Origin of the sequence: Halobacteriovorax sp. GB3 (assembly GCF_028649655.1) — a bacterium.
Classification (GTDB): domain Bacteria; phylum Bdellovibrionota; class Bacteriovoracia; order Bacteriovoracales; family Bacteriovoracaceae; genus BSW11-IV.
The window spans coordinates 1,203,242-1,260,682 of record NZ_JAQSLN010000003.1 but is presented as its reverse complement, the minus strand read 5'-3'; the positions used below and the strand labels follow the sequence as shown (position 1 = coordinate 1,260,682).

Here is a 57,441-nt window from a genome sequence, read left to right as displayed (position 1 = left end):
GGCGTTTAGAGTTTCGTAAATTTTTAAGCTTCTTATCAAGTTCAGATTGTGATGATTGAGGGTAGGCGGTCTTTAAATCAAAGACTTTATTTTGATCATAATGATAGAGCAATTTATTTGTATCTCTTACAAAGACATCAAAAGCAAAGGCCTTCTTTTCGCGCTTACTTTCGTAGCTATAGTGAATTTCAATCGGCATAAGGTCTAAAGGAGAGTTCATCTTTCTTGTGATGACTTGATTTGAATCGTTGTATGAGTCGATATGAGTTAATTGCTCACTCTCTTTGTCGTAATTGTATTTCTCTAAGAGTGTTTTAACTTTACCTTCTTGAATGTAAGTTTCTTTTTCAAGAGTCACTTCATCAACAAGTCTTATCATCGATTTTTGAATCGTTTGTGGTTGATAAGAAAGAGTGATGTATTCAATTCGATAAGTTGGAATACCATCAACTTCGATTATTTTAAATTCTGTTTTTAGTGGAAGTGATTTCATTTGAAAGAAATCTTCTTCCATTGAAGGTACTTTTAAATCAATAAAGGCAAGTGATGGTAGAGAAAGAATAGCAGATAATAAAAAAGTGAGTTTCATAGGGGATTCCTCTTCTAAAAGAGAGGCGATTATACATAAATAGTTCTTGTTAATGAGGTGAAGTGTAAAAAAAACATCTTCAAATCTCTTTGAAGAGTTCGCCATTTACAAAAAACGGCGAAAACGCATTGTGCTTAATTCGCTAGTTAGGTTTCGCCAAAAAAAACTGCTTTGAAAGCTGGGGAAATAGATTCTTTTTGTAGAGGTATTTAATTGAATAACGATGTCTGAAAAACTAATTTCTCCCCATCAAAACACAAACAGATTAGGGAGACTTACTATGAAAAAAATGATTCTAATTGGACTAACACTTGTTGCTACTTCTGCAGCTGCAAGAACAAAAACAGTTGTTCCACAAATGCTACTTGAGAATGGATTTGAATTCCAAAGCACTAAAGTTACTGACATTTGTCAAAATGCTGATGGAACTTTCCAAGCTCTAGCAAAAAATAAATGTGTTCAGTACTCTAGAAAATTTAACTCTAGAAACGAGTACCTTGATGCTGAAAACGGTTGTCTAAAATATGGAAGCCTTATGCTTTTTGGAGCTGCTACAAAAACTACAGGAAAATGTGTTCAGTGGGGTAGAGATGGAAGTGGTGAGGAAGGTTGTTTAGATGTTGAATACACAACAACAGATAAGCCACTTACTTATACAATCAAAAAATATAAAGTTGAAAGAGAAGACGGAGATGACGTCCTAGGAAAAGTTGTAAGCTCTTGGAACTACACAATTCCTGCATGTCTGTAGTTGTGCATAAGGACCCGAGAATGAAAGTTCTCGGGTCTGTAATTATTATCAAATGAAATGTCTTTATTTCTCCAAAATTTTAAATAAGGTATGTCTATAGAATGAAAAGTTCTATTATCATTCTCTTCGCTTTTTTATCGAGCACAATATCATTTGCTGGAATTGTTCCAGAGATCACGATTAACAACTCTTCTTATCCGCTTAATAAACTCTGTTTTGAGCAAGGTTTTTTGCGTCCGATTGAATGGAGCGGAGTAGATGAAAAGGTTCCAGTCCTGTCGATTACGAATCTTCTTATAGGTCAAAGAACGTTTCATAAAGTTGACCTCATTCCATCAAAGCATCGCTATTACGATAGAATTGAGAAGAAATACAAAAATATTCAAATACAGGAATGTTCAAATTCTATTTTTAATAAGTCATTGGACTCATTCGAAAAAACTCGTAAAGCATCGACCTACGAATCTCTTTTCTATGGGAACTTATTAAATCACGGCCTCAGTGCTACGACGCTAGAGAGTTGGAAGAAGCATCAAAGTCTAGAAGATTATGTTCACCAAGAATATGCAAAGGGTGATCGTATTTCTATGGTTGCCATCTCTAATCTTGATCAAACAAAAGACCTTATTCATTATCAATCATGGAAAGATACTGATCAAATGTCTCTTGGTGGTGAAAGAAGTGGCGGTGGAGGAGGCTCTAAAATTGGAGTCAATTTTAGAATCGATGCTGAGCAAATGAGAAGAATGTCTGAAAATGGAAGTGCTTTGTCGCGTTTTTTAAATATGAGATCAACTTTTGAGTCAGTCGTCGATTACGAGCGAGCGCTGCCAAAAATCTCTATGGATGTTTACAAAAAGGATTAGTGTTGTGATTGAAGAGTTATCAACATTAATCTCAAACTATTTAAAACAAAGACCGCAGCTTAGTTTGAATTCTTTGGCAATCAATATGGGAGTGCCTGAAACGAGTTTGCGAAGAATAAAAAATTGTGAACTTGTTAGACCTCCAAAGAATGACAACTTGCTTAAGATCTTGTCTTTTATTTTTAAGACTGATGACTTGATGGTTATTGCTGAAAGCCTTCAAGGTGATTTAAAAAACTATGTTAAAGAAGAGTTCTTTCTCCCTGAAAAGGGAAGTGTCGCTTTTGATGTCGATCGATTTATTCCTGATCAGCAGAGCTATCTTATTTATAAATTGGCCGCCAATTCAAATGGAGTCGAGAAGTCTGAAGTTCAAAGGCTCTTTGGTGATTTCGGTCTTATGAGTGCTGAGAAAATGGTAAAAAGTGGAGTCTTAGAAGAGAGAGAGAGTTTCTTTTTTAATGTTCACGAATATTTCAGAATGTCAGATGAGAGGTTCATTGAAAATTTTAAAGCTGTTAGTGATTTCATAAAAGTTCGTGGCAATGAGGAACATGCAAACCTTTATTTTAATTTCTCAGAATCACTTTGCCCGAAGGCCATTAAAAAGATTCAAACGATTCAAAAAAAGGCCAATCGGGATATTCTAAATATCGTCGATTCTAAAAATTCTCAGGGTGAAATTCCTTTCTTTTTCATTGGTGCTATCGATTCGATAAAGTAACTTGAATTTCACGACATGTGTATAAAGTTTAGACAACATTCGTTTGTATTCCCTCAATAATACTTATTAGAATTGGCCCGGATCTTGCTTTAACTATCCCTATGAAAACTTTAATTATTACGACATTACTTTTTGCGGCGAGTGCGACTTATGCGAGCTCTGATTTAACAAATGAAGTTAGAAAGAGACGTAATTGTTATCAAATGATGAAAGAGCACACTCATAATCTCAATGCTCTTTTAATTGAGAAGAAACTTTATAATGATGGTGACACCATGGCCGCTTTTGTTGATGAGTCTCTCTCTTTAAAAGGAGTTGGAAAAAAGGTTGTGGTTAAAGGGCCTTTTAAGCTTACAAAAGATATCACGATCAATCCTGCAAAGAATGCGATCCTACCAATTGTTACAAGTTTACTGGTTTCTGATAAACCGGTTCATTTATATGATCTTCCAAAAATTTCAGATATTGATAAGTTAAAGTCTATTCTTTCGAGTTTAGGAGTGAAGATTTCTGTAGAAGGAAATCGTACAACTTTTCATGCTCAAAAAATTAAATCTAATATGGCCGTTTGTGACATGGTTAAAAATATGAGGGCCTCAATGCTTGTTCTAGGGCCATTAATGGCAAGAACAGGTGCTGGTCGCGTTGCTCTTCCTGGAGGATGTCCAATTGGATCTCGCCCATATGATCTACATGTTGAGGGGCTTAAAGCGATGGGTGCTTTCTTTGATGAAGGTGAGGATTACCTACAAGCTGCTAAGAGAGTTGATTTCCCTGAAGATGTACATCTTAAAGGCGGGAAAGTTAAGTTTCACTTTCCAAGTGTTGGAGCAACTCAAAATATCATGAGTGCTGCAGTTCTTGCGAAGGGAACGACGATTATTGAAAATGCTGCGAGAGAGCCTGAGATTGATGATCTCATGAATTTTCTCAATGCCATGGGAGCCCAGATTTCTTGGTCAGCTCCAGGTGTATTAAAAATTGTAGGAGTTAAAGAACTTAAAGAAGTTCACTATAGGCCGATTGGCGATAGAATTGAGGCCGGTACATATGTCATGATGGCCTTGATGACGAAATCACAGATTAAGATTAAAGGCTTCAATCCAAATCATATGGGTGGAGCACTCGAGGCACTTAAGCAAATGGGTGCTAAGATGGATATTGGTGAAGACTACATTGAAGTTTTTCCAAGTGAATTAAAGCCTATTAATGTAAAAACTCTACCACACCCAGGTTTTCCAACGGACCTTCAATCGCCTTTTATGGCGTTGCTATCAACGGTTGAAGGGGAGTCTACAATTATGGAAACACTCTTTGAAAACCGCTTCATGCACGTGCCATACTTTAATGATATGGGAACAGACATTGTTAGAGATGGAAATTTGGCCACTATTAATGGGAGTGAAAATGCCGTTTTCAATTCTACTTCAGCAAAGGCAACTGACTTAAGGGCAGCTGCGGCCCTTATCATGATGGCATCACGCTCAAATGGAGATGTGGAAATTCATGATGTGAAGCACCTTTTTAGAGGTTATTCAGATATTTTAGAGAAATTGCAAGATCAAGGTATTGATATCGAATTAGTTGATGAATAAAAAAAGGCCCTCTTGTGAGGGCCATTTATTATTTCATCATTTCTTTAAGCATGTTTTTTGCGATGATCATAATCATAACTTCATTAGTTCCAGCACCAATTTCATTAAGTTTATTATCTCTCATCATTCTTTCAACTGGGAACTCTCTTGAGTATCCATATCCACCGTGAAGTTGGATGGCATCCAGAGCAATCTTTGTAGCCATCTTAGGGATCGCAAGTTTAACTTGTGCAGCGGCTACGTTTCCAAGTTTTCCTTCGTCATACATTTTAGCTGTATTGTAGAGGAAAGATCTCATCATCTCTGTTTCTGTCGCCATCTCTGCAAGCATCTTTTGAATGAGCTGGAAGTTTCCAATCTCTTTTCCAAATTGCTTTCTTTCTGTTGCGTATTTTAGACATTGGTCAACGCAAGCTTGAGCAATACCTAGTGAGATCCCTGAGATTGTAATTCTTTCGATCTCTAGGTTCTTCATCATGTGATAGATTGAGTCTCCAACATTTCCAACAAGCTGCTCTTTACCAACTTTAGCATTGTCAAAAATAAGCTCTCCAGTAGGTGAGCTTCTCATACCCATTTTATGAATTGGCTTTCCAACTTCATAGTGACCCTTGTCTTTTTCTAGAATGAAAGTTGAAAGGTCTTTTCTGTCGCTTCCAGTTCTCGTGTAAACGTAGGCAATGTCTGAGTACTGAGCATTTGTGATCCACATCTTCGTTCCATTAAGAAGGTAGTGGTCTCCCTTATCTTCCGCCTTTGTTTGGATTCCAACGGCATCTGAACCATATTCTGGCTCACTCATTCCCATACACCCAATATGCTCACCAGTGATGAGTTTTGGAAGATATTTAGCTTTTTGTTCGTCACTTGCGTTGTTTTGAAGGTTATTTACACAAAGCATTGAGTGAGCGAGGTATGAAAGAGTAGAACCAGCGCAGGCCTTACCAAATTCTTCCATAACAATTGTCGCAGCGAGAGCACCCATTCCGGCTCCACCGTATTGTGGATCCGCTGTAATCCCTAGAACTCCGAGTTCCCCCATTTTTTTGAAGGCATCAAGATTGAAAGACTCGTCATGATCATGCTTTTCAGCATGAGGCGCGAGTTCGTTTCTAGCAAAGTCGCGGCAAACTTCTTGCAACTGTTTTTCTTCTTCTGTGAAGTACCACATAGCGTATCCTTTATTGTTGTTCTTATTTATGTCGATGGTTTATAGCCAGAAGTTTATAGCAAAATTGATGTGGTTTCACAACTTTGCGCAATGTGCCTTTTACGTAAGAATAGTGATTTGTGTGCTTTACATCATTTTTTCATTACTGCTAGAATGAATAAATAGGGATTATCATGGAAGAAAGTACTTATTTTAGCGGAGAGAATTTGAGCCTAACCACACCAGTACCACGCGACAATGACGTTGTCTTTCCTGGAGAAAACTTGTTTTTCTACTGGAAGACCTCTGCCTCACTTTGGGAGAGTAAATTGGCCGATTGTCCAATTGTTGGTAAGGTTTTGGTACCAATTAACTGGGCTTTTCACAGTGACACAGGGGATCAGTTTGATTTTGCTGAGACTCGTCCTGAGACTGATCTTAAAAAACTAGTGGATATTGCGCACAACCTTGGGCGCGAGATCGTCTTTCTTTTACCGCTGTCTCCAGCTCCATTTTTAACAAATGGTGGTGTTCCTCATCTACTTTCGAGATCTCTTGCCTCTGGTCCAAATGGAATGGCCCATGCTTTCTTAGACTCGGAGAAAAAGTTAACAAAGATTTTTTCTTTCTACGATCCAAGAGTTTTTCAGGGCTATGCTAGATTTGTAAAGGCCCTTGGTCGCTATTTCTCAGAAAAGGGAATCGGTGAGGACGTCTACGGGATTAACTGTGGAACCATGGTTGAGGGACAGTTTCAGTCATTTTTTAATGACACTTCGAAGGCCTTTGAACAGGCATTTGGCCGTTTTATTCAGGCCAAGAGAGAAGAGAAACTAAAAGATGACCCAAATGATGATACTCCTCTTATATCAAATGCCCAAGATGAAGCTCTTTTAAAGAGCGAATTTAGAAATACAATTAGAGACCTTTATAAGGCCAGTGCTGAATCGTCTCTTAGTGGAAATTGGGAGGGAACTGTTGAATTCTCTTTTCTCTCTAGTTCCAATGAGGACTTTTTTAATCGTTTGAGTGATCACTATGATCGCAAAACCTATACAAGAGACGTTTTCTCATCTCTTAGTCGTGATATCATTCCTTCAAGTGTTTTAATCCCAACTAAGAATAAAGGGCATGTCTTAAAGACTGTTCTTGATGATCTCGTATCTCAGTCTCAAATTCCATTAAAGTTCACAGATGTTTTCTATGATGAAGAAAATTCATCATTTTTTAGACCTCTTAGTTTTATGGAAGTCTACGAAAATGATTTTCATATTGAGAACGTATGGAAAGATAATGGTCTTATCGATTTTATCGAAGAAGACTTTTACCATGCTCATCAGTATAAAAAGATGGATACGTTTAAGTGGGATGAATCGATTGCTATGACAGATACTATTCGTTTAATCGATGGTGGAAGTCTATCAAAAGAGCGCTTTCATGCAATGCTTAAGTTCTTTATGAACGGTGGGCGAGTTATTCTCGATACGAGAGGACTCGGCGATGAACTTCAAAGAAGGCTTGAATCATTTTATTTGGAAAACTCTCTTCAACTTGAAAAACTTAATTACCATACAAGAGTGCAAAATATCTCTCTTGGCGAGGGGCGTTTGGTTCTCATTGATGGAGCTCCATTGGTTTCGCTTTCAAAAGATAAAGCAAGCTCATTTTGGAACAAAGTCTTTTCTACTTTTGAAACACGTCATTTAAAAGTGGATTTACCTGATGGCGTTGATATTTCTTGGAGAAGAAGGTCAACTTCGGCAAGTGAATTGAGCTATGAAGAAGTGAGAAGACTAGGTGTTTACAATGAAAGTTCTTATAAGAAGAAAGTGATTTTCTCTTTACCGAAGAACTTTGCACTTATTAAAGTATTAGATCAAATGAATGTAACGGTAGAGACACATAATAATACTGTTACGGTTGAAATGCTTCCTGGAGCGTCTGTTAATTTTGATTTTGGAATTTATTCTTAGGGAAGGTCATGGATAAGGTTTTTAACGAAGGTGTTGTTGGGGTTTACCATTATAAAACTGCTTCAGTAGAAGAGGGTGGTCTTTATTATCTCAGTACACTTTTTTGTGACTCAGGCGTTTTAGAGAAAAACCATATTCAAGAATTATTTGAACACGAATATTCTACTAAGATTAATCCAGGAGAGGCCGTTGGCCCTTTTGATGGCCTAGATGATCTCAATCGTTTTGCTTTTAGAGTGTGTGAAGAGTTTGACTTTTCATTCATTAGTTTACACTCTGTTGAGCAATATAACTCGTCTTTACAAGAGGTTTCTGACTCGGGCGAGCTTATTGAAAAGCTTCTAAGTGAAGGAAATATCATTCAAAATATTGAACGTAAGAAGAAAGGCTTCTTTAATAAGTTCTTCAATTAAAATTAAGTCATCTTATTCATAATTCCTGAACAGTTTTAATTTACAATAGTCTTATGAAACTATTGCTCAAATTAATATTCATTTCTGTCATGTTTCTTTGTGCCAGTTCAACCTTTGGTGCGAGAAACCTTTTTCATAAAAAAGTACTCATTCTCAATTCTTATACTCCCCAATATCAATGGACACACGATCAAGTCGATGGAATTAGAGAGGCCCTTGATGGTTATATAGAGAATGAAAAAATCCATGTTGAATTTCTTGCGGGAAGAAGATTTTTAAATGATGCGAAGTACTTTGAAAAACTCTTAGATCTCTTTCGCTACAAATATGCTGAAGAGTACCCTGATGTGATTATAACAACAGATGATTATGCTTTGAACTTTCTTTTAAGCATTAAAGAGGAGCTCTTTACGAATGTCCCTATTGTGTTCGCTGGTTTAAATGTGATGAACCAAGAGATCTACAAGAGTCGAAAAAATGTTACTGGTATTTTAGAAGGGCTTGAAGCTAAGAGAAATATAGAATTAATTCAAACTCTTCATCCAAAGACAAAAGAGATCATTTTGCTCTCAGATCTTACGAGTTTTGGTCAAATGATAAAAGAGGAAGCCCTTGCTGAAATAAGGGAGATGAACCTTAAAAACTTAAAAATTACAGTATGGGAAAATTACACATTAAACGAATTATTCGATAAAACAGGCCAATTAAAAAAAGGATCAGTTATTTTATTGTTAGCTGCTCACCAAGATAAAGCTGGTCGCTATTTTTCTTTTTTTACAGAGCTTAAAAAAATGAGTGAACTCAGCTCTGTACCTATTTATGGAATGTGGGGGAGTCTCCTTATAGGCAATGGGATTGTAGGTGGCTATATGACCAATGCTATCGAACATGGAAGGGATGCTGGAAATATGGCCTTGGAGATTTTAAAAGGTCGTTCAGTAGAAGATATTCCTATTGTTGCGAAAACGGGATTTTACCCTGAGTTTGATTATAAAGTTCTTGCTCGATTTAAGATTGATCTCTCAAAGTTACCGTCTAATTCGAAAATTCATCAATATCCGAAAAATATTTATGAAGAGATTCGAGTACCTCTGGCCATTGGAACTGGGACACTTATCTTTCTCTTTTTCATGGTGATTCTTTTAGATCGTCTTGTGAAAAAGAGAACAGAGGAATTAACTCGTAAAGAACAGGAAGCTAGACAGAGTGCAGAGAAGCTTAGGGCCACTAATGAAACTCTCAATGACTTTGTCGGCATTGTCTCTCACGACATCAGAAGCCCTCTTTCAACAATCACCTCGCTCCTAGAAGTATTAGAGCAGGAACCGGAATCTTCTAAGGAAGTAATCCCCATAATTAAGAAGAGTGCTAAGAAATGTTTCAGCCTCGTTAATGATATTTTAGATATCACTGCGATTCGCGCAGGTAAGGTAAAAATTGAATTTAAAACAATACGATTCAAAGAATTGGCGATGAAAGCTTTATTTGAAGTTTCTCACTTCGCAAAGAGTAAGCAAGTCGATATTAAAGTTGATATTGATGAATACTTAAAAGTTGAGGCTGATCCAGACCGCTTAGAGCAGGTTCTAATTAATCTTCTTTCGAATGCAATTAAATTTAGTAATAAGGGAAGTTCTATTCATCTGATTGCTCATGAGGAACAAGACGATATTCATATCTCTGTCTCTGACAATGGAGTTGGAGTTCCGAAAGATCTTCTACCAAAACTCTTTTTAAAAAATGTAAAGACCACAAGAGAAGGGACGTCTGGAGAACAAGGGACAGGTTTTGGCCTACCCCTTTCTTTTGATATTATTAAAGAACATGGCTCTATACTTAAAGTTCAAAGTGAAGAAAATAGAGGCTCAACATTCTCTTTTAATTTAAAAAGAGCACTCTAAATTAGGCCGCTTTTTTTAAGATGCTTGTTGATTCTTCTTCCAACACTTCTAAGATGACTTTTCTTACTTTGGCTCTCATCACATCGCGAATTGTGTCATCAATTTGATCATCAATAGATTCCATTAAAATTTGATGACAAATATCTTTGGCCTTAGATCTAATATGTCCATGAGTTATCTCTAGTACATCAGCACCTTCTTCTTTTTGAGAGGCACCTTCGATCATTGTATTGGCGATGAATTCATAAACTTTGATCCACTCATTTTGTAATTCATTCGTCCACTTGTCTTGGAAAAAATGCGCGAATGTTTTTAAAAGCGTTTGACCAACAAGTGGGTAGTGATCTTCTTCTACACCATAACCGACGTGTCTCTTTCCAGACTTTAGAAGATAGTCTCTAAGCTTTTCTGGGTTATCCAAATTATCTACGGCCAGAACAAGAGCTCCTAGAAGTTGTTTCTTCTGCGCTTCCATATTGACGTTTTCAAAGAGGGGTCTTGCTTGGGGGTAGTCCTGAAAGAGAAATTCATAAAACTTTGAAACTACTTCCATCCCAATTGGGCGAGCGACATCGAATGATTCTCTAATCATTTGAATATTAATACTCATATCTATCTCCTTTAAAAACCGTGATAGGTTCTTATCGAGCTATCATATGAATTAATAAAGGTAATTATTTCTCAAGATAATCCGGACAAATCTTTAAATAGACTGGTCCCATTTTTGTATCGAGTGGAATGACGATAATGTCAAAAGGGCTATCGATTGTTTTAGCGCGTGAATAGGTTGGAATAAGCATGCCAAGGTTGTAATTGTGGACATTGAGATTGGTTTTAGCTCCACCGTATACAATATTAACGAATTCTGAGGCGAGGTCACAGTTTTCATCGTTAAATCCTTCAAAGGGGATTCCTGTCATTTGCTCATATATTTGCTTATAAGTATCGACAGGGAATGAAATGAAAAAGGTCCCATTAAAGAAACTCGATTCAATAACAAGTTTACCTCTTACTCCAATATTTTTATCTTTGGTTTTAGAGAGAAGGTGTGGTTTAAGGGCCTTCACTTCTCCTTGAGTCCATTGTTCAAATGTTGATACGGCTGAATCAATGAAATGTTTCATAAACTGGGTATCAACGTTGTAGCTATTCTTTCCTTTGTTTTCAAATTCTGTAATGAGATTGAGTAGATTACTCGATACCTTTGTTGCATCAGCTGGAAGAAAAATCGCTTTAAGATTTTGAACTTTGACCTCTTCGAGAATGGGCTTTATCTCTTGAAAATTTTCAGAGCCAAGAAAAATATAGCCTCTTTTTCCTCCCTCGGAATTGAGATAGGCATTTAAAATTTCTTTGGTTTTATCTAGTCCAAAACTATCTTCTAAATAGAGTAGATCAATTTTGTGGCCTTGAAATTCTTCCAGAAGATCTTCTGCAGTCGTAATGATTTTGGTTTGAGCCTGACCGTTGATTTTGTCATTTAGCTCACCTAAAAACTCTGGCTTTGTAGAGGCGAAAACCACGTTGGAATTGGACATTATTTTTCCTAATTTGAGATTTCTCTTATTATAAATGAAGCTAATTTACGAAACAATTAAAGAAGAGGAGAGTTAAAATAAATATCAATAAATCAATAGGTTATCTTAACTCTCTGGAGATATTTTAATTAACTTTTAAATTGACGGTCATGGCCTTATGATCGGAACCTTCAATTTGCCCCCAAACTTTGGCATCGCTATAACTTAGACCTTTGATAAAAATAAAGTCTATAATTCTTCCAAAGACGCGCATTCTATCATCATGTTCTTTATCAAATTTTACAACTTTCAGTCCGAGTCGATTCATAAGATCAAAGAGTAGATTTGCTTTTTTCTTTGACCATGTATTGAAGTCTCCCGCGAAAATAATAGGGCCTTTATGTTCTTTAGCAATTGATGCTAAATTATATAATTGATAGGAGAGCTTCTTTGTCGAAACAAAATTAACCGCGTGAATGTTGAGAACGAGAAGGCTCTCTTTTAAGCCTTTCAATTTGTACTTCGTAACCATACTCATCTTAGGCGTCTTAATGATTGGCTCTCTTCTTGGTGATCTCACAGCGTTGGAGAAGATCGGTTCTACTTTAGAAGCGGTAATTACTCCTGTTGGAATCATATCTTCTTCATAGATAAAACTAATCCCTGCATCGAATTGGTGATCTTTAAATTCTTCAAATGTTGATTTCATTTTTTCGTTTAAAAACATTTCTTGGAGAATAAGGATGTCTCTACTTTGACCAAGTTCATTGATATCTTCAGACCAGGATTCTTTCTCGCCTTTGTACATATTCCAAACGAGCAATGAAATATGTTCTGGATCAAGCTCTTCACTTTGAGCTTGCCCGAATTTAATCTGCATTTTATTTTTAGTGGGAATTTTTAAATTAGGCCAAGCATGACAATTTGCTTGTAGTCCAAAAAGGGCAATGATGCCCACTAAGCTCCATCTCATTAGCATAAAAAATCCTTCTTTTATGTATTTCTCTACATAGTTTGAAGGAGTTTCGTGGGAGATGGCAATAAAAAAAATTGCGAATTCCCGCTAGCTTATGAGTCTTGTCGTTAGAAATTTTAAAGTACGTTTAACTTAACTGTCAGTGGTTTGTGATCAGAACTAGTAAAGTCAGATAATACTTTAGCATCTGAGTAATTTAGTCCTTTGATAAAAATATAGTCTAGAGGATTACCAAAGAATGTCATTCTATCATCTTGATCAAATTCGATGGCCTTAAGATTATGAGAGCTCATGAAGCGATCCATGAAGTTAAATCTTTCTTTAGACCAAGTATTAAAGTCTCCAGCGAAAATAATAGGGCCTTTATGCTCTTTTAAAGTAGTGTTGAACTTTGTAAATTGAGAGATAAAGGTTTTAAGTGAGACAAAGTTAATCGAGTGAATATTGATGACCAAAAGTGAGTCATCTCTTCCTTTTAATTTATACTTCGTAACTAAACTCGTTTTTGGAGTTTTAAGAACGGGCTCTCTTTTTTGTGTTCTCATGGCCTTCGCCATAGAAGGACTTGCTATTGATCCTGTAAGGACACCTGTTGGAACATTTGTCTTTTTATAGATAAAACTTATGGCGGCATCAAATTGATAGTACACAAAGCTATCAAAGACAGCATTCATTTCATCGGTGAGCAACATTTCCTGTAAAAGTATGAGGTCTTTGTTGTAGCTGAGTTTCTTTATATCTCTAGGCCAATTTTCCTTTTCTCCCTTGTAGATATTCCAAACGAGAAGGGAAATGTCATCAGGATCGAGTTCATTGGTAAATGTTTGACCAAAGCTTAAATGTTGTTCATTTTCAGTGGGAACCTGGATATTTGTCCAAGCAAAGCTGCTTGAAATACAATAGGTCAAAAAAATGAATATTAAAATAATTTGTCTAGTCTTCAATTTAAATCATCAGTTCTATCTAAAAAATTAACTCTTAAATCTACTGTTAGCGCCTTGTGGTCTGATCCTTCCCTGTCTGTTCTAACCCGCGCGAAGGAATAATCTAGTCCGCGAACATATATGAAATCGAGAGGATTCCCTAAAAACTTAAGTCTATCATCATCTAGAAAATCAATTGCCTTAAGATCATACTCACTCATGTAGTTTTGAAGATAATTAAGTCTCTCTTTTGACCATGTGTTAAAGTCGCCTGCAAAGATAATTGGACCATTATGTAATTTAAGAATTGAACTATATTCATCTAATTGAGATGAAAAGCTCTTTAGGGAGACAAAATTAATTGCATGAATATTTATTACAAGGAGTGTGTCATTTCTCCCTTCTAAACTATACTTAGAAACCATACCGGTTTTAGGTGTTCTTAAAATAGGTTCTTTCACTTTGCTTATAAATGCTTTACTAACAAATGGTTTTGCTCTTGAAGCAGTTATGACACCTGTAGGGATATTTTCGCTCTCATAGAGAAAGCTAATTGCTCCATCAAATTGATAATTAGTAAACTCCTCGAGCACAGATTTCATTTTCTTATTCAGTAACATTTCTTGGAGAAGTATTAAGTCCTTATTGTGGCTTAAGCTTTTTAGATCGGATGACCAATCCTCTTTATTCCCTTTAAAAATATTCCAAACGAGTAGGGAAATCTGATTTGGATTCAATTTTTCTTCTAGTGCTTGTCCAAAACGAAGTTGTTGAAATTGTTCTTCAGGGGTCTTGATCTTCATCCACGCAAAGCTTGTTGAATTCAAACTTGTAAACACAATTAAAAGTAAAACAAATAGTTTAAAAAACATTCAATTCTCCAAGTCATCAGAAATCTTTTTGGAATCGTTAATTAATATTATTGATATTGCTAGGATCTATTTTGCACAATGACTTTATGACTTTATTGTTTTTTTTATATGAATGTGTGAAATTGAAAAGCTACTTATCTTTCTTAATTAAATTAGTAGTTTAAGTCATTTGTGTCCAAGCTAACCTTAGAGTTTTGAAATTTTTAAGAATGGGGTTTGAAATTTAGAATCAATCCCTTGTTCCAAATAGTATTTAAGTGTATGAAAAGAGGGAAACAAAAAGAGAAAGGGAAGACGTGAAACCAAACCTAGAAAAGAGATCACTCTATTCATTTACAATTAACGATTTAAGGGACCATTTTCAAGAGAATGGACTTTCTAAATTTGTGGCCAATCAAATTTATGATTGGATTTACAAAAAGCACGTTCACAATTTAGATGAATGGACGAATGTTTCTAAAAAGGTGAAGTCTTATATCTCAGAGAATCTCGATACGCGTCTTCCAAGAATTGTTTGGAACGGCTTATCTGTCGATGGAACAAGAAAATTTCTCGTCGCTATGACTGATGATAAAACGGTTGAAGCTGTGGCCATCCCAGCAAAAAATAATCGCTTAACTCTTTGTCTCTCATCGCAGGTTGGTTGTGCTATTGGTTGTACTTTTTGTCACACCGGAACGATGGGTCTGACTCGTCACTTAGATAGCTCTGAAATTGTAGGGCAGTTCTTAGCTGTTCAAAACTTTCTCAATACAGAGTCCAAAGGTGAGAAATTAACAAATATTGTCTACATGGGACAAGGTGAGCCTCTTCACAATTTTGAAAATGTTAAAGTTGCAACACAGATCTTTACTGATGATCATGGCCTTATGCTTGGTCAAAGAAAGATCACCCTTTCAACTTCTGGACTCGTTCCTCAGATTGAAAAATTACACGAGTTTCCACCAGTAAATATCGCGATTTCTTTGCACGCAGCTCATAATAATATTCGCTCTGAGTTAATGCCGATTAATAAGGCCTATGATTTGGATCGCCTTCTTGAGGCGATTAAGAAAATTCCTCTAAAAGCACACCGTTGGATCACATATGAGTATCTTCTCATTTCTGAGTACAATGACAGAAAAGAAGATGTCGATGCGCTAGAGAAGCTTCTCGATGCGAAGGTTTCTAAAATTAATCTTATTCCGTTTAATGAATACCCTGATAGTGATTTTAAAAGACCAAGTGAAAACAGAATCAAATGGTTTCAAAATGAGCTAATGAAAAAAGGTTATATTACGACAGTAAGAACGACAAAGGGCTCTGACATCTTGGCCGCTTGTGGACAACTAAAAAGTGAAATGGAAGATAAGATTAATCTCTGGGATTAGTCCATTAAAGGCCAAGCTTTCATTTTATCTTGATCTTTTTTCTCAGTCTTCGGGGCTTCTGAAGATGGGCCACGCTTTTGTTCTTCCTCTTCCGATGCTAGGAAACGATCACTTTCAGCTTCTTCTTGGACACGAAAATTGGAATCCCAATTCTCTTGCTTTGGTTTACTATTTGAAAGATCGTAATCATTTTTAAGCTCAACAGATGGTGCCTGATATTGCTCCGCGTGAACTGTTGATATAATCACTGATACTATAAATAAAATAAGTTTTTTCATGGAATCCTCCACCTTTTCTTAATTATCGTCCAAATTTTTACAAACCTTAAGGAGAAATCCACAGAAAAAGACTCTAAATGTTTACGGAACTCAATGTTTTTGGGAAGATATACTCACCACAATTATTGGCCCAAGGTTGGGTACTAGTCATGTTCTAGGCAAAATGGAGTTGAATAGTGAGTACGAAAAATAGAGCCGTAACTGGTGTTCTTATTATGATTGCCCTTTTCTTTATCGTTCTGATGATTTTCGCAGGCTTTACAATGAAGGTTTTTGAAACTGAAAACCAAACTGTCACTAAGGCTTCAATTGGTATTATTGAAGTGAACGGCGTGATCATGGATTCGAAAAGAACAGTTGAGCTTCTTCACAAAGCTGAGAAGGACGACTCAATTAAGGCCATCATCATGAGAATCAACTCACCAGGTGGAGCAGTTGGACCAACTCAAGAAATCTATGAAGAGATTCGTCGTATTGACTCTGCTTTTGAAAGTAAGAAAAAGAGCGCGACAAAAGGAAAACCAATCTATGCTAGCTTTGGTTCTATTGCCGCTAGTGGTGGTTACTATCTAGGTTCTGCCTGTAGAAGAATTTATTCAAGCCCAGGAACTTTAACAGGTTCAATTGGTGTTATTATGCAGTTTACAGATCTTTCTAAGCTCTTTGAATTTGCGAAAGTTAATCCTCAGCCACTTAAGGCCGGTCGCTACAAAGACATCGGTCAACCATATCGTCCAATTACTGAAGAAGAAAAGGCCATGATGGGTGCGCTTCTAGGTGGTGTTCATGAGCAATTTATCACAGATATTATGAAAACTCGTAAGGAGAGAATCAAAGGTGATATTAGAGAGCTTGCTCAAGGGCAAATTTTCTCAGGTGAACTGGCATACCAATATGGACTTGTTGATAAGCTTGCTGGCCTTTGGGCAGCAGGTCGCGAAATTCATGAAGAGCTAGGTCTTGATGGTGAATTTGCATTTAAAGAAATTAAGAAGAAAAAGAAAAAAACAATTTGGGACATTTTAGAAAATGTTGAAGAAGTGAGTACGAACCTCAATTTAGAGGGGCTTGTTCACGGAACTCCAGTCTTGATGTTTAAATAGGGATAAAGAATGACTTTTGATCAATTGATCGCTTGGGCCCAGGACCACCTGCTGGCCATCATTGCACTCGGTAGTATGTTAATCCTTTTCTATCATTACTTGATGGAGAAGGACACTGGTATAAAACTTTCTAAGCGCTATAGAAATTCAATCTATGAAGCACAATCAAAAGTCTTTCTCAATGCTACTCAATACCTTATTTCTGGAAATAAAGACCTCGCGATTAAAGAATTTTTAAATGCCGTTGATATTAACAGAGAAACAATAGAAACATACTTTGCCCTTGGAGGTCTCTTTAGAAGTAATGGAGAGATTGAAAAGGCCATTAGTATCCACCGCTCATTGATCGCAAGAGAAAATATTTCTGAATCCTCACGATTGCATGCTCTAAAAGAGCTCGCTGTCGATTTTGATAAAGGCGGATTCATTGATAAGGCGATTGAAACTTATAAAGATGTTTTAAAAATCAATCGCGATCAATATGAAGTCATCCAATCACTCTGCCGTATTTATGAAGATATAGGGGAGTGGGATCAGGCCTATAATTATCGCATCATGCTTTCTAAAGTTGGACATGAAAACCAGGCAGAGACGATCTCTCATATTCTTGTTCAAAAGGCCAAGGCACACTTTGAAAAAGCAGAGTTTGGTGCATGCCATGAAGATTTAGATGATGCTTTTCGTTTTGCACCTTCTGTATCAGCAAAAATCTTAAGACTTAGACTGTTACTCCAAGAGGGAGATCTAGAGGGGTCTAAATCACTTCTTCTCGAATTATTAAAAGAGCATCCAATGTATGCTTCATTTATTTTTGAATCTCTTGAAGAAGGATTCAAAGGAGATGAGTCTCAAAAAGATTCTTATAACACGCGCTTTAAGATGATTCGCGATTTCTTTTTGGATCTTGATGATATGGAACTTCTCTCATCACCATCAGTTATTCTTTCTAAGGTTAGATTATTAAAGAGTGATGGGAAAATTGGAAGTGCCTACGAGGTTCTTAAGCAGTGGATGGAGACGAATAAGAATCCTTCAGAAGTTATGAAAGCAGAGTATGTGAAACTTCTGATTGAGTTAGATAAAACGCAAGAAGCGATGGCCCATATGAAAAAGTTATTGGATGGACTACACCAATCTCTAACGAAACACTTTTGCCGTGAATGTGGGTATAACTCTGATGAAATCTTTTGGCGCTGTCCTCAGTGTCACCAGTGGGAGACGATTCAATTTAGATGGAAGGTTTAATTTCATGATGAAAAAACTATTCATAATCTCATTAATGATTGTTACGACAAGCTCCTTTGCTAAAAGCAAGGCTAAGGTGATTCGTGTTGCTTATTTGCAAACTATGTTTGCTCAGCTCCATCAAAACCCTGATCGTTATTCCCAGATTTTAACGACTTTTGAATGTGGTCATCCCTTCAGAGTGATGGCAATCAAAGTTGGAGACAAAGAACGGTCGGTCTTTGAAAAAGATTGGCTTATGATTAAATCTGGTGGTTATGTTGGTTATATTCAAAAAGAATTTGTCTCTGATAAGAAAGTTAGAGATTGTTTTAATATGAAATATTCAAAATTCTATGACAGCCTCAATTTGAATTTATCGGAAATGTATTATTGGGGGCGTCTCTACGACCAATTTAATTATGGAAAGTCGATGACACAGGGGAATGGACTATGAAAAAGATCATCTTACCTCTTTCATTACTATTTCAAATTTCATCTTACGCCCAAGTTGAAAATGAGTTTGTTGATTTCTCTAAAATTAAGAAAGTCCTAAAGAAAGACGGCCTTGATGAAGAGGCTAGAATTAAGCTCGAAAAAGAAAAAGAGAAGAAGGCCCAGAAAGTTAAAGAGATGCAGTCTAAGTATAATCTTCCTGTCCGTAGTGAGTTCTGGGACTTCGCTACAGAGCTTTGGCTCGTGAAAAATGCTCCTGTATTAAAGTGGGATATCAAAAAGCCTGACTATGGGGTGAATGAATACTTCTCTAAATTTCTAAATAAGTATGGTCACTTTGGTGTTAAATTTAGAGTTCTCTATACAGAGTCTCCAAACGTTACTCACATGGCACTGCCTTCTAGTGAGAATCAATTTACATTCTTAATTTCTGTTCCATTCATTAGAACAATGGATTTAACAAAAGCAGAGATCTCTCTTCTTATGTTTGAAGACTATCTTCGTATTAAGAACGAGTACTTTATAAAAAAGATTGAAGACAAGTCATTGATGGATTTCTTTGGAACAAATTACTATGGGAAAAAACTCGACAAGGAAATCTTGAAAAAGGTTCTCGCAAAATACGATGAAGTTATTTGGGATAAAGGTTTTGAAGTCAGTGAACAATACACAGTGACAAAATCGATGGAGAGTTATTTAAGAAATGACTTAGAGCTATGGAATCGCTACATGGATCTTCTTTCTAAAATTCAGACTCTCGTAAAAACAAATATTCTCTATAAGGGATATAATAAAATATATCCTTCACCTGAGTTGCAAATAAAATGGCTAAGCCCAAAGAAGGAAATTCTATGATGGTTAAAAGGCTTGATCGTTTTTTTGATCACAACCTTTTGACTCATTTCTTACTCTACGGACTTTTTTTCTTTGTTCTATGGTTTGTTCATATGGGAGTTATTTCTCTCATCACATTCTTTCACCTTCAGCTCTCACATAGCTTCGCTATCATTGATAATTGGATTACTGATCAAGCGTGGATGATTGCCGTGATCTGCAAGCTCTGTGCTAGTTTTGTTGTTATAAAGTGTGTCAGTATTTGGTCCTCTTCTCGTAGACCTTTTGTAGACTCTCTCATTGAAGATTCAAGGCCTATCGATCCTCTTATTTGGGTTGTGTCTTTATTTCTTTTTGCTTTTTGTTTGATTTTAGGAAGTCCTGTCGTCAATGAATTTTCTCAATTTAGTTTCTGGGGAATGATAAGTTCATTTCTATTGATTGGAACTTTTTATAGTTGTGATGTCGTTGTTATTAACATGGTTGAGCAAATTTATCCGACAAAAGGGACAATGAGATTATCGCGTACAGTACTTTATTGTTTGATGAATTTTCTTTTCCTAAAAAATACTTTTGTTTATACGAAGGGGTTTGATTTTCCTTATCTCTTTTCTATTCTCCTTCTGGTTAGCTTTATATCAATAGGGCAGAGGAGTTGGAAAAGTCTGATTCCCTACCTCGGGCTTTATATTTTTCCACTCTATATCTTTTTAGGAGAAGATTTATTTTGGAATTCTGAGTATTCTCCTTTTGTTTTTTCAAGACCAATCGAGTCAGTCCATTATTTAATTATGCTTTTAGCCACGAGCATCTATCTTTATTACAAGCAACGTAGGTCTGCATAAGCTTCCACGGTTTTCAGTTGCACTTTCACTTGTTAGAATAATTTAAGTTAAGAAAAACTTAATAGGAGTTTGAATGGAACACCAATCATTAGATATTATGGCAATCATTCTGGCATCAGGCTGGGTTGTTAAAGGCGTTTTAATTTTACTTATTGTATGTAGTATCGCTTCATGGGCCATTGTTTTTTTAAAAAAGAGAATGCTTTCAAGATTGAATGATAGTAACGAAAACTTTCTTCAAGTGTACCGTAGTTCTAATTCTCTAAAAGAAGTCTATGACGCTTGTGATACTTTGGAGAGTTCTCCTTATCGCTCACTATTTGTTCATGGATATAAAGAATATTCAAAATTAAAAGAATCCCTCGGAGGTGATCGTTTAGAGCTTGGAAACCACTACCAAGCCTTTGGTCTAGAGTCTCTTGAACGAGGGCTTAAAAAGGGAGTTAATGAGGTTGATGGCGAATTACAGTCACTTCTTCCAACTCTTGCTTCAATTAGTTCTGTTGCTCCTTTTATTGGTCTATTTGGAACTGTATGGGGAATTATCGATTCGTTTAAAGGTCTCGCTGGTGGAGGTGCTACTCTTGATGCCGTTGCCCCTGGTATTGCTGAGGCCCTTGTTGCCACTGCTGTCGGTCTTGCTGCAGCGATTCCTGCCGTTTGGTTTTTTAACTCATTAAGTAATGACAACAGTAAAATTCATTCGCAAATGGAGAGCTTTGGACAAGAGTTTCTAAACGTTATTGAAAGAACTGTTGTTCATAAGTAGAGGATTCTATGGCCTTTAATGTCGGAAAAAATGGAAACAAAGGATCGATTTCAGAAATCAACGTAACTCCACTTGTCGATGTTATGCTTGTTCTTCTTGTTATCTTTATGATCACAGCTCCTTTAATGCTTAATGGGATAAAATTAGATCTTCCTAAGACCAAAGATGTTAATAAGCTGAACCTTACGGCCAAACAAGTAATTCTCTCTTATGCAAAAACGGGTGAATTTTTTATTGGAAAAGATAAGGTTTTAGAAAAGGAATTAATTGATGTTGTTAAGACATCTTTTAAGTCGACTAAAACAGATACATTATTTTTAAGAGCTGATTTTGGACTTGAGTATGGGTCAGTTGCAAAACTTATGTCCCATCTAAAGAGGGGAGGAATCACTAAGATTGCTCTTGTTACTGAAATTGAACAATCAGGGCGTTAATGGTTTTGACAGGATATAGTGAAAGAAAATTCCACAAGTACTTTTTCCTTTCTTTAGCGCTACACCTAACTTTAGCGGCGACACTCCTATTTCTACGTGAAACAAAAATTCTTGAAATGGCCGAAATTAAAAAGAAGAATCTTGAGCTTATTCAAGCATCTGTTCGTGTCGATGTTGTCGCTATGCCAGAGCATACGATTAAAGAACTAAAGGCCATGCAAAAAGATATTTTACGAGCAGCTCCAAAGCAAGAAGCTCCAGTGAGTGAGGCAAAAACTGAAAGCAAGCCTGATATTGTTGAAGATGATTCTCCAAAGCTTATTAAAGAAGTGAGAAAGAAATCTTTTGCTGAGCGAATGAAAGAGCTTTCACAGAAAAAGACTACTACTAAGACTAAGAAAGTCGATACAAAGAATCTTTTTGATCAATCGGTCAATAAGCCTAAAGACGATTCAATTTCTAATTTTGCAAGAAAAGAACTGAAAGACCTTGTCATTCAGGGAAATAAGCTTGCCAAGGGGAGTGCTATTACTGGGAGTGGTAATTCTCAAGATATGAGTCGATTTGCTCAGTATGTAAGTTCGCTGCCAGATATCGTAAGACCTCATTGGAGATTACCGAGTTACCTTATTAATAAAGATTTACGTTGTCGTATTCGCGTCTATTTAGCTAAGAGTGGAAAGCTAATACGAGCAGAAATTTATGAATCAAGTGGTGTTTCGGAGTTTGACTCCAAGGCACTCGAGGCCGTTAAAAGTGCCTCACCATTTCCTGATTTAGGAAGTGATATTGGAAAGTATGGAGCTAGTGGAGATATTCTCCTTGGTTTTCCTCTTTAAAGGGATAAGTTATGAAAGTATTCGCAACTTTAATTTTATTATTCTCATCAATCTATTCATCTGCTAACACGCAAAGTGGATTGACTCTTGTTGCTGTAGGTGAGGCTGAATTAGAAACTGAAAAACTCGTTGTAAGAGAGCCTTACTTAAATGGAAGCTTTACTGTCGATGAGTTAGCTCAGATTAAAGAATTTACAGAAGTATTTAGAAATGATTTTTCATTTTATAAAAAACTTTATTCTGTTCAGATTCCTGGTAAGAATCCTTTAACTACTTTTGAGTCGCTGAATTTTTCTGAATTAAAGCAAAAGGGTGTTCGCATTCTAATGCGTGTTCTCGCTTCGAAAAGTAATCAAGGCCTAGAGTATTCTTTTGAAGCGTGGAAGAGTGAGGATGCTTCTTTAATAGTAGAAAAAAAGGGTATTCTCTCCGGGGATATAAGAGAAATTGCTCACAGCATTTCTAATGATGTTTTCAAAAAGCTTAATGGAAAAGAATCTATCTTTAATTCAAAGATAACTTTCGTCTCCGATGTATATTCCTCTGCGGCACAGGGAAGTAAGACAACAGAACTTTTCATTATGGATTTTGATGGACGTAACGTTAAGAAATTAACTAATCACAGAGGTGTTGTTCTTTCTCCAGCTTTTTCTAAAGATGGTCAGCAAATTATCTACAGCCTTATTCAATCGAATGTTTCAAAGAGTAGAAACGTTGCTCTTAGACTTTATGACTTAAATACAAAGTCAGATACACTTCTTTCTAATAAAGGTGGAATCAACTCAGGAGCAGTTTTTACGCCTGATGGTGAGTCTATTATTTTAACTCTCTCACATGTGGGGAATGCTGAAATCTTTGAAATGAACCTTAAAACAAGGAAGCTAAGAAGAATCACACGCTCTTATTCACCTGATGTTGATCCGAGCATCTCTGTTGATGGATCACTTATGACTTTTCTCTCTGGGCGTCCAGGAAAGCCTATGATCTATACAATGGACCCTAGTGGAATTGAGAAAAATGTTAAAAGAATCAGCTATATAGGTCGTTTTAATGCCACTCCACGCTTTTCTCCAGATGGGAAAGAGATTGCGTTTTCATCATGGCTTGACCAAAGATTTGACATCTTCCGTATAAATTCTGACGGTACGGGATTATCAAGACTTACAAAAGACTTTGGCTCTAATGAAGACCCAACTTATTCAAATGACGGGGAGTTCATTGCTTTCAGTTCACAGAGGGTCATCTCCTCTAAAAAGGCCGATCAAAATATATACATTATGGACCGTGAAGGGGAGATTATTGGCCCAGTCACGAAGAATTTCGGAAATTGTATAACTCCTAGATGGTCTAAGTAGTTGTGAATTGGGGGAATAGAGTAAAAAGTATAAACACCTGAGCATTTTAGTCTTGTAAATTTTATAGACGCATCGTATTATGTGTTTAGCTTAACGCTTCGCGCAATGTAAGATTTACAAGAAATAAACTGACAGGGAGTTATACAATGACAAAGGCAATGGATAAAAAGACGACATCTTTAGAGACTCTAGTGACAAATCTTCTGACAACACTAGACGAGAGATTTTTCTTTAGTGAATTGTCTAAGCATATCTCTGAGAATGTTGCTTGTGATTCAAATAGCATTAACATTATTGGTGCTGATTCTTCTGCAACACTTATCGCAAGAGATGGTAGAGAAGTTGAGAATGGTAGAAGACTTGAAAAAGGCGAAGGTGTTGCCGGTCAAGTTGTAAGAACAAAGAAGTCGTACTTTTCAAACAGCGTTGCAAGAGATCCACTCTTTGCTACTTGTAGAGACGAAGACGTTATTGCTGAGCTATGTGTTCCTGTTGTAGTAGACGGACACGCGATTGCAACAATCCACGTACAATCAAAATCGGAAGAGATTCAATTTTCAAGAGATAATATGAATGAAGTTCTAGCGGTTCTTAATGAGCTTGATAAACCACTTCGTAATATGAAGATGTATCTTTCTGCTAAGAACCTTAATGAGTCTCTTCAAAGACAAATTGAGCAAAAAGAACAAGAGCTACAAAAGTCTCAATCAAGTGTAACAATTGCTGATACATATAGAATTAAAGACAAAGAAATCATCGGTAATTCTCCAACAATGAAGAGAATCATCGAAATCGCTGATAAAATTGCAGCTGCTGATACTTTCGCACTTATTAAAGGTGAGTCAGGAACTGGTAAAGAGATGATCGCTAGAAGAATCCACTGCCGTTCTGTAAGAGGAGAAAATGCATTTATCTCTCTAGACTGTTCAGCACTTCCAGAAGATAGACTTGAAATTGAACTTTTTGGTGAAGTTTCAGGAATCGTTGGTGGAGCAATTAAAGAAAGAGCAGGAATGATTGAAGCTGCTAACAATGGAACACTATTTTTAAATAATATTCACGCCCTTCCTGTAAGATTACAGGCAAAGCTAATGAATTTCATTAACGATGGAATGGCCTTCAGAGTTGGAAGCCAAGCTCCTTACAGAGCGAACGTAAGAGTTATCTCTGCAACGACAAAAGACATCGATGAAATGGTATCTGAAGGTACATTTAGAGAAGATCTAACTTATGCCCTAGGAGTACTTAAGCTAGAAGCACCTTCACTAAGAGAAAGAAAAGAAGATATCGAAGTACTTGCTACTCACTTCCTAAACACTGGTAAGAAAGTTGATGATCAAAAGTCTCTTTCTCCTGGAGCAATCACAGCTCTTCTAGAGTACAGATGGCCAGGAAATGTTCGTGAACTTCAATCAATCATGGAAAGAGCTTATATTCTTTCAAGTGGTAAAATTGTTGAGAGAGACCACCTTGCTGAATCAGTATTTAGCAAAGAACAACACGAAGAAACTCAAGAAGTAGAAGCTATCTCATTCTCTGAGATGACACTAGACGAACTTGAAAGACGTCATATTATGATGACTCTAGAGCACCTAAGCGGTAATAAAACTAAAACAGCTAAGGTTCTTGGGATTACTGTTAAGACTCTTTACAACAAGCTCCACAGCTACGGAATGATTCAACCTAAAGAAGCTTAAGAAATATAAGGGCCCAAGTGGCCCTTTCTTATAAAAACCAACAAAATTTGAATTATTGAATAGATAAATGTACGATTTAATATCGAAGGAGCTCTGCTATGAGTAAAGAAACACAAGCGGCCCAGGAAGCACCAAAAACGGGTAAGAACTTTAAGTCATCTGCGGATGTAGAAAACTTTTACCGTTTTGTTTATGAAAACAATTTAAGAAGAGAAGCGAAGATGATTTTAAGTGCAATTACCGGCCTATCAAAATCAGCAAGCAAAACAAAAAGAAAAAGAAGATCTAAAAAAGTACAGTAATATTACTGACCACCTCAAGCAGAGGTGGTTTTCCAATTGGGGAGTGTGGACATGGATGTTGAAAAGTCCCGCGTTATTTTTGATCCTATCTATGGATTTATCAAGCTTACAAATATTGAATACGAGATCATTCATTCTCCCTTCTATCAAAGATTAAGATGGATTAAGCAACTAGGATTTTCTTTCTATGTTTTTCCTGGTGCGGAACATTCACGTTTCGGTCACTCTATTGGTGTTATGTTTAACGCCCATAAAATTCTACAGTCTTGTGGAAGAGCTGTTAGTGATGCCGATCTTTTCAATCCAAAGTGTTTAACTAAAGAAGCCGTTTATCATAAGTCTCTGCGAATTGGGGCCTTGCTACACGACCTTGGGACATTTTGTTTTTCTCACACAACTGAGACTTCTTATATTCGATTTGGTGAGACGACGAAGTCTAAAAATGGAAAAGGTCTTAAAGACGATCATGAAAACCTTGGTTCGTTTATTATTAAAAATACAGATTATCCTGGTGGTATTACTCATATTCTAAAAAAATATGGCCTCGATCCACAGACCGTATCTGACCTTGTTAAAGGTGTTGATCCTTCTATTATGGCCAATCAGATTCTTCACTCTGAAATTGACTGCGATAGAATGGACTATCTTCTAAGAGATGCTCACTATACAGGATTAAAATATGGATCTTATGATAGAGACTACCTGTTATATCATTTTCAACCAGTCAATGTTGGCGGACACGATATTTTAACGATTCGTCATAATGCTCTTCACAGCGTTGAAGACTTTTTGAATTCTCGTTTTGCTTGGTACTCCCAAGTTATTCGCTCTGCTCGTGGCGCTCGCTATGATGCTATTGCAGAGAGACTATGTGCTTTCTTTTTAGAGAAAGGTCTTATCTACCGTTATAGTGATCTTCTTGAGATGATTGCCAAAGATCCAATGCGATTTTTTGGATTTAATGATTCATATTTTATGGGTCTTGTTCATGAAAACTATCTCAATGGAACATTAGATAAATATCCAAAGATTAAAGACATGGCAAAAGCACTTCTTCTAAAGACGGGGGCAAGGGCCATTCGATGTGATGAGTTTAAGCAAAGACTTCTTAATCAAGAAGAAGAAACAGCTAATATGAAAATCTATAAGAGGGCCGAGCAAAAAGTTCAAGAGATTCAAGATATTCTTGATAAGAAAGGTGGACCTGAAGATTGGATTCTTCCAGATCTTCCTAAGAAAGATATTATCTTTGTTCGCTCTCCAAAACTACTTGCTAAAGATGCAGCAGGAGCTAAGCAAAATCTCTTATTAGAAAGAGACCCTGTTAAAATTAGCTACGAAAATGGAGAAGTGAAACTTCTTGCTGATGTCGAGGATTCTATTATTTCTAGACTTTATAATTCGACAAATTACACACCTAACGTCTTTTGTTCAGAGTCGGCCTACCGACTACTTGTACAAGAGGGTGTGATAGAAGCTTAATTTAAAAGAGAGAGGGGAAGAATGATTAAGGGAATGATCAGTTCTTTTGCATTGCTGTGTGCGGGGACAACGTTAGCGAATACATCTTTTGTTCATCCAAATGAAATTATTGTTTCATTTAAAAATGGGGATCAACTTGAGTCGCTAAGTTCAGCTGTTGTTGATAGAAAGTGGATTACAAAAAAAGTAAGTCATATATCTCTCGCTCAATTTTTAGATCAAGATAAAGTAATTGAAGAAATTAAAAAAGATCCAAATGTAGAATGGGTTCTTCCAAATATTATCTATCTTGGAAATTATATGGAATCTCTTCCTACTGGTGGTCAAATACCTCTTCAGTATCACCATAGAACAATTGGTTCATTCGACTCCTGGACTCATTTTCAAGGCAAACAAGATATCATTGTCGCGGTTACAGATGATGGCTTCTTTTTAGAGCATGAAGATATGGAAAATTCTTGGTACAAAAATCCAAATGAAATTCCTGAAAATGGTATTGATGATGATCAAAATGGTTATGTGGATGATGTCATCGGTTATGACTTTAATAATGATGATAATGACCCTTCAAGCAATTGGGATCATGGAACTCACGGAACACATGTCGCTGGGATTATAGGTGCAAACCCAAGAAATAATCTTGGTGGCGCTGGTATCGCACCAAGAGTCAAGGTTATGCCACTTAAGTTTTATGGAGAGAAGTCCCTTTCAAGTGCGATGTATTTTAAGGCCTATGCTTATGCTGCAGATAACGGCGCAAAAATAATCAATACAAGCTATAACATCGATCCTCTAGTTGAAGATCAGGTCTATTTAAAGGCCATTGAGTATGCTCGTTCGAAAGGTCTATTGATTTTTAATTCGGCCGGAAATACCAGAACGCTTAATCCAAAAAGAGGATCTCTTGAACAGCTTCTTCTCGTTGCGAGTAGCAATGAGGACGATCGCGTGAGTAGTTTTTCAAATTATGGAGAAGGAATCGATCTTATCGCTCCTGGGGAAAAGATATACTCAATCGTTAAGAATAATCGTTATGGACCACTGAGTGGAACATCAATGGCCTCTCCCATGGCCGCAGGAGTTGCTGCCTATATTTGGTCAGAAAATCCGGACTGGTCAAGCTTAGAAGTTGCTCATGTTCTACTCTCTATGACCGAGAAAATTGATGAGAAAAATAAGAGTCGCTATCAAGGAAATATTGGCTCTGGAAGACTTGTCAGTTATAGAGATGAAGTCTCTTTAAGTTCAATTCGAAATATTGTATGGGATAAAAAAGAGTCGACGGTAAAAATCTTTTTAAAAGGTCTTATTGTTAATTCGAAAGAAGAAATCAAAGACGCCCTTTCATTAACAAATAGGGGAGTTGATGTTGATTTTGAGATTGAGTTTAAAAGTGACGTTGGAGCGAATGTCATTACGCTTAAAGTTCCTGAAGATAAGGGAAGATATCAACTCGATATTGATGGATCGAAATTAGAAAATCCTTTCTTTGAAAGATTGGATGCTGATGAAGATGGACGCGCTGGTGGAGTGCGTAGTTTTCTCTATAAAATAGGCTGGTTCTAATGGATCAAAAGGAAGAGCTTCTCCTTGAGACCCTCTCATTTTTTGAGGCCATGACTTTCGAGAAAATTATTTTAGATTTATCAAAAGAGAAGTTAGGTAAAGTAGGGGAGTTTAGAAGGGATGAATTAGAGGCGCTTCTATCAAAGCTTGTTAAAGAGAAAAAAGTTGAACTTATAGAACTGAATAAAGAAAAAGCGTGGAAGAGGCTCTTTAAAAAGAAGAGCCTCTTAAGTCGATTAAAGAATTTGTTTTTGCGATAGGTTTTCTTTGTGCCAATCAATAATAGGCAAAAAGACTGTATCGATATGATCTCCATTAAATGGAATTGTTTCTAGCTGACCTGTTCTAATCGTTAAATCACTTGTCACAAAAATCACATCAGAATGCTCATCGAACATTTTATAATTTCTAATAAACGCCTTCTCTTCCATTAGATTATCTAAGTTTAAGAGGACACTGAAGAATGAACCACTTCCTCTTTGAATGGGAATTCTTGGAGCGAAGAAAGCGAGCTCACTTATCTTTTCAACAAGAATTTCTTCTCTTTCTTCTTTATTCATAGGAAGAGATTTATTCGTTATTGAGTAAAAAACAATCTCAAGTCCAAGACGGCTTTGGTCCTTTGGATTGATTGCAAGAAGTGCGAGAGCTTCATCTGGATCAGTAATCATAAGCTTCTTTGTGAGCGTATCAAACAAAGGAGCTATGATAATATCTTCACAGAGGTACTCTTTAGTATCGTTTTCTTTATAAAGAACAGGATTGTGCTTAATTATTTGAATCTCTTTATTATCCTGAATGGCCTTTAAAAGATCTCCAATCATAAAAGGGGAGAGCTGATAGTTAGCTAGAGGAATGTCAAAGAGTGGAAGTCCTAATGAATTTTTTAAGCTTTCACTTTGTACTGTGTTTTTAGAAAATGAAAAGTAGCACGGCGAACTTTCCGATTCTGTTTTAAGAGCAACAGGAGTACCTTCACTATCTGTGAGAACATAAAGGATTTCGTAGAAACCAAGGCTTTGCCTTTTCTTTGGGAAGGCGAAGCGGTTTGAAAGGATTTGATTGTTAAGTTCTTTCCAATTCTTGTATCGACTGGCCATAAAAAAGCCTCCTAGTTCTATAGGAGGCTATCATATTTAAAACAAAATGAAACTTGTTTTGCTTGAGAGCTTTCGCAAATTTTCGCTTATAGAGGTTTGCGATAAATTGTAAGGTTTTCGTAATCGACTTTTTCAAAATTTGTCTTCATCCCAATCAAACTCTCTCCTGAACCTAGAAACATGTATCCACCAGGTTTAAGTGCGCTAAAGACATTATTGAGGATATCGTTCTTATTATCCTTATCTTGATAAATCAGGACATTTCTAATGAAGATAATATGATATTGAGAAAGAGGGAAAGAATCTGTTAGGAGGTTAAACTCACCAAATCGAGCCTTTGAATGAAGGTTATGGTTAATCTTCCAATCTTCATTTTCCTGTTGTTCAAAGTGCTTCATAAGAGTTGTAATAGGAAGACCTCTTTGAACATCGAGTCCATTGTATTGGCCTTCTATCGCTTTCTTTAGCGCATCTGTCGAAATATCAGTTGCTTCTATTTGACACCTTCTCAAAATGTCATTTGAGCAATTATCAGCAATTGACATGAGAATAGAGTAGACCTCTTGTCCAGTAGAGCAAGCCGCAGACCAAATATTAAGAAGTCCGTGTGGATTCTTCTCTAAAAGCTCAGGAATAACCATTTTCGTTAGTGCCTTGAATGGTTTTACGTCTCTAAAAAAATACGTTTCATTATTTGTTGAAATATTAATGAGAACTGCATTCATGTCTGGAGTAATCGTGCCTTGGTAGAGAGCATGTACTTCTTCGACACTGTTTTTTTCAAAGAAACGAGCGAGCTCTTTTAAGCGAGATTCAAGTCTGTAGTAATCCTTTTCTTCATAGATCATTCCGGACTTTTTATAGATGTAATCAGCAAAAAATTTGTAGATGTCATTAGAAATCATGAAAACCTCAATTAATTTATCTTGTGAGCACTTGTTATTGTAAGGGGAAAACTTGCTAGGAAATAGAGGGAAAATTGAATATTTATAAAGTCTTAAAGTTATGAAAAGCTAAATATTACAGGGAGTGCCAAAGTGATCCAGTCAGGTATTTCCTAGCTTTGCTTTGTAGAGGATTCTAGGTTAGAATATTTATAGCGCCCAGTGGTGCTTTCAAATTAGGATGATTTGAATACAGCTCAAAGGATTGAACGGATGATGAATACTACCTTCCAAGGGCAGTTCGCCAAGCAGGGGATGTCAAATTCTCGTTTTGATAATCTCTTTTTCTTAGAAAATCTCTCTGTACGTTTTGACAAAGTCAGGGCCTTGCAGAATATCCATCTTTCAATTGAAAGAGGTGAGATCGTTTTTATTACAGGTCCTTCGGGCGCAGGGAAGACGACACTTCTAAGACTCCTTTCGGGAGAGATTAAGCCTGATGTCGGGACGATTCGTTTGCCCGAAAAGAATGTTTTTATTTCGCGTGTTTTTCAAGACCTTAGACTGATTGAGAGACTTTCTGTTGAAGAAAATCTTAAGCTCGTTTTTGATCCTGCTATTTATCACTCTAAAGGTGAGTTTATTCAGGATATGAATGAGTTGTGTCGAATTCTTGGGATTCAAAATAGACTTCATTTGAAAGTGAAAGATGCTAATGGGGGCTTAAAGCAGAAAGTCGCTATCATTAGGGCCCTTCTCTCACGTCCTCAGGTCTTTATCGCTGATGAGCCAACATCATCATTAGATGGAGATAATGCAAGGAAGCTATTTGAAGTTTTAAATTTATACAATGTTAAAAAGGGTTTGACCGTCATTTGGGCCTCTCACAATAGAGAGCTCGTTAAGAAGTTTACGGGTCGTATCATTCACTTAGATTCTGGAAAATTAGTATACTCGGGGCACGCATGTTTTATTTGATGCAATTTTGGAAATCATTAGAAAAAAACTGGTTGAGCGGATTCTCATTTATGATCCTTTCAATTCTAATGGTGACAACTTTTAGTCAAAAGACATTTATTGAAAAACAAGTTTTTAATAATGTACCGGCCAGTGTCAGTGGGCCGTACTTTTACGCACTCATTTCGGGAAAAGAAAATCATCAAAGAATCTCGAGAAAGCTTGGAGAACTACCTGGGGTTGCCCTTGTAAATATTCTTCAAAAAGAAGAGGTTAATGTAAAGGTAAGTGAGATACTTGAATCTCTCGGTCTAGAGTCGGGGAGTTCTTTATTTGATTTTAATTATGCAGGTCTTAAGATCATGTTTAAGAAGGGAATCAGTAAGAGATCACAAGGGCTCATTCGCGACTACTTAACTCGTTTAGTTGGTAAGAGCAAAGTAACTCTTGGAGCAACAAAAGAAAACGATACTCTTTTAAAGAAACACTCGGAAGTTGTAGGGTCATTTAAAAAGTGGGGAACTACTCTTAGCCTGGCCATTGTCTTTTTAATGTGGTGTTGGTCAGCAATGAATTTTTCCAAAAACTTAAAGCAAATTAGCTATATCGTGGAATCATTCCAAAGAAGAAGTAACGTTGGAATGAAGCTCTACCTGACAGGTACAGCTCTTGTTTTTATGTTCTCATTGAATACATTTCTATGGGGAAGTGCAAATGGCATGATGTTCGTACTAAGTGTTGCGATTATCTCAAGCTTTACTCTCTTATTTGCCAAAGGGGCTAAATGGTCACAAGTATGAAAAAAATCGTCTTTTTTTCACTATTAATTCTTGTTCACACTAGTTTTGCGCGTTCTCGAGAAGAGGATATCGCAAGTAAAAACCTCGCTGACTTAAAAAGAAAAATTTCTTTCCAATCAAAGAACTTAAAATCATTACGCTCACAAATTTCTAAATTAGAAAACTCTCTTGGAGAGTCGAATAAAAAATATATTGAGACATTAGAAGAAAAAAAACAGATCGAAATTGCTCTTTATGATGCTAGACATCGCTTAACAGAAAGCCAAGAGGCCTTAAGTGAAAATCTTGAAAAGACAAAGGGCTCCCTTAGAGCTGTTGTCCTTGGCAATTTGGATGATGTTGAAACGAGTTCAGATCTCTTATCTAAGAAGATTCTTACTCAGTTGATGCAAAAAAAGATCGAGAAGATTAAAAGTGAAATCGCTCAAGGTAAACAACTCGAACAATCGATCACAAGTTTAACTGAGAGATACCAAGAGTTCTTAAGAACAGAATCTGATCTTAAATTAATCTTAGATGACCTTGAAAATAAGAAAAGCGTCGTTGCTGAAAAATATGTTGAAGAAGAGAAAGAAAAAGATCAACTTCAAGTTCGCTTTGATCAGTTAAAATCTAAAGTTTATATTAGCCACCAACGAAAAAAAGAGCAGGTAAGAGCGAATCAGGAACTATCATTCTTGTCTCCTCTAGATGCCTATGTTGGAATTGAACATCAAAAGAAAGGGATTACTTTCAAATTTAAAGGCCAAAAGCCAGTTAAGAGTGCAGAGGCCGGGAAAGTGGTTCATATCGGTGCTCTGTCTAATTATGGTAACGTCGTAATTGTCGATCATGGTAACCAGACGAGGTCTATTTATTTTGGACATTTCTCTCCAAAAGTTAAAAAGAATACAGATGTGAAAAAGGGTCAACTACTCGGGTATACTAAATCTATCTATGGATCTAGACAGGCCGGGAATATTTATTTTGAAGTAAGAAAGAAAGATAAGGCCCAAAATACCGTTCTTCTAATGGACGATAAATTTTTAACAAAAAATAAATTAGCAAAAAATTAATATAGAAAGGATTTAAAATGAAAAAGATGTTTCTAAAGGGGGCCTTAACTGTCGCCTTAGGTTCTGGTTTAATTTTCGTTGGCAGTGATCTTGCCGCAAAAGTTCCTGAAAAATCAAGATTTGAAAAGCTTGAAATTTTCAATAAAGTTCTCTTTTTAATCGAGTCTCAGTACTACAGAAAAGTAGATACAGAAAAATTAATCAATGGAGCACTCAAGGGAATGATGAGTACACTTGATCCTCATTCAGCTTTCTTAGATAAAGAAGTCTTTTCTAAAATGCAAGAGGATACAAAAGGCGAGTTTGGTGGACTTGGAATTGAAGTGACTTTAAAGGATGGTATTCTTGTTATTACCACTCCTATCGAAGATACCCCGGCATTTAGAGCAGGATTAAAAGCAGGGGATAAAATTGTTGAAATCAATCACGAATCGACAATTGGTATAACTCTAGAGGAAGCCGTTTCTAAAATGCGTGGAAAGGCCGATAGCAAAATTATTTTAGGAATTGCTAGAGAAGGCGTGGATGGAATTAAATCTTACGAAATCAACAGAGAGATCATTAAGATCAGATCTGTTAAGAGTTCAATTGTAAATGAGAACTATGCCTATGTTCGTCTTACTCAATTTCAAAAGAATGCGGGGAAAGATATCGTTACTCACATTAAGAAAATGAGAAAACAAGCTAAGATTAAAGGAATCATACTTGATCTTAGATCGAATCCAGGTGGTTTATTAGATGAAGCTGTAAATGTTTCATCGATTTTCCTTAAAGATGGTGTTGTCGTTTCTACAGAGGGACGCGATCCAAAGAATAAAGATATTCGCTATGTAAAAAAACAAGGACACAAAGAACTGGATACACCACTTGTTGTTCTTATTAACGGCTCATCAGCTTCAGCTAGTGAGATTGTCGCGGGTGCTCTTCAAGATCATAGCCGTGCCATTATCATGGGAACTCAATCTTTTGGTAAGGGTTCTGTTCAGACGGTTTCAAAGATTGGAGAAGAAGTTGGCGTCAAACTAACGATTGCTCAATATATGACACCGAAGTCGAGAAAAATTCAAGCTCTAGGGATTACTCCTGACGTAAAGATTCCTGAAGCTGAAGGTGAGTGGCTAGAAGAAAATTTAAGTGAAGGTTCTTATATTAGAGAAGCTGACCTTAAAAATCATTTAAGTGCAACGATTGAAACTAAAGAAGAGAAGAAAAGACGTCTTGCTAGAGAAAAAGAAGAAAGACTTGAGAGAATCAAGCGTATTAAAGAAATGAGAGAAAAGAAGAAGAATAAATCTAAAGATGATAGAAAGAAGTATGATCCAAAATCAGACTATCAAGTACAGCAAGCTGTAAACTACATCAAATCATTTTCAGTCTTTAAAAGAATGTCAAAATAGTAACTATTTATACCCCTGGATTTAATCTAGGGGTATACTAGTTAAGTTCCCTTCGCTAGAATATTCCCATGGAATTTCAGCATCCCACAGTCAGTCAAATTGTCGGCCAAATTAAAAACCTTTTAGAAGGTCAGTTTAGAAATATTTCTTTTGTTGGGGAAGTGACTAATTTATCTTCTTCTGCAACTGGACATTGGTATTTTACGCTCTCTGATAGTGAGGCCCAAATGTCAGCCGCACTTTTTAAAATGGATGCCTTTAGAAATCCTGCTATCAAAAATTTAAAAGATGGTGATAAAGTTCTCGTGAGTGGTGGTGTCGGAGTCTATGCCAAAAGAGGGACTTTTCAGGTTATCGTTAAGCGCATTACGCCGGTTGGAAAGGGTGATCTTAAGGAGCAGTTTGAAAAACTGAAAAGGAAACTTCAGGCCGAAGGTCTCTTTGATCTCGAAGTTAAAAAGCCTATACCTCAATTTCCAAGACGAGTTGCTGTTATTACCGCACAAAAAGGTGCTGCACTTCAAGATTTTTTAAATATTGTTCAAAGGCGTTCTCTTTGGATGGATGTAACGTTAGTTCCAGCTCTTGTTCAAGGTGATACGGCACCTGCTTCCATAAGACATGCTCTAGAGAAAGCGATTCGCTTTTCAATGGAAGAAATGAAAAAGAAGAGTGGTAAACATTATGATGTAATTGTTCTTACACGTGGTGGTGGTTCTCTTGAAGACCTTTGGGCCTTTAATGACGAAGCTCTCGCATGGGATATTTATAATTGCCCAATTCCAATTATTAGTGCTGTAGGCCATCAGGTTGACTATAGTATTTCAGACTTTGTTTCTGATCTTAGACTTGAGACGCCTTCTGCTGCTGCGGAAACTCTAACAAACTCGCAAATGCAAATTAAAGAGAGAATGGACAATGCAAAAAGGCATTTAGAGCAATTTTCTTCATCACTTATTCATAAGAATCAGAATAAACTCTTTAGAATGAATCCTCATTCTTTATTAGAAAAACTCTATTCTAAACACCGTAGTTATCAAAGAAGACTAGAGCAATGTAATCTTAAGCATCGTATGTATGAGTTAACATCGCTCCATGACTATACGATGGAACTTGAAGAAATTAATCAAAGACTACTTACTCAAATTTCAAAAATTGATGAGAAAAAACAAAGAGTCGATAAATTAGGAGAGCTTCTTCGAGTACTCGATCCGAGTAATGTTTTAGAAAGAGGGTATTCTTACGCTGAAGATGAAAGTGGTCACGTGGTTAGTGATAGAGACTCTTTTGAAAAACTAAAAGAAGAGAGTTCTCTTATTCTTCATTTTCATGATGGTAAAGGAAGAGTCGTCAAGAGGAGGGAGTCTTGATGAGTCCAAATGTCTTTCTTTGTGAAAAATTGGTATCTAGAGATCTTCAATTTCTCGAATTAAAAAGACAATTAGAATTGGCCGGTGCTTCAATATCACAAGAAATTTCTGAGTCAGATATCATTGTCGAGCCTAAAGAGGATCTTGGAGAATTTCAATATTCCTTTCATTTTATCAGTGATCCACAACATGATGAAAGATCGCTAAAACTCGATTTTCAAGATATCAATTTAATGAAATTGGCCCTAGAGAAAATCACAAAACTTATTTCACTTAAAAGAGAGCAGTTCTTCGTTCAAAAAATAGAGTTGAGTTTAAATGAAGTTCGCTCAATAGATATTGATCAAATGAAATCTCATCTTGGTGAAACTTCTTTTGTTCGTCTACTGACACCTTTTTTATCTTACTATGCCAATAGAGATTGGTGCTTCGATCCAAAAAGTGTCGTTAGTGAATATAAGACGATTTGTGCAGAACTCGAACTTGATATTTCCTTGCAGATACTCGAAAAAAGAGATCATGAGGTATGTTTAAAAACTTCAACGATTCCTTATAACGACATCTATATATGTCTTAAAAGTGAAGATGATCTCATTAGAGCTTTTATTCTTTCAATGATTTTAACTCTTATGAAAGATAGGCGTATAAGCGATTCATCTAAAATGGATATTGAATGGGATCATATTATTTCGTCTCTTTCTTATCCAATCGCCATGTTTTCTGAAACAGAAAATGAATTGATTCTACACACTCAAGGATTCTCTAAGCTTAATGTTCTTCCAAGAGAGTGTCTTACTTTAAAAGATGGATCAACTATTGATATCGATGGTCATACATATGAGGTTATGAGAGTTGATTTCAATGTCGCACAGGCACGTTTCTTCTCACTAACTTTTAATGGTAAAGAAAATATTTCAGCAAACTCTAAAAAAGTAATTTCTTCTGAAGAGCTTGGTATTATTTCAAGTTCTATTGCCCATGAGCTGAATAACCCTATCGCCGGAATCTTAGCAAGCTTAACACTGCTTCAGTTAGAAGATGACCTTGATGATGATACGTTAAAGACGTTAGAGGAAATGGAAGAGGGGGCGAAACGTTGTCGCGACCTCATTCAGGTCTTTCTAGGCTTTACAAAAGAAAGACCGATGAACTCTCATAAGAGTTCTTTTCGATCTACTTTTGTTCAAGCAATTTCTATGTTGAGATTTAGAATGGTTGAATCTGATTGTCGTCTTTCTCTTGAACAGAGCGTCGACTCTAAAGAATACTCACGAGAGATTAATACTTCAGTTATGACGATGATCTTCTATCTTCTTATGAATGAAGTCATAACGCTCTATTCTCATTTGAAATTGGTACAAGAAGAGCAAGTTGGTACGATTCAAGGTCGTTTTAAAGAAAGTGAGGATCGCTTTATTATTCGTTTTGATGAGTTTTCACCAATAGAATTAAAAGACAAATTATCTTCTTTTAGACTTGTTCAGCATCTTCTTGATCATATTTCACTCAAGCTAGATGTGGAAGAGGATCGCATTATCATTAAGGAGATCTCTTCATGAATCAGTCGATGATAAATTTTCTGGTTGTTTTTCTTGGTGGAGGTTTTGGAGCTTGTAGTCGTTTTGCAATTTCACTTCTCATAAAAACGATGGGAACACGCCTTTGGCTTGGAACCTTAATGGCAAACCTCATTGGTTGTCTCATCTTTTTTCTTATCTCTAAAGTCGATCTAAGAAGTGGTGAGTGGCAATTACTTTTTAAGGTAGGAGTTCTTGGGTCTTTAACGACTTTTAGCACGTTTACTTTTGAAGTTGTTAGTTTAATGAAAGCTGGGCGAATAATGGAATCCGCCCTTGTTTTATTTTTAAATATATTCGTTGGGATAATTATAGGGATTTGGGTTTTGCGATAGAAATGAATCAATCTCGCTGAAGAAGTTATCTGGAGAATTCTTCGTTACGCCCTTTTTAAAGACCAGAAGGTCTTTTTTAGTTTTCTTGCAATCATTAATATAGTTTTCAATAAAATTCTTTAAAATGATCGGATAGTAGATCTTCCTAAGTTTATTATTACTCATCTTCTTTGACTTCGAATTTATATACTGAAGTAGCTTCTTTTGATGCCCTGGATAGCGAAAAACAAGTTCTGATTTTGGGTGAAGTGCTCTTAGCGGATAGACAATCATTTGTTCTGGAACAAGATGATTTGTCATGACGAAGTCTCCAAAGTCTCTGTCAAAGAGAGTGAACTCTGGATCAGAAATATGCTTTCTTTTTACATCTGGTAAATGTGTCTCCCAAAGGAAATCAATAAGCTCATTCTTTCTTTCAAATTCAATCTTATTAAAAACATTATTTAAAGAAATAAGGGCCTCTAGAAATGGGCCAACAAGTTTAATCGTTACGACCTGCCATGGAAGATCATTGAGAAGTTTCTCTAAAAAATCTCTCTCTTTATCTTTTGTTCCATCTATCTTGCAGGGAAGGGCATTGAGCATTAACCCATTTTCACCTTTTAAAGTGATGATCGCTGGTGTTTTAAGTTGATCAAACTTTACTAGTATTTCTTTATTGGTCGATTCATCTTTAAAATTTACTCGATCAAGTTCAAATCTATTTTTTGGATAATAGAGATGATTTACTTTGGAGATTCCCTTTGCTGCAAAGATCTCCAAGAAGCGAATGAGAAGTTTTCCTGTGGCAATCGAGTCATCAAGAGCTCTGTGGGCCTTTTTATGTGAGATTCCAAAAATCTTACTCATGTAATTTAAATTAGAGTTCATAAGATTTGGAATAAGGTATTTGGTCATAAGGTTTGTACAAATACTCTTATTTTCAAGCTGATCTTTTTTGAGTCTTTTTAAGACAGAGTTGAAAAAGGGAACATCAAATGAGGCGTTATGGGCCACAAGGATATCGTCACCCATAAATTCAACAATCTCATCGATAACTTCTTCGATTTTAGGACAACCCTCAACATCTTTTTGCTTGATCGATGTGAGCTTTTGAATGAAGTCTGGTATTTTAATCTCTGGTTGAATTAGGTAACTTTTCTTGTCGGTTATTTTTAAATCTCTAATTCTAACCAGACCGATCTCAATTATCTTATCTTTTTCATGATTTCCACCTGTCGTTTCAAGGTCAAAAACACAGAAATTCAATGTCTTAAGGAGTTTAAGTGAATCTTCTTTTAATTTCGTCATAAAGGTCTCCGAACATTCGTTCGCGATTAATAAAAGCGTTTAAAATCATAACATAAGTAACGCTTAGAGGTAAGCGGGCGATAAAATTTCCAATAACTCAACTTTACAATGTTTAATCCGATAAAGAATCTAAATAGTTTAAAGAAGGGTACTTTATGACTTTTAAAAACAAAGTGATTTTCTCGTTTTCTACATTGCTCCTGCTAACAATTCTTCTAGGTGGTGTTTCCTATAAGGGAACAAATTCACTTTTTACAATTATCAATAGTTCATTTAGCTATTATCTTCCTTCGATTGATTATCTCGATCAGTCAGACAGAGATCTTCAACAAATGCTCGTTGCTGAAAGAACACTTGGTTCAAGTGGAATTACAGAGGAAGAAAGAACTGCACAGTGGGATGATTACCATACAAATTATAAGCAAGTTGGACAGAGAGTTAAAAAGTACGAAGCTCTTTCTCAAGATAAGACTGAAAAAGAACTCCTAGCGACTTTTTGGAATAACCACAGAGTATGGACAGAGAAATCTGTAACTTTTCAAGATCTCATCAAAGCTCAGAAATACAAAGAGGCCGAAGAGTATTCAATTCAAACTTTAAAACCACTTTTTGAAAGTGTAAGAGATCAGCTCGATAAGCTAGAAGAGCATATTCTTAATAAATCTGAAGTCGAAAAGATTCAAGCTAAGAAGACATTGAATACAATTGTCATGACAATGATTTCTGTTCTTGCTATTTCTCTCGCCGTTATTCTTGTCGTTTACTTCTTTGTTTTTGATAAAGTCACAAAGAGTTTAGAAAACGGAGCTGGACTTCTAAGAAAGGTCAGTGGTCACTTAAAGAAAACCTCTAATGGTATTGGTGAAAACTCAGGAAGCCTTTCAAGTGCTGTAACTCAGCAAGCTGCAAGTCTTGATGAGACAGTAGCTGCTCTTAATGAAATTAGTGCAACTGTTGATAAGAATAGCGAATCTACTGATTACACATTTAAGTCTTCACAGAAATGTCGCCAAACGGCAATTGATGGGAAGGGAACTGTTACAAGAATGATTGATGAAATTGAAAATATTGGTGGAAGTATTCACTCTATTTTAGAAGAAGTAAAAGGCAATAGCGATAAACTTCAAACAATTGAATCTCTCATTGGGCAGATTGGAGATAAAACGACTGTTATTAACGATATTGTTTTTCAAACGAAGCTTCTTGCTTTTAACGCCTCAGTTGAAGCGGCAAGAGCTGGAGAACAAGGGAAGGGGTTTAGTGTTGTCGCTGAAGAAGTTGGGTCTCTTGCTTCTATGTCTGGTAAAGCGGCCCTTGAGATTAGTGAAATCCTAGAAAATAGCCGTCAGGCCGTAACAGAAATTGTAAAAGAATCTGAAGCAAGTCTTTCGAACTTAACTAGAATTGGTCAAAGCTCAATTGAGTCAGGGAAATCTGTTGCAGGAGAGTGTGGGCATGTTCTCGATGAGATCGTTGCGATGATTGAATCAAATAATGAGCAAATTGAGCAAATCAATAGAGCTTCTAAAGAGCAAGCTGTAGCTCTTAAAGAAATCAATGAAGCTATCTTAAGTATTGATGAAGCGACAAAGAGTAACTCTGAACTTGCAGAGAAAAACAATGTGATTGCTCTTGATTTAGGAAAAGATTCCAACCAAGTTCTTAATGTAACTAATAACATTCAAGAAATTGTTTGGGGTAGGAATAAGAAAGCTAGCTAATAAAAAAGGCCCTTTTAAAGGGCCTTTTTTTTAATCTCTTTTTCCGATTTCTTGAACTGCTTGAGTGAGAAGAGTTGAGAATTTCTCCATAACTTTAAGCGCTTGATCTTTAATGTCTTCGTGCTTGAGTTTTTCCTTTTCTACACCTGCGGCCATATTTGTCACACATGAAACTCCACAAACTTTTAGCCCCATGTGGTTTGCAGCGATACATTCTGGAACTGTACTCATTCCAACCATATCTCCACCGATAGCTCTAAACATTCTAATTTCAGCAGGCGTTTCATATGTTGGTCCTAAGACGCCTACATAGACACCTTCTTTAAGATCGATATTGTTTTCCTTTGCCACTGATTTCAAAACCTCTTTAAGTTCTGGATCGTAGGCATAAGTCATATCTGGAAAGCGTGGACCAAATTCATCGACATTTGGACCGATCAGAGGGTTTTTTCCCATAAAGTTGATGTGGTCTTCAATGCAAACGAGTTCACCTGCTTTGTAGTTGAGGTTAATACCACCAGCTGCATTTGTAAGAATGATAGTATCAGCACCTAGAGTACCAAGAACTCTCACTGGAAAGACGACATCATCAAGAGATCTACCTTCATAAACGTGATAACGTCCTTGAAGAACAGCTACTTCGACTCCTTGAACTTTACCAAGAATTAAACGTCCAGCGTGACCCTCAACTGTTGTTTCTCCAAAGTATGGAATCTCTTCGTAAGGGATCTCTACTTTGTCCTCAATAGAATCAACAAAAGCTCCAAGTCCTGAACCAAGAACGATTCCAACTTTAGGAGTGACTTTTTTATATTCTTGAATTTTCTCTGCCGCTGCTTTTAGTTTATCAAACATACTTATTCCCCAATTAGTTTTCTTTGATCTCGTAAACGAGAGGCTTTGTTGTTTTAGGTTTCGTCGCACTTAACTTAATATCAGACTTATTAATCGCCACATCAATTTGCTCAACTAGCTTTAGTTGCGACTTATTATGATAAACTTTTAAAAGAGTTTCACCTTTTTTAACTTTGTCTCCAATCTTCTTTGTAAGGACGAGCCCAACACCAAAGTCGATCTTATCTGAGGCCTTCATTCTTCCTCCACCGAGAGAAACACAGTGAAGTCCAAGGGCCTTGCAATTTACTTGAGAGATGTAACCAGCTTTTTGAGCCTTCACTTCATAGACTTCTTTGGCCATTGGTAGGCGAGAGTAATCATCGACAACAAGCTCATCTCCACCTTGATTTTTAATCATATCTTTGAAGACTTTAAGAGCTGAGCCGTCTTTAATAGATTTTTTAGCTTTTGCAATACCGGCCTTGTGAGATTTTGCTTTTCCTGCGAGATAGATCATTCCACCTGCTAGTTGAACAGAAATTTCTGTTAGGTCTTTTGGACCTTTTCCTCTAAGAGTCTCAATTGACTCAACAATCTCAAGAGAGTTACCAATGGCAAGACCAAGTGGCTGGTTCATATCTGTAATCATTGTCATCATACTCTTATCAAAACGGCTTGCTGTATCTCTTAAGCTTTTTGCAAGTGCGCGGGCCTTTGGAAGAGTGGACATGAAAGCTCCACTTCCTGTTTTAATATCCATAACAAGTCCACTTGCTCCTTCAGCAAGTTTCTTACTCATAATCGAAGCTGTAATAAGTGGAATCGATTCAACCGTTCCTGTAACATCTCTTAAAGCATAGATTTTTTTATCAGCTGGTGCGATCGTTTTTGTTTGACCAATAAGAGATAGTCCCTCTTTTTCAACCATTTCTTTGAATTTCTTAAGTGGAAGCTCTGTTTTGAAGCCTTTAACTGATTCAATTTTATCGACAGTTCCACCTGTGTGACCAAGTCCTCTTCCGGCAATCATCGGAACCTTAACTCCGCAAGCAGCTGCGATCGGAGCGAGAATGAATGAGGCCTTATCTCCAACACCACCTGTTGAATGCTTATCGATGACATCGCGACCTTCAAATTCCACTACATCACCAGAGTAGAGCATGGCATCTGTTAGGTAAGCCGTTTCTTTTTTATCAAGTCCGTTAATGAAAATGGCCATGAGAAGAGCAGTCATTTGATAGTCTGCAATTTGTCCACTTGTTAGCCCGTCGATGAACCATCTGATTTCATCGTTAGTCAGTTTTTTTCCATCTCTTTTTTTGGAAATGATTCCACTGGCAGTAAAGCGCATTGGGTTTTGGTCCGCTTGCGTCTTTTTCACAGCAACTTTCTTCTTTGTCATCGTATTGTTCCTTTTTGGTTTCATATGAATCCTTGACTCCTCGCAATTTAAGCTTCATCCTATTTTTATGATGTTAGCTCAATTGGAGAGGGAACATCATACGTTTTAGGCCACGTTGTGGCAATGATTGACCGACTTAAGGAGTGTTTGGTGCAATTGAAATCTATCCTGATAAAAATCACACTAACTTTTTCTTTATTGGTGGCCCAAACCACTGCAATGGCACAGGACAATAGCGATGATCTCGTTCAGGGATCAATTAAAGATATTTCTGTTGTTGTTGGAACTGGGCTTGGAGGAGCTATTTTAGGTCTTTCTACACTTTCATTTGTCGAAGAGCCAAAAGAGCACTTGGATAATATTCTCGTGGGTGGTTCCATTGGTATTATTCTCGGAGTAGGTATTGTTGCATGGAGTCAGGCGACGAAATCTAAAGGTATGTACGAGGAATACGCTGGAAAAAATAATGGATTTGACACAGCAAGTAGAGACGATTGGCATAAACAAAGCTTCGCTAAGAATGTTCCTCAGTCTAAAAATCTAAACGCTTTAAATTACTCATTCACATTTTAATAAGCTGGCTAAATTAAAAGGCCAGCTTGCCTAATCATTCTCCTAAAGTTAAGGTAGGCCGAGCTTTGACCGGGGAGAAACAATAATGATGAGAGTCATTTCATTTGTTGGACTTTTGTCCATGGTAGGTATTGCCTTTCTATTGAGTTCAGATAGAAAGAAAATTAATTGGAAAACTGTTCTAAGTGGCCTTCTTTTACAGATGACTCTTGGTCTACTCATACTCAAGACTGAAACAGGTCAGAGTTTGTTTGAAGGGGCAAGAACGCTCTTTACTGGACTTCTAGCTTATACAAATGAAGGTGCTTCTTTCATCTTTGGTTCTCTTACAGAACAAAAGCGTTTTGGTTTTGTTTTCTTTACGATGGTCCTTCCAACAATTCTTTTTATGAGTTCATTAATGAGCATTCTCTATCATATTGGTGTTATGCAATGGGTGATCAAGCTAACGGCAAAAGTTATGGTGAAGATCATGGGGACTTCTGGAGCAGAGTCTCTGGCAGCCGCTGCTAATATCTTTGCAGGACAAACGGAAGCACCACTTGTTATCAAACCTTTCATTGGAAAAATGACGAAATCAGAACTTATGGCCCTAATGACAGGGGGAATGTCCACTGTTGCTGGTGGTGTTCTTGCGGCCTATGTTAGTTTTGGAATAGATGCCGCTCACTTATTAGCTGCCTCAGTTATGTCTGCACCAGCTGCCCTTGTTTGTGCAAAATTACTCGTTCCGGAGACCGAAGAGTCTGTGACTCAGGGAACGGTTTCAATTCAAGTTGAAAAGAATACGGCAAACCTTGTTGATGCTGCAGCTAGTGGTGCCAGTGAAGGTTTAAAGCTGGCCCTCAATGTTGCGGCCATGCTTCTTTCATTCATCGCTCTCATTGCCATGGTCAATGGATTACTTGGTTGGGTCGGGACTTTGTTTGGAAGTGAAAATTTAACGCTAGAACTCATAACGGGTTACCTCTTTTCTCCTATTGCTTTTTTGATGGGAGTTCCTTGGGAAGATTGCCAAATTGTTGGATCTCTTCTTGGTAAGAAGTTAATCCTGAATGAATTTGTTGCCTATATAGATCTATCAAAAGAGCTAAGTAATATATCTCCGAGAGCAGGTATTGTTTCTACTTATGCACTTTGTGGTTTTGCTAACTTTAGCTCTATCGCCATTCAGGTTGGAGGGATTGGTTCTCTCGCCCCTGATAGACGTAAGGACCTTGCCCTTTTAGGGGTTAAGTCTCTCATTGGAGGGACTCTTGCCTGCTTGATGACAGCGTGTATCGCAGGTATCTTGTTATAGAATACTTAAGTTTAAGGAAATAATATGTCTAAAGATCTCGTTATCAATCAAACCCTCGGAGAATGCCGAGCGGCCCTTCTTGATAATGGGGAAATCGTTGATTACCTCATGGAAAGAAGTAAAGAGGATGGTGGTGATCATCCTTGTGTTGGGAATATTTATAAGGGGAGAGTCTTAAGAGTTCTTCCTGGAATGCAGTCGGCCTTTGTTGATATTGGCTATGAAAAAGCAGCTTTTCTCTATGTTGACGATGCCTATATGCCAACACTTGAAGAGCAAAGACAAATGCAGGAGAAGGCCCAAAAAATTCGTGAAGAAGAAGATAAGCGCAAAGGGAAAATTATCCCTGATGAGCTTTCAACTTTTTCTGATGCTGTTGATATGCGCTTTCGTCCTGATGAAGCAACGATTGAATCCTTTTTAAAGGAAGGCGACGAGATTCTCGTTCAGGTGGCCAAGGAACCTATTTCAACGAAGGGACCAAGGGTTACTCGTCACATCACCTTAGCTGGTCGTCATGTTGTTTATATGCCATATATCGAGCACACAGGTGTTTCTCGTCGAATTGAAGATGAAGATGAGAGAGATCGTCTTAAAGAGATTCTGGAAAAAATTAAACCAGAAGGAAAGGGGATGATCGCTAGAACCGTGGCCGAAGGTCAGGGGCAGAAAACTCTTAAAGCTGACTACGATATGTTGGTAAAGATTTGGAAAGAAGTACAGGGAAAGGAAAGCTCTGCTAAGTCTCCGGCCTGTCTTTATAAAGACCTCTCTTTCATTCAAAGAGTCCTTCGCGATATTACAGACGAAGATGTTTCAAATATTTATGTTGATGATAATGAGAACTTTAAAGAACTAGAAAAGTTCATTGGCAAATATCTTCCAGGTCTCAAGGGTAAGGTCAGAATCTATGAAGAAGACCTTCCGCTCTTTGAGAAATTTGGTCTCGACTTAGAACTAGAAAGGGCCATCTCAAATAAGGTTTATCTTCGCTCTGGTGGATCTCTCAATATTGATCAAACAGAGGCCCTGGTTTCTGTTGATGTAAACACAGGGAAATTTGTTGGAAGAAAAACTCTTGAAGAGACGATTCTAAGAACAAATTTAGAAGCGGTAAAAGAAATTGCTTATCAGTTACGTCTACGTAACTGCGGTGGTCTCATCATTATCGACTTCATTGATATGGAAAAAGAAGAGCACAGAGAGATGGTTTATTCAAACCTTCTTGAGGCCCTTAAAAAAGACCGAGCTAAAACGAAGGTTCTTCCAATCTCTGAACTTGGTCTTGTAGAGATGACAAGAAAGAGAACCAGAGATACTTTAACAAGACTCATGTGTGAGCCTTGTCCTTATTGTGAGGGGACAGGTCAGGTTAAATCAACTCTGACTGTTTGCTACGAGCTTGTAAGAGAGTTAACAAAAGTTCTTAAAAAATCTAAGTCTAGTCGCGTTTCGATCTTTGCCCATCCTGAGGTGACAGCTCGACTTTGTGGCGATGATCTCGACCTCATTGAGACGCTTGAAGAAGCCTTTGGAAAAACTCTTCAGATTCGATCTGAAAATAGCTACCACATAGAGCAGTACGAAATTTTCGACTAAAAATGTTTATATCGCTTAATAATTGAAGGGCCTTTTTTGGGCCCTTTGTCATTTTTGTGAAACAACCTTTCTAACATGCTGAAAACACACTAGTTCCAAAGGTGTGTAGACCCTTAAAAAAATGCCTGCCCTGTTTACGAAGCCCTTTAATTTTGCTATGTTCGAGCGACGTTTATAAATGAAATACTCGCTAGCTTCATAGGGAAGTTAGCCGCAAGTCCAGGAGGAAAGTATGATTTATGAGTTGGCCCTAGTGGCTAAGTCGAACCTTGGTGAAGAAGGAATCAAGGCTCTACAAACTATGGTTGAAGAAGTAGCAAAATCGTTCGACGGTGAAGTTCTTCTGTCTGATGACTGGGGAAACAAAACTTTCGCACAAGCAACTTCAAAAGGTGTAAAGACAGGTCACTACCTTTATTTCATCTACACAGGTAATGCAGAAGCTAACGTTGAGCTAAACAGAAAGTTCAAAATTAACGAAGACATTCTTAAAACAATGATCGTTAAGCTTTCAGACGTAGCTGCAGACGGTGAAGCTCTTGTAAAAAAATTCAAGTCTCCATTCTCTAAGAACCACAATGGTTCAGTTCTTGACGATCTAGATCAAGACTCAGATGCAGAAAAAGACAGAAAGAAATTCGCAAGAAGAAAGAACTGTTGGTTCACAGCTAAGAGCATCAAGGCTGATTGGAAAGATCCAAAGACTTTCAACTGGCTAATCAACGAATTTGGAAAAATCTCTCCAGCAAGAGTTTCTGGTGTATCTAGAAAGCACCAAAGATTTGCTCAAGCTGCGATCAAGAGAGCACGTAACATTGGTGTTGTTTCTCACATGAGAAGCACTTTTTCTGAATAATTAATTAGGATTTGTGAATCGTGAATAGAGGCGGAGATTACAAACATTCAGTGAAGGGAAATACCGAGTTTATCGTTGGGAAACTAACGTTTGGTAAACTTATCTTTCTTTCCATTGTTACCCTAGCTTTAAGTAGCTTTGGGCCATTATCTCTGTTTGCTCCAATTCCAATGGCAATTTCTTTTCTCCTTTATGGAGTTAAGTATACAGGTTCGCTATCGGCATTAATTATGGTGGCCATGGTTACAGCTTCAAAGCTTATCCCTGGAGCCGATTTTCTGCTGTCGCAAGCTTCTGTATATTTTGTTGCCAGTGTTTTTGGGTTTTTCGCATCACGAGTAATTGTTAAGAGACAAGAGCCGGTTAAAGGGTTAATTCAGTGGTCGAGTGCTTTACTTCTTCTCATTGCAGGAGGGGTTATTGTTCTATCGATTGCCTCTGAATTTACTCTCGTTAATCAGATTGAAACTTTTGTAACGAAAAGTTTTGAAGAAGCTCTTCAAAGACCAGAAGTAAAAGAAAGATTAGATGCTGGTGGACAAGAGGCCAGAGCGTTAAGCTCGATTCTCAACGATCCACAAATGGTAGTTAAGACACTTCTTGAGTGGTCATTTACAGCGATGTTTGTAGGTGTCTTCTTTTCGATGTGGCTTACATTATATCTAGTTCTTCGCAATGTTGTGATTTGGAAAGAAACTCACAATTATCCTTATACTCTTAAGGATTTTGTTAGCTTCAAAGCTCCTGACTTTATGATTTACGGTCTCCTTGCGGGGATGGTGATGATTGTTGCTGGAGAGTACATCCACCCACTAGCAGAAGTTATTGGATTTAATATTACTTATAGTCTTGGCGTTTTTTATTTCTTCCAAGGGTTTGGCGTTTTTATGGCGTCTCTCGATTGGTTAGGGTTTAGAGGATTTCTTAGAACGGCACTTACAGTGTTTACCATCTTCTTAGGTTACAAGATGATTGCACTAGTCGGCGTCTTAGATCTCTTTTTCGATTTTGAGACTAAATTGAAAAAAAAAAGTAGAAGTGAAGGAGATATCTTATGAAAGTCATTCTTACTGAAAAGGTAAAAACTTTAGGAAACGTTGGGGAAATCGTTAACGTTTCTGCAGGTTATGCAAGAAATTACCTTATCCCAAACAGCTTTGCAGTTGTTGCGGATGAGTCGAATAAAAAACAACAAGCTCACAACGAGAAAATGCTAGCGAATAAAATCGCTGCTGAAAAAGATGCTGCTAAAGCAGTTGCATCTAAGCTCGAAGGTCTTAAGCTTGAACTAATCAAGAAAGTTGGTGCTAACGGGAAACTTTTTGGTTCTGTTACAACAAACGAACTTTCTCTTGAGCTAGCGAAGTCTGATCTAGAAGTTGAAAAGAGAACACTTACTCTTGAAACTCCAATCAAGACAGCTGGAACTTTCACCGTTAAAGCTAAATTCTTTAGCGATGTTGAAGCTAACTTCACTGTAGAAGTTAAAATGGATCCAAAGCAAGCTGAAGAAATGAAGAAGAAAGCTGAAGAAGCTGCTGCTGCGAAAGCTGCAGAAGCTGCTAAGAAAGCTGCTGATGCTGAGAATGCTGTCGAAGGTGAGGAAAAGAAAGAACTTACTGAAGAAGAAAAACTCAAAGAAGAAGCAAACAAAATTCTTAGAAGCTACTAATCTTCCATTGAAAGAATTTCTTTGTAATGAGGGCCCAAGCGTTGCTTGGGCCTTTTTTATTGACCTTCTAATCAGTGACAAAACATCGCTTTTGCGCTAAATATGACAGGTCAGCTACTAATTTTCGAGAGGCCTAAATGGACGCACCAACAAGAGAATTACCCCACGATTTACTGGCCGAGAAATCCCTTCTTGGTTGTTTAATTATTGATGGAAATAACTATGACGAAATCTCAAACTTAAAGCTTGAGAAGGAAGATTTTTATCATCCGTCTTATGGGATTATCTTTGATGCGATCACAGACTTGGCCACGACGAATAAACCAATTGATTATGTAACGGTTTGTTCAATGTTAAAAGACAGAGGTAAGCTCGAAGAGATTGGTGGCAATGGTGCTGTTCTTGAAATCGTTGAAGATCAAGTTTCAGCTGCCAATATTTATCACTATGGAAAAGTTGTAAAAGATAAGTCTTCACTACGAGAGATCGTTAGAACGGCTCAAAGAGTAAGTGAGATGGGGCTTAATTTTACAGGGGATATCGACGAGTTTTTTGAAGATGTCGAATCAAGCTTTTTCAACTTAACAAATGAAGCGAAGGCCAATCAAGTTGTTAAGCTTAATACTTGTTTAAAAGAAAACCTCAAAGAGATGGAAGATACTTCAAGAAAGCCTGGTGAGGTTCAGGGTGTACCTACTGGTTATGGTGAACTTGATAAGCTTCTTCTTGGGATGCAACCTGGTCAGCTGATTGTCCTTGCCGCACGTCCGGCCATGGGAAAGACGGCCTTGGCCCTTAATATCGCGCAAAATGCTTGTGGTTTAACGAAGCTTCCTGTCGTTGTCTTCTCTCTGGAGATGCTTTCAAAGGAACTTTCAATGCGTCTTCTTACACAAAGAGCAAAAGTTGACTCTAAGAGAATTCGTCAAAAGAACTTCTTGGACACAGACCTTCGCTCTATTGGTCGTGCCGTTAAAGAACTACAAGAGTATCCAATTTATATTAACGATAATGGTGGGATTAACCTCCTTGATATTCAGTCTCAATGTCGAAAGATTAAGGCCGAGCAGGGGATTGCACTTGTTGTTATCGATTACCTTCAACTTATGACTCCGCACACGAAGACAACATCACGTGAACAGCAGATCTCTGAAATGTCTCGTGGGTTAAAGTCTTTAGCAAAGGAACTTGGATGCCCAATCATCGCTCTATCGCAGCTAAACCGCGGTGTTGAGTCGAGACCAAATAAGCGTCCAAACACATCTGACCTTCGTGAATCTGGTGCCATTGAGCAGGATGCCGACATCGTTATGTTCGTTTATCGTGATGAATACTACGATCCAAATACTAAAGAGCCGGGTGTCGCCGAAGTTATCGTCGGGAAAAACCGTGCTGGATCTGTTGGTACAGCAAAGCTTGCTTTTGTTGGTGCTCATACGAGTTTTGAAAATATCTCTCGCCAAGATGAACCACCAAACGTTCAGTAATGATTTTTAGAGAGCTGCATACGATCTATCCTGTTGGTGATCAATTTCAGATTCTACATGAGGCCAAGAGTGCGTTTGCCTATTATCAAGATCACCGAGTAGATTTAATTACAGGTGAGAAAACGATTGCTCCTTTGGGACAGTGGTTTCATGAACTTTCTAAGAGAACTTTTGATAGCACTCAAAAAAAGCGTGTGACTCATGTATTTTACGAACTCGGAGAGTTGATAGAGCTTAAGAGCTTTTCAAATGAACTTCTCGCTATTGATATTGAGTACAAGCGAGAGCTTGTGGTTAAAAAGTTTAGTCCTATTGGAAAGGCCTTAAAGCTTAGTGAAGTTTCATCTGTTTCTAAGAGTAGGTATAAGAAGGCCTTTGATCGAGTGCAAGACTCTTTACAAAGGGGAGATTGCTATCAAATCAATTTAACGTTTCCTTCTGTCTATAGCTTTAGTGAGTATAAAGTCGAAGAATTCTACAGCTCACTATGGAAAAATAAAGAGGCAAGGGCCCCTTATGCACACGCTACATTTATCCCTCTTTGGAATAAGCTCTATTTAAGTAATTCTCCTGAGTGTCTCTTTCAAGCACGATCTTTTGAGCATAAGTTATCTCTTTGGAGTATGCCGATAAAGGGAAGTTTGAAGTGTGAAGGTGCCGTAACTGATGAGCAATGGCATAAGCTTAGCTCTTGTCAGAAAAATCAGGGAGAGCTTTATATGATCACTGATCTTATAAGAAATGATCTCTCTCGCATCTCTTCTCCTTATTCAAAAGTCATTAAAAAGAAGGCGCCATTAAAAGTTCCAAATATTCTTCATCAATACTCTTTAATTGCAGTTGAACTCAGTCCAAAGACAAATCTTTTAGATGTTCTCGTTGCTCTCTTTCCGGGTGGAAGTATTACGGGAGCGCCAAAGAAGAAGGTCGTCTCATTAATAAAAGATATTGAAGGAGAAAAAAGAGGCTTCTACACCGGATCAACCATCATTCAAAATGGATCTCTTCAAGCAGCATCAATTAATATTCGTTCAAGTGAGATCTGTTTTAATTCAAAAACTCTCATTTACTCTGCTGGCGGAGGAATTACTTTAAAAAGTGACCTCGAAGGGGAGTATGACGAGATGAATCTTAAGAAGTATAGTTTTATCAATACGTTAAGTGATTTGATCTAACTTAAAGTTTCATTTAGTTTTAGGCGAAAACATAACGATATTTATATATTTAAAGATTCCTTTCTTACATTTCTAATAAAATCTTACAATTAAAAATTATAGTAGCTATAAGTTTGACATTAATATTTTGGTATCGATATGATTTTTGTGCGTCAAAATTAAGAGAGAGAATTTAGATGGCGTGTAGCGCAGGTGGCGCTACCTTCAAGCTGAAGTAAGACAAGGGAGTGTAATATGTCAGCTATAACTTCGACACAAGATGTTGCGAATACGTCACAGAGAGAAGCAGTTAACATGGAAGAGCTTGCAAACCTTGCAGGTTTCCCAACTGATTTTGTAAAAAAAGAATTATTAATTGAAGATAACCAAGTTTCTATGGAGCAGTTACGTGCATCAATGCTTCAATACCTTGATGCAACGATGGGCGAGAAAGCTTAATACTTTTTATTAAGCGAAACATAGGACTTGTTTCAATAAAAGCTTAATATTCTCCTTTATAGAGGGCCGCTTATTTATAAGCGGCCTTTTTTTTCTGATTAATCCACTCCAATTTTACCTAGGAAAAAAAGGCTAGATTGCTGATTTTTCGTTAAAGTCCCTTGTTAAGTTTCCGATATAACGTCTGTAAAGGATCATTATCGCAATACAAGGAAGTACGTATATGGATATTTCAACAGTCATTGGTTTAGTCGTTGCTGTCGCGGCCATTTTGGGGTCGATGATTACAGGTGGTGGATTAGGTCAGTTCATTGACGTTCCTTCGGTTCTCGTTGTTGGTGGAGGACTCATTGGGGTTACATTTTTCAAATGGCCAATGGAAACAGTGAAGGGAATCGCCACTGTTGCTATGAAGAGTTTGAAATTTGATGCCGTTGATCCAATCGCTACGATCGAGCAGATGAGTGAGTATGCTAACCTTGCCCGTTCTCAGTCAATCTTCGCACTTGAAGAGGAAGCTAAAAAGGATGCTGCTAAGAATAACGCTTTTTTAAAAACCGCCCTTATTTTAGCTGCTGATAATAAGCCTGTTGAAGAAATTGAAAAAGTTCTAAAAATTGAAATTGAAGCAATGGAAACTCGTCACAAAATTGGACAAGAGCTCTTTGGTGGTATGGCCGAAGATGGTCCTGCAATGGGAATGATTGGGACACTTATTGGTCTGGTTATCATGCTTAACAACATGAGTGACCCTGGTTCAATTGGTCCGGCCATGGCCGTTGCCCTCTTAACGACATTCTACGGAGCGATTATCGCCAACGTATTTTGTAACCCACTTAAAAATAAAATTGGTATGCGTTCAGCGCAGGAAATTGCCAATATGAATATTATTATGGCCGGGATCATAGGAATTGTATCTGGGCAAAACCCTAAGTCTATTAAGTCTGCATTAAGCTCATTCTTACCGCCGTCGCAAAGACCGGCCGATGAAGTTTAATTAAGAGATTCTTTCAAGGAAGAGAGGTAAAAGATGGCCGAAGAAGGTGTAAACGCCCAACCGATTGAAGAAGGTGGTGGCTCCAACGATGATGTAAAGTGTCCTGAATGTCCTCCTGGTTTACCGGGGTGGATGGCGACCTTTTCCGATCTGGTAACACTTCTCCTTACATTCTTCGTATTGCTTCTTTCAATGGCAAAGACGGAGACATCAAAATATGAAGCAGCTCTTGGATCGATTAGAAATGCCTTTGGTGGAAACGTTCTCAAGCAAGGTGAGGTTATCCAGCCAGGAAAATCTCCTGATGATTTTCCAACGATGATGGAATCCAATGAAGTGATTAAGCCCTTTCCAATTGAGTTTTTAACTATGGAAGGGATTCTTGATAAGCATGAAATTAATAGAGAATCTGATGAGCAACTTTCGCAAATGAAGTTGGATCTTAAAGAGTATGAACTATCTGAATCTGTTGATGTCTTTGAGCAACCAGAGGGAATTAAAGTTCGTATTAAAGATCAGATTTTCTTTAAATCGGGATCAATTGAAATTGAGCCTACGCGCGTGTCGACTGAGGTCTATGAAAAGGTTGTGAAGCTTTTAAAAGGAAAGACTTGGACAGTTTTTGTTCTTGGGCACGCTTCAAGAGGAGAGACTTCACGCGATGGTAGAAGTGATGCTTGGGCCCTTTCTGCGGCCAGAGCACAGGCGGTTACGAAGTCTCTCATTAGAAGAGGGGTAACACCTTCTAGAATCACAACGACTTTCTATGGTGATACAAGACCTGTCGTGAGACCTAATCGATCTCAAGAGGAAAATGAATATGACTCTAGAAGAGTTGAGTTCATCATTAGAAAAACAGACTTACAAACGGATGGTCATAAAGTACAATCTCAGTAATGAAAACAACAAGAATTTGTTCTTTAAATAATTATTCATCAATAGAGGAGCTCCTAGTAAAGGGGCTCTCTTTTTCTCGTTCCTCTGTAAAAAAATCAAACTTATCTAAGAAGGCCCTAAATAAAACAGTTAAGGCAAAAGATGAGATTGAACTACCCATCGATCTATTAAATAGAAATATGATTTCTCCTTATTATAAGGGGGAGAGTGTCGAGGTTCTATTTGAAGATGAACGATTGATTGCTCTTAACAAAAATTACAATCAACATGGTCATCCTCTTCATTACAGTGAAGAGGAAACAGTTTTAAATTTTCTAAGAAATACGAGAGCCGATTTAAATCTCGGGAAAGTGAACTCTAATCAAGAACGCGGTCTTCTTTATCGTTTAGATGAGGTAACTAGCGGACTTCTTATCTATATTAAAGATGATAAAAACCATGAATATTTACGAGATCATTTCTCTGAGTCTGTGAAGAAAAAAGACTATCTCGCAGTGGTTGAAGGTCATGTTCTCAAAGGTTCATCTTTGGCCCACTACTTTCTTTCTAAGGGAGCAAAAGGGGCAAAGAGAGTTTGCAATGAGATTGAAGGAGAGGAGTTCGGAGAGCTATCTTACGAGCCGTTGCAATATGATAAGGAAAATAATTACAGTCTAGTTAAGGTCTCTTTAAAGAGTGGTCTACGCCATCAAATCAGAGCACAAATGGCATATATCGGTCATCCCTTGGTAGGAGATGTTCTTTATGGAGCCAAGGAATCTAAGAGAGTTTTTCTCCATGCCTATGAGTATCAATTTTCAATTGATTCAATTGGTTACAAACTCCGCTCAGAGAATGCACCTTTATTTTTTGACTTCTTGAATTTTGACAGTGGCCTTTAGATGATCTTTGATAAAACGATTTGATTTCATCGTTGAAAGTTTGATAAGGTCTTTTCCCATTGTTGCCGCATTAATTCTCAAAAGATCGTGTTCTACTCTAATTGTAATAGCATCTGTTCTCTCCAGAGTATCAACAGGGGAGTTCTTAGCGATGAAGACGAGATCATTTGCAAAGTCTCTATAAAGAGCGGCCTTTAAATCTTTTTCACCATTCTTTAACTTGGAAATATCGACGGTTGAGTTGATGAGAATTTGCATGTTGTTTTTAAAGCACTTTGTCGTCCAAGAGCCAGGGATCCTCTTTTCTAGCATGACAAGTGTTGCCTTACAGGAAGTTGGCGTCAATTTCTCTGTTCTACTTGAAAAGATTCCCTTCTCTCTAAGTGAACTTAAAAAGATGAACATCAGTAGAATTCCGACCATTAAAACAGGGTTTTTCATAAGTGTTTTCAACATCATGGCCCTATTATCCCATCTATTTGAGAAAAAATCACTAAAGGGAATGAATGGCTTATCCGACAAGATTGGTATAGTATTTGAGGTGAAAAAATGACAAATAATCCACTCCGTGACGGCCTTTTGGCCACATCCTATTTTTGGAATTGCTTAACTGCTCTTAGGGCACAGAAAGAAAAAGTTGAAGTTGAAAGTTTTTTGAAAAAGGTTGAAATCTCTTTTGATCAATTTCAAGAAATAAGAGAGTTCATGAGTTCAATTGATTTTCCATTTGAAATCCAAAGTCAGGGAGAGCGACGCTATCTTGTTCCTGTAAGGGACTGGCTCAGCGTTAATATGGATATGAATGTCGTTGATTGGATGGCCATGCAAGCGCATTTTCCAAACTTTGATCGAAGTCAATCAGAACCTTATTATTGGATTTTAAGAGAGAGATTTAAGAAGACTGACTCGCTCTATCCCGATTTAAATTTATATGCAGCATTCAATGAATATATTCAAAAGGATCAAAAAATGAGCGAAATCAGTAGTGAGTTTGATCATTTCTTTCCGCAACTTCAAGAGGCCATTCAAAGTGGTGGCTGTATGGAGATTGTTCTTAAAGACGGAAGTGAAGTTGAGACTTTTGCCCATCAAGTTGTCTTTCTAGAAGGTATTCTTTCTTTGATCGGTGAAGATTGTCAGGATCGATGTCTTATATCTATAAGCTTAAATGATGTTGAGCAAATTTCTTATTCTGATTCACAGTACACTCCAAATTTTTCGGGAGTCGAGGTGAATGATTTTATTTGTGCAATGAGATTAGTTACCGGAGATGAAGTGCGCCTTGTTCTTAAGGTGAAGGCCGAAAGACAAATCGAGTTGAATCCAGAGTTTCACTTTTTAGGTAATCCATTTGTAACAAATAATATGGAAGGGGACATGATTTGGGCCGCTTCTGTAGAAGTCTCTAACGAATTATATGAATGGCTTTATGAAATCAAAGATGGAGTAGAGATCTTAGACCCAAGTGAATTAATTAGCGGGTTTAACGAGTATTGTTCGGCCCGCATGGGGACTGAGACGAGTTTCCAGAAAAAGGCAGCATAGCTTTTGTAGGGAAGTCGTGATAGCCTTCCCTTAGTGGAAAATCAAAAAATAAATAAAAATTTCTTTCTTCTTTCATTCCTTCCGGCAATGGCCTATTGGTATTTGGAAGAGAGTTACCCTGTGAATATCGCTGTCACTGGGGGCTTGATTCTCGCAATTTTAGAGATCACACTTGAAAAGCTTTTTACAAAGCATGTTCACACTCTTAGTAAGCTGAACTTCTTTTTGATTCTTTTCCTTGGGGGTCTATCTCTTTTAGGTGAAGACGGTCTGTGGTTTAAATTACAACCATTTTTTACGGGAGTCGCCATTTCTGGATTCCTTGCTTATCGACTTTTCGTTGGAAAAGGACTTCTTGTTGAAATGACCGAAATTCTTGGTCAAAGTAAAATCCCTGACTTTGTTCTGACTTATCTTGAAAAGCACATGGCATTTTTCTTTTTAGCTTATGGAATCTTCATGGGAGCACTTGCTCTCTTTGGCACAACAGGA

58 protein-coding genes (2 of these 58 only partly in view) are annotated in these 57,441 nt (G+C 37.2%); 44 read left to right on the top strand and 14 right to left on the bottom strand.

Translation table 11 applies throughout. The features are described 5' to 3' along the window. On the bottom strand, positions 1-589 hold the start of the coding sequence (locus tag HBN50_RS12445) for a S8 family serine peptidase (RefSeq protein WP_273870479.1). 1,028 nt of this gene lie to the left of the window's left edge; 589 of the gene's 1,617 nt are visible here — the first part of the coding sequence; its start codon is at positions 587-589; its stop codon lies beyond the left edge, outside the window. 280 nt (positions 590-869) lie between these two features. Here HBN50_RS12445 and HBN50_RS12440 point away from each other — a divergent pair, with 280 nt between their 5' ends. The 4 genes from HBN50_RS12440 to murA all read left to right on the top strand — a co-directional run bounded on the left by HBN50_RS12440 (position 870) and on the right by murA (position 4,525). After that, on the top strand, positions 870-1,340 hold the full coding sequence (locus HBN50_RS12440) for a hypothetical protein (protein ID WP_273870478.1): 471 nt from the start codon (positions 870-872) through the stop codon (positions 1,338-1,340). Between the two features lie 101 nt (positions 1,341-1,441). Then, positions 1,442-2,206 (top strand): hypothetical protein, encoded by a 765-nt coding sequence (locus HBN50_RS12435; RefSeq protein WP_273870476.1) that lies wholly within the window; start codon positions 1,442-1,444, stop codon positions 2,204-2,206. After that, positions 2,187-2,930: a hypothetical protein gene (locus HBN50_RS12430; RefSeq protein ID WP_273870472.1), complete on the top strand. Its 744-nt coding sequence runs from the start codon at positions 2,187-2,189 to the stop codon at positions 2,928-2,930. Before HBN50_RS12435 ends, HBN50_RS12430 begins: the two co-directional genes overlap by 20 nt. Before the next feature lie 101 nt (positions 2,931-3,031). Continuing rightward, positions 3,032-4,525, top strand: a complete 1,494-nt coding sequence (gene murA, locus HBN50_RS12425) for a UDP-N-acetylglucosamine 1-carboxyvinyltransferase (RefSeq protein ID WP_273870470.1) — start codon at positions 3,032-3,034, stop codon at positions 4,523-4,525. Positions 4,526-4,553: 28 nt separating this feature from the next. Here the strand turns inward: murA and HBN50_RS12420 are convergent, their stop codons facing one another. Beyond that, positions 4,554-5,696, bottom strand: a complete 1,143-nt coding sequence (locus HBN50_RS12420; protein ID WP_273870467.1) for an acyl-CoA dehydrogenase family protein — start codon at positions 5,694-5,696, stop codon at positions 4,554-4,556. A 173-nt stretch (positions 5,697-5,869) separates the two neighbouring features. Here HBN50_RS12420 and HBN50_RS12415 point away from each other — a divergent pair, with 173 nt between their 5' ends. The 3 genes from HBN50_RS12415 to HBN50_RS12405 are packed head-to-tail and all read left to right on the top strand — an operon-like array spanning position 5,870 to position 9,962. Then, the gene (locus tag HBN50_RS12415) at positions 5,870-7,648 is read left to right on the top strand and encodes a hypothetical protein (protein ID WP_273870465.1); all 1,779 of its coding nucleotides are present in this window, start codon (positions 5,870-5,872) and stop codon (positions 7,646-7,648) included. 8 nt (positions 7,649-7,656) lie between these two features. Continuing rightward, entirely contained in the window at positions 7,657-8,061 is a 405-nt protein-coding gene (locus HBN50_RS12410) for a hypothetical protein (protein ID WP_273870463.1), read from the top strand. A 53-nt stretch (positions 8,062-8,114) separates the two neighbouring features. Further along, positions 8,115-9,962, top strand: a complete 1,848-nt coding sequence (locus HBN50_RS12405) for a sensor histidine kinase (RefSeq protein ID WP_273870460.1) — start codon at positions 8,115-8,117, stop codon at positions 9,960-9,962. Between the two features lies 1 nt (position 9,963). On the opposite strand, the gene HBN50_RS12400 is transcribed toward HBN50_RS12405, so the two are convergent. The 5 genes from HBN50_RS12400 to HBN50_RS12380 all read right to left on the bottom strand — a co-directional run bounded on the left by HBN50_RS12400 (position 9,964) and on the right by HBN50_RS12380 (position 14,250). Continuing rightward, positions 9,964-10,572, bottom strand: coding sequence for a globin family protein (locus HBN50_RS12400; RefSeq protein WP_273870455.1), 609 nt, complete (start codon positions 10,570-10,572; stop codon positions 9,964-9,966). Positions 10,573-10,636: 64 nt separating this feature from the next. Further along, entirely contained in the window at positions 10,637-11,500 is an 864-nt protein-coding gene (locus tag HBN50_RS12395; protein WP_273870454.1) for a chemotaxis protein CheX, read from the bottom strand. 124 nt (positions 11,501-11,624) lie between these two features. Next, positions 11,625-12,458, bottom strand: a complete 834-nt coding sequence (locus HBN50_RS12390) for an endonuclease/exonuclease/phosphatase family protein (protein WP_273870452.1) — start codon at positions 12,456-12,458, stop codon at positions 11,625-11,627. Between the two features lie 113 nt (positions 12,459-12,571). Then, complete coding sequence (locus HBN50_RS12385; RefSeq protein ID WP_273870451.1) at positions 12,572-13,363, bottom strand: endonuclease/exonuclease/phosphatase family protein; 792 nt, start codon at positions 13,361-13,363, stop codon at positions 12,572-12,574. A 32-nt stretch (positions 13,364-13,395) separates the two neighbouring features. Then, a complete protein-coding gene (locus HBN50_RS12380; RefSeq protein ID WP_273870448.1) occupies positions 13,396-14,250 on the bottom strand; it encodes an endonuclease/exonuclease/phosphatase family protein in 855 nt (284 codons plus the stop codon). 296 nt (positions 14,251-14,546) lie between these two features. Between HBN50_RS12380 and rlmN the strand changes: the two genes are divergently transcribed. Then, complete coding sequence (gene rlmN / locus HBN50_RS12375) at positions 14,547-15,620, top strand: 23S rRNA (adenine(2503)-C(2))-methyltransferase RlmN (protein WP_273870447.1); 1,074 nt, start codon at positions 14,547-14,549, stop codon at positions 15,618-15,620. Here rlmN and HBN50_RS12370 read toward each other — a convergent pair. Then, entirely contained in the window at positions 15,617-15,898 is a 282-nt protein-coding gene (locus HBN50_RS12370; RefSeq protein ID WP_273870444.1) for a hypothetical protein, read from the bottom strand. The genes rlmN and HBN50_RS12370 overlap by 4 nt on opposite strands. 176 nt (positions 15,899-16,074) lie before the next feature. On the opposite strand from HBN50_RS12370, the gene sppA reads away from it, so the two are divergent. From sppA to HBN50_RS12300, 14 genes are all read left to right on the top strand, one after another. Next, positions 16,075-17,001 carry a signal peptide peptidase SppA gene (gene sppA / locus HBN50_RS12365; protein ID WP_273870442.1) on the top strand — a complete coding sequence of 309 codons (927 nt, stop codon included), beginning with the start codon at positions 16,075-16,077 and terminating at the stop codon, positions 16,999-17,001. Positions 17,002-17,010: 9 nt separating this feature from the next. Further along, complete coding sequence (locus tag HBN50_RS12360) at positions 17,011-18,246, top strand: hypothetical protein (protein ID WP_273870441.1); 1,236 nt, start codon at positions 17,011-17,013, stop codon at positions 18,244-18,246. 4 nt (positions 18,247-18,250) lie between these two features. Beyond that, positions 18,251-18,682 (top strand): hypothetical protein, encoded by a 432-nt coding sequence (locus HBN50_RS12355; protein WP_273870439.1) that lies wholly within the window; start codon positions 18,251-18,253, stop codon positions 18,680-18,682. Continuing rightward, complete coding sequence (locus HBN50_RS12350; RefSeq protein WP_273870437.1) at positions 18,679-19,536, top strand: hypothetical protein; 858 nt, start codon at positions 18,679-18,681, stop codon at positions 19,534-19,536. Before HBN50_RS12355 ends, HBN50_RS12350 begins: the two co-directional genes overlap by 4 nt. Beyond that, positions 19,533-20,360, top strand: a complete 828-nt coding sequence (locus HBN50_RS12345) for a hypothetical protein (RefSeq protein ID WP_273870435.1) — start codon at positions 19,533-19,535, stop codon at positions 20,358-20,360. Before HBN50_RS12350 ends, HBN50_RS12345 begins: the two co-directional genes overlap by 4 nt. A gap of 73 nt (positions 20,361-20,433) precedes the next feature. Continuing rightward, a complete protein-coding gene (locus HBN50_RS12340; protein ID WP_273870433.1) occupies positions 20,434-21,129 on the top strand; it encodes a MotA/TolQ/ExbB proton channel family protein in 696 nt (231 codons plus the stop codon). 8 nt (positions 21,130-21,137) lie between these two features. Further along, positions 21,138-21,563 carry a biopolymer transporter ExbD gene (locus HBN50_RS12335; RefSeq protein WP_273870430.1) on the top strand — a complete coding sequence of 142 codons (426 nt, stop codon included), beginning with the start codon at positions 21,138-21,140 and terminating at the stop codon, positions 21,561-21,563. 116 nt (positions 21,564-21,679) lie between these two features. Further along, positions 21,680-22,402 (top strand): TonB family protein, encoded by a 723-nt coding sequence (locus HBN50_RS12330; protein ID WP_273870429.1) that lies wholly within the window; start codon positions 21,680-21,682, stop codon positions 22,400-22,402. 11 nt (positions 22,403-22,413) lie between these two features. Beyond that, entirely contained in the window at positions 22,414-23,757 is a 1,344-nt protein-coding gene (locus HBN50_RS12325) for a TolB family protein (protein ID WP_273870427.1), read from the top strand. Positions 23,758-23,903: 146 nt separating this feature from the next. Continuing rightward, a complete protein-coding gene (locus tag HBN50_RS12320; RefSeq protein ID WP_273870423.1) occupies positions 23,904-25,454 on the top strand; it encodes a sigma-54-dependent Fis family transcriptional regulator in 1,551 nt (516 codons plus the stop codon). A 98-nt stretch (positions 25,455-25,552) separates the two neighbouring features. Next, on the top strand, positions 25,553-25,756 hold the full coding sequence (locus HBN50_RS12315) for a hypothetical protein (RefSeq protein WP_273870421.1): 204 nt from the start codon (positions 25,553-25,555) through the stop codon (positions 25,754-25,756). A gap of 51 nt (positions 25,757-25,807) precedes the next feature. Next, entirely contained in the window at positions 25,808-27,238 is a 1,431-nt protein-coding gene (locus tag HBN50_RS12310; RefSeq protein ID WP_273870420.1) for an HD domain-containing protein, read from the top strand. A gap of 21 nt (positions 27,239-27,259) precedes the next feature. Beyond that, positions 27,260-28,804, top strand: coding sequence for a S8 family peptidase (locus HBN50_RS12305; protein ID WP_273870419.1), 1,545 nt, complete (start codon positions 27,260-27,262; stop codon positions 28,802-28,804). Further along, a complete protein-coding gene (locus HBN50_RS12300) occupies positions 28,804-29,064 on the top strand; it encodes a hypothetical protein (RefSeq protein ID WP_273870415.1) in 261 nt (86 codons plus the stop codon). Before HBN50_RS12305 ends, HBN50_RS12300 begins: the two co-directional genes overlap by 1 nt. On the opposite strand, the gene HBN50_RS12295 is transcribed toward HBN50_RS12300, so the two are convergent. Together HBN50_RS12295 and HBN50_RS12290 are read right to left on the bottom strand one after the other, a co-directional pair. After that, complete coding sequence (locus tag HBN50_RS12295; RefSeq protein WP_273870414.1) at positions 29,041-29,904, bottom strand: hypothetical protein; 864 nt, start codon at positions 29,902-29,904, stop codon at positions 29,041-29,043. The two genes, HBN50_RS12300 and HBN50_RS12295, sit on opposite strands and share 24 nt — an antisense overlap. Positions 29,905-29,990: 86 nt before the next feature. Then, on the bottom strand, positions 29,991-30,809 hold the full coding sequence (locus HBN50_RS12290; protein ID WP_273870412.1) for a CheR family methyltransferase: 819 nt from the start codon (positions 30,807-30,809) through the stop codon (positions 29,991-29,993). A 252-nt stretch (positions 30,810-31,061) separates the two neighbouring features. On the opposite strand from HBN50_RS12290, the gene HBN50_RS12285 reads away from it, so the two are divergent. From HBN50_RS12285 to HBN50_RS12255, 7 genes are all read left to right on the top strand, one after another. Beyond that, complete coding sequence (locus HBN50_RS12285; protein ID WP_273870411.1) at positions 31,062-31,766, top strand: cell division ATP-binding protein FtsE; 705 nt, start codon at positions 31,062-31,064, stop codon at positions 31,764-31,766. Beyond that, positions 31,754-32,545: a hypothetical protein gene (locus tag HBN50_RS12280; protein ID WP_273870409.1), complete on the top strand. Its 792-nt coding sequence runs from the start codon at positions 31,754-31,756 to the stop codon at positions 32,543-32,545. The genes HBN50_RS12285 and HBN50_RS12280 overlap by 13 nt, the downstream gene beginning before the upstream one ends. Beyond that, on the top strand, positions 32,542-33,600 hold the full coding sequence (locus HBN50_RS12275) for a murein hydrolase activator EnvC family protein (protein WP_273870408.1): 1,059 nt from the start codon (positions 32,542-32,544) through the stop codon (positions 33,598-33,600). The genes HBN50_RS12280 and HBN50_RS12275 overlap by 4 nt, the downstream gene beginning before the upstream one ends. 17 nt (positions 33,601-33,617) lie before the next feature. Beyond that, positions 33,618-34,997, top strand: coding sequence for a S41 family peptidase (locus tag HBN50_RS12270; RefSeq protein ID WP_273870406.1), 1,380 nt, complete (start codon positions 33,618-33,620; stop codon positions 34,995-34,997). 68 nt (positions 34,998-35,065) lie between these two features. Further along, entirely contained in the window at positions 35,066-36,367 is a 1,302-nt protein-coding gene (xseA, locus tag HBN50_RS12265) for an exodeoxyribonuclease VII large subunit (RefSeq protein ID WP_273870404.1), read from the top strand. Then, the gene (locus HBN50_RS12260; protein ID WP_273870859.1) at positions 36,367-37,926 is read left to right on the top strand and encodes a histidine kinase dimerization/phospho-acceptor domain-containing protein; all 1,560 of its coding nucleotides are present in this window, start codon (positions 36,367-36,369) and stop codon (positions 37,924-37,926) included. The genes xseA and HBN50_RS12260 overlap by 1 nt, the downstream gene beginning before the upstream one ends. After that, positions 37,923-38,279: a fluoride efflux transporter FluC gene (locus HBN50_RS12255; RefSeq protein ID WP_273870403.1), complete on the top strand. Its 357-nt coding sequence runs from the start codon at positions 37,923-37,925 to the stop codon at positions 38,277-38,279. The genes HBN50_RS12260 and HBN50_RS12255 overlap by 4 nt, the downstream gene beginning before the upstream one ends. On the opposite strand, the gene HBN50_RS12250 is transcribed toward HBN50_RS12255, so the two are convergent. Next, positions 38,232-39,569 (bottom strand): 3'-5' exonuclease, encoded by a 1,338-nt coding sequence (locus tag HBN50_RS12250; RefSeq protein ID WP_273870402.1) that lies wholly within the window; start codon positions 39,567-39,569, stop codon positions 38,232-38,234. The genes HBN50_RS12255 and HBN50_RS12250 overlap by 48 nt on opposite strands. A gap of 155 nt (positions 39,570-39,724) precedes the next feature. On the opposite strand from HBN50_RS12250, the gene HBN50_RS12245 reads away from it, so the two are divergent. Continuing rightward, positions 39,725-41,290, top strand: a complete 1,566-nt coding sequence (locus HBN50_RS12245; RefSeq protein ID WP_273870401.1) for a HAMP domain-containing methyl-accepting chemotaxis protein — start codon at positions 39,725-39,727, stop codon at positions 41,288-41,290. A 30-nt stretch (positions 41,291-41,320) separates the two neighbouring features. On the opposite strand, the gene HBN50_RS12240 is transcribed toward HBN50_RS12245, so the two are convergent. Together HBN50_RS12240 and HBN50_RS12235 are read right to left on the bottom strand one after the other, a co-directional pair. Further along, positions 41,321-42,151, bottom strand: a complete 831-nt coding sequence (locus HBN50_RS12240; protein WP_443135176.1) for a purine-nucleoside phosphorylase — start codon at positions 42,149-42,151, stop codon at positions 41,321-41,323. A 7-nt stretch (positions 42,152-42,158) separates the two neighbouring features. Beyond that, positions 42,159-43,553 carry a thymidine phosphorylase gene (locus tag HBN50_RS12235; RefSeq protein WP_273870397.1) on the bottom strand — a complete coding sequence of 465 codons (1,395 nt, stop codon included), beginning with the start codon at positions 43,551-43,553 and terminating at the stop codon, positions 42,159-42,161. Positions 43,554-43,679: 126 nt separating this feature from the next. Between HBN50_RS12235 and HBN50_RS12230 the strand changes: the two genes are divergently transcribed. The 12 genes from HBN50_RS12230 (at position 43,680) to HBN50_RS12175 (ending at position 55,404) form a co-directional block, all read left to right on the top strand. Continuing rightward, entirely contained in the window at positions 43,680-44,102 is a 423-nt protein-coding gene (locus HBN50_RS12230; RefSeq protein ID WP_273870396.1) for a hypothetical protein, read from the top strand. Between the two features lie 85 nt (positions 44,103-44,187). Then, positions 44,188-45,402: a NupC/NupG family nucleoside CNT transporter gene (locus HBN50_RS12225; RefSeq protein WP_273870395.1), complete on the top strand. Its 1,215-nt coding sequence runs from the start codon at positions 44,188-44,190 to the stop codon at positions 45,400-45,402. Positions 45,403-45,426: 24 nt separating this feature from the next. Beyond that, positions 45,427-47,001, top strand: a complete 1,575-nt coding sequence (locus tag HBN50_RS12220) for an Rne/Rng family ribonuclease (protein ID WP_273870394.1) — start codon at positions 45,427-45,429, stop codon at positions 46,999-47,001. 232 nt (positions 47,002-47,233) lie between these two features. Next, entirely contained in the window at positions 47,234-47,857 is a 624-nt protein-coding gene (rpsR, locus tag HBN50_RS12215; protein WP_273870392.1) for a 30S ribosomal protein S18, read from the top strand. Positions 47,858-47,877: 20 nt separating this feature from the next. Continuing rightward, the gene (locus tag HBN50_RS12210; protein ID WP_273870391.1) at positions 47,878-48,915 is read left to right on the top strand and encodes a DUF2232 domain-containing protein; all 1,038 of its coding nucleotides are present in this window, start codon (positions 47,878-47,880) and stop codon (positions 48,913-48,915) included. Beyond that, entirely contained in the window at positions 48,912-49,529 is a 618-nt protein-coding gene (gene rplI, locus HBN50_RS12205; RefSeq protein WP_273870390.1) for a 50S ribosomal protein L9, read from the top strand. The genes HBN50_RS12210 and rplI overlap by 4 nt, the downstream gene beginning before the upstream one ends. Positions 49,530-49,666: 137 nt before the next feature. Beyond that, positions 49,667-51,016 (top strand): replicative DNA helicase, encoded by a 1,350-nt coding sequence (gene dnaB, locus HBN50_RS12200; RefSeq protein ID WP_273870388.1) that lies wholly within the window; start codon positions 49,667-49,669, stop codon positions 51,014-51,016. Beyond that, the gene (locus tag HBN50_RS12195; RefSeq protein ID WP_273870387.1) at positions 51,016-52,191 is read left to right on the top strand and encodes a chorismate-binding protein; all 1,176 of its coding nucleotides are present in this window, start codon (positions 51,016-51,018) and stop codon (positions 52,189-52,191) included. The genes dnaB and HBN50_RS12195 overlap by 1 nt, the downstream gene beginning before the upstream one ends. Positions 52,192-52,425: 234 nt before the next feature. Further along, positions 52,426-52,629, top strand: coding sequence for a hypothetical protein (locus HBN50_RS12190; protein WP_273870384.1), 204 nt, complete (start codon positions 52,426-52,428; stop codon positions 52,627-52,629). 223 nt (positions 52,630-52,852) lie between these two features. Further along, the gene (locus HBN50_RS12185) at positions 52,853-53,626 is read left to right on the top strand and encodes a motility protein A (protein WP_273870382.1); all 774 of its coding nucleotides are present in this window, start codon (positions 52,853-52,855) and stop codon (positions 53,624-53,626) included. A 33-nt stretch (positions 53,627-53,659) separates the two neighbouring features. Then, entirely contained in the window at positions 53,660-54,523 is an 864-nt protein-coding gene (locus tag HBN50_RS12180) for an OmpA/MotB family protein (protein WP_273870381.1), read from the top strand. Then, complete coding sequence (locus tag HBN50_RS12175) at positions 54,523-55,404, top strand: RluA family pseudouridine synthase (RefSeq protein WP_273870379.1); 882 nt, start codon at positions 54,523-54,525, stop codon at positions 55,402-55,404. The genes HBN50_RS12180 and HBN50_RS12175 overlap by 1 nt, the downstream gene beginning before the upstream one ends. On the opposite strand, the gene HBN50_RS12170 is transcribed toward HBN50_RS12175, so the two are convergent. Further along, positions 55,366-55,863 (bottom strand): hypothetical protein, encoded by a 498-nt coding sequence (locus HBN50_RS12170; RefSeq protein WP_273870378.1) that lies wholly within the window; start codon positions 55,861-55,863, stop codon positions 55,366-55,368. The genes HBN50_RS12175 and HBN50_RS12170 overlap by 39 nt on opposite strands. Before the next feature lie 90 nt (positions 55,864-55,953). Here HBN50_RS12170 and HBN50_RS12165 point away from each other — a divergent pair, with 90 nt between their 5' ends. Further along, complete coding sequence (locus HBN50_RS12165; protein WP_273870376.1) at positions 55,954-56,949, top strand: hypothetical protein; 996 nt, start codon at positions 55,954-55,956, stop codon at positions 56,947-56,949. Between the two features lie 33 nt (positions 56,950-56,982). Continuing rightward, positions 56,983-57,441: the 5' portion of a septation protein IspZ gene (locus HBN50_RS12160; RefSeq protein ID WP_273870374.1), read on the top strand. Its footprint extends 150 nt past the window's final position; the window shows 459 of its 609 coding nt (coding positions 1-459); it begins with the start codon at positions 56,983-56,985; its stop codon lies beyond the right edge, outside the window.

What these genes read in the sequence shown, in the direction of transcription:
- HBN50_RS12440 (WP_273870478.1), top strand. Translation starts at nt 870, where the DNA reads ATGAAAAAAATGATTCTAATTGGACTAACACTTGTTGCTACTTCTGCA.
- HBN50_RS12435 (WP_273870476.1), top strand. Translation starts at nt 1,442, where the DNA reads ATGAAAAGTTCTATTATCATTCTCTTCGCTTTTTTATCGAGCACAATA.
- HBN50_RS12430 (WP_273870472.1), top strand. Translation starts at nt 2,187, where the DNA reads ATGTTTACAAAAAGGATTAGTGTTGTGATTGAAGAGTTATCAACATTA.
- murA (WP_273870470.1), top strand. Translation starts at nt 3,032, where the DNA reads ATGAAAACTTTAATTATTACGACATTACTTTTTGCGGCGAGTGCGACT.
- HBN50_RS12420 (WP_273870467.1), bottom strand. Translation starts at nt 5,696, where the DNA reads ATGTGGTACTTCACAGAAGAAGAAAAACAGTTGCAAGAAGTTTGCCGC.
- HBN50_RS12415 (WP_273870465.1), top strand. Translation starts at nt 5,870, where the DNA reads ATGGAAGAAAGTACTTATTTTAGCGGAGAGAATTTGAGCCTAACCACA.
- HBN50_RS12410 (WP_273870463.1), top strand. Translation starts at nt 7,657, where the DNA reads ATGGATAAGGTTTTTAACGAAGGTGTTGTTGGGGTTTACCATTATAAA.
- HBN50_RS12405 (WP_273870460.1), top strand. Translation starts at nt 8,115, where the DNA reads ATGAAACTATTGCTCAAATTAATATTCATTTCTGTCATGTTTCTTTGT.
- HBN50_RS12400 (WP_273870455.1), bottom strand. Translation starts at nt 10,572, where the DNA reads ATGAGTATTAATATTCAAATGATTAGAGAATCATTCGATGTCGCTCGC.
- HBN50_RS12395 (WP_273870454.1), bottom strand. Translation starts at nt 11,500, where the DNA reads ATGTCCAATTCCAACGTGGTTTTCGCCTCTACAAAGCCAGAGTTTTTA.
- HBN50_RS12390 (WP_273870452.1), bottom strand. Translation starts at nt 12,458, where the DNA reads ATGCTAATGAGATGGAGCTTAGTGGGCATCATTGCCCTTTTTGGACTA.
- HBN50_RS12380 (WP_273870448.1), bottom strand. Translation starts at nt 14,250, where the DNA reads ATGTTTTTTAAACTATTTGTTTTACTTTTAATTGTGTTTACAAGTTTG.
- HBN50_RS12370 (WP_273870444.1), bottom strand. Translation starts at nt 15,898, where the DNA reads ATGAAAAAACTTATTTTATTTATAGTATCAGTGATTATATCAACAGTT.
- HBN50_RS12360 (WP_273870441.1), top strand. Translation starts at nt 17,011, where the DNA reads ATGACTTTTGATCAATTGATCGCTTGGGCCCAGGACCACCTGCTGGCC.
- HBN50_RS12355 (WP_273870439.1), top strand. Translation starts at nt 18,251, where the DNA reads ATGATGAAAAAACTATTCATAATCTCATTAATGATTGTTACGACAAGC.
- HBN50_RS12350 (WP_273870437.1), top strand. Translation starts at nt 18,679, where the DNA reads ATGAAAAAGATCATCTTACCTCTTTCATTACTATTTCAAATTTCATCT.
- HBN50_RS12345 (WP_273870435.1), top strand. Translation starts at nt 19,533, where the DNA reads ATGATGGTTAAAAGGCTTGATCGTTTTTTTGATCACAACCTTTTGACT.
- HBN50_RS12340 (WP_273870433.1), top strand. Translation starts at nt 20,434, where the DNA reads ATGGAACACCAATCATTAGATATTATGGCAATCATTCTGGCATCAGGC.
- HBN50_RS12335 (WP_273870430.1), top strand. Translation starts at nt 21,138, where the DNA reads ATGGCCTTTAATGTCGGAAAAAATGGAAACAAAGGATCGATTTCAGAA.
- HBN50_RS12330 (WP_273870429.1), top strand. Translation starts at nt 21,680, where the DNA reads ATGGCCGAAATTAAAAAGAAGAATCTTGAGCTTATTCAAGCATCTGTT.
- HBN50_RS12325 (WP_273870427.1), top strand. Translation starts at nt 22,414, where the DNA reads ATGAAAGTATTCGCAACTTTAATTTTATTATTCTCATCAATCTATTCA.
- HBN50_RS12320 (WP_273870423.1), top strand. Translation starts at nt 23,904, where the DNA reads ATGACAAAGGCAATGGATAAAAAGACGACATCTTTAGAGACTCTAGTG.
- HBN50_RS12315 (WP_273870421.1), top strand. Translation starts at nt 25,553, where the DNA reads ATGAGTAAAGAAACACAAGCGGCCCAGGAAGCACCAAAAACGGGTAAG.
- HBN50_RS12310 (WP_273870420.1), top strand. Translation starts at nt 25,808, where the DNA reads ATGGATGTTGAAAAGTCCCGCGTTATTTTTGATCCTATCTATGGATTT.
- HBN50_RS12305 (WP_273870419.1), top strand. Translation starts at nt 27,260, where the DNA reads ATGATTAAGGGAATGATCAGTTCTTTTGCATTGCTGTGTGCGGGGACA.
- HBN50_RS12300 (WP_273870415.1), top strand. Translation starts at nt 28,804, where the DNA reads ATGGATCAAAAGGAAGAGCTTCTCCTTGAGACCCTCTCATTTTTTGAG.
- HBN50_RS12295 (WP_273870414.1), bottom strand. Translation starts at nt 29,904, where the DNA reads ATGGCCAGTCGATACAAGAATTGGAAAGAACTTAACAATCAAATCCTT.
- HBN50_RS12290 (WP_273870412.1), bottom strand. Translation starts at nt 30,809, where the DNA reads ATGATTTCTAATGACATCTACAAATTTTTTGCTGATTACATCTATAAA.
- HBN50_RS12285 (WP_273870411.1), top strand. Translation starts at nt 31,062, where the DNA reads ATGATGAATACTACCTTCCAAGGGCAGTTCGCCAAGCAGGGGATGTCA.
- HBN50_RS12280 (WP_273870409.1), top strand. Translation starts at nt 31,754, where the DNA reads ATGTTTTATTTGATGCAATTTTGGAAATCATTAGAAAAAAACTGGTTG.
- HBN50_RS12275 (WP_273870408.1), top strand. Translation starts at nt 32,542, where the DNA reads ATGAAAAAAATCGTCTTTTTTTCACTATTAATTCTTGTTCACACTAGT.
- HBN50_RS12270 (WP_273870406.1), top strand. Translation starts at nt 33,618, where the DNA reads ATGAAAAAGATGTTTCTAAAGGGGGCCTTAACTGTCGCCTTAGGTTCT.
- xseA (WP_273870404.1), top strand. Translation starts at nt 35,066, where the DNA reads ATGGAATTTCAGCATCCCACAGTCAGTCAAATTGTCGGCCAAATTAAA.
- HBN50_RS12260 (WP_273870859.1), top strand. Translation starts at nt 36,367, where the DNA reads ATGAGTCCAAATGTCTTTCTTTGTGAAAAATTGGTATCTAGAGATCTT.
- HBN50_RS12255 (WP_273870403.1), top strand. Translation starts at nt 37,923, where the DNA reads ATGAATCAGTCGATGATAAATTTTCTGGTTGTTTTTCTTGGTGGAGGT.
- HBN50_RS12250 (WP_273870402.1), bottom strand. Translation starts at nt 39,569, where the DNA reads ATGACGAAATTAAAAGAAGATTCACTTAAACTCCTTAAGACATTGAAT.
- HBN50_RS12245 (WP_273870401.1), top strand. Translation starts at nt 39,725, where the DNA reads ATGACTTTTAAAAACAAAGTGATTTTCTCGTTTTCTACATTGCTCCTG.
- HBN50_RS12235 (WP_273870397.1), bottom strand. Translation starts at nt 43,553, where the DNA reads ATGAAACCAAAAAGGAACAATACGATGACAAAGAAGAAAGTTGCTGTG.
- HBN50_RS12225 (WP_273870395.1), top strand. Translation starts at nt 44,188, where the DNA reads ATGATGAGAGTCATTTCATTTGTTGGACTTTTGTCCATGGTAGGTATT.
- HBN50_RS12220 (WP_273870394.1), top strand. Translation starts at nt 45,427, where the DNA reads ATGTCTAAAGATCTCGTTATCAATCAAACCCTCGGAGAATGCCGAGCG.
- rpsR (WP_273870392.1), top strand. Translation starts at nt 47,234, where the DNA reads ATGATTTATGAGTTGGCCCTAGTGGCTAAGTCGAACCTTGGTGAAGAA.
- rplI (WP_273870390.1), top strand. Translation starts at nt 48,912, where the DNA reads ATGAAAGTCATTCTTACTGAAAAGGTAAAAACTTTAGGAAACGTTGGG.
- dnaB (WP_273870388.1), top strand. Translation starts at nt 49,667, where the DNA reads ATGGACGCACCAACAAGAGAATTACCCCACGATTTACTGGCCGAGAAA.
- HBN50_RS12195 (WP_273870387.1), top strand. Translation starts at nt 51,016, where the DNA reads ATGATTTTTAGAGAGCTGCATACGATCTATCCTGTTGGTGATCAATTT.
- HBN50_RS12190 (WP_273870384.1), top strand. Translation starts at nt 52,426, where the DNA reads ATGTCAGCTATAACTTCGACACAAGATGTTGCGAATACGTCACAGAGA.
- HBN50_RS12185 (WP_273870382.1), top strand. Translation starts at nt 52,853, where the DNA reads ATGGATATTTCAACAGTCATTGGTTTAGTCGTTGCTGTCGCGGCCATT.
- HBN50_RS12180 (WP_273870381.1), top strand. Translation starts at nt 53,660, where the DNA reads ATGGCCGAAGAAGGTGTAAACGCCCAACCGATTGAAGAAGGTGGTGGC.
- HBN50_RS12175 (WP_273870379.1), top strand. Translation starts at nt 54,523, where the DNA reads ATGAAAACAACAAGAATTTGTTCTTTAAATAATTATTCATCAATAGAG.
- HBN50_RS12170 (WP_273870378.1), bottom strand. Translation starts at nt 55,863, where the DNA reads ATGATGTTGAAAACACTTATGAAAAACCCTGTTTTAATGGTCGGAATT.
- HBN50_RS12165 (WP_273870376.1), top strand. Translation starts at nt 55,954, where the DNA reads ATGACAAATAATCCACTCCGTGACGGCCTTTTGGCCACATCCTATTTT.